The organism is Janthinobacterium sp. GW821-FHT03A03 (assembly GCF_059421435.1).
The window spans coordinates 1-55,278 of record NZ_JBWKUZ010000001.1; the positions used below are offsets into that span (position 1 = coordinate 1).

Sequence of the window (55,278 nt, forward strand, 5' to 3'; positions counted from 1 at the left end):
CCGCCGATGACCCTGATGGCCCTGAACCACTTCCCCAACAACAGCGGCCTGGCTTCGTCGATGCAGTCCTTCATCCAGATGCTGCTGTTCGCGCTGTTGTCGGGCCTGGTGGCGCCGCTGCTGTTCGACAGCGCCCTGAACCTGGCGTATGGCGTAATGGCGGGATTGCTGGTGAGTTTGATTTGCTGGGTGTTTGCGCAAGGCTAAGGACGTCTTGACGCTCGCCACTGCAGGGAGGGAGAAAACAATTGCGGATGCACTCAAGCAGCACTTTCTCTACCATCCCTTGTCGAAGGCAATAACTAACACTCAGAAATAGCGAGCTGCAGACGAGCTTCTGTAGAATCGAGAGGTAGCAAAAAAACTGAAAACCACCCCGCTATAGCGAAAACAGCGTTTGCTCTTGTCAAGACATATACATTACGAACACTATCGCCACAAAAAAAAAGCTGTGTACACATCTGTGTACACAGCTTTTTATCTCAGCAGCACAAAAACTGCCAAGTCTTTGAATCTAATGGTCGGGGCGAGAAGATTCGAACTTCCGACCCCATGCACCCCATGCTCGATGATACTTAGCCGGAACCCGCATGGATGCTACATATAGGGGGTGAGTCGTATAATATACAGTGCTTTTCGATAGGTACTCAAGACCGCATGTTTCGGCGTTTTTTCTTCGAGAATTATACATTTTTGCGGCTGTTTTTCACGTCTCACCACCTCATGCACGCCGTGCTCAATTCCGGAAAAAAGCCGCTAAAGCGGTGTAATGCGAATAACTAGGATTTATGGGACATACAGCGTCAAAATAACATCGATACCTACCAACCTACCTACAGAGGGAAATTAACATGAAAAAGACTTACGTGCCGGAACTCACGTGCAAAGACGCCAAGCGCGAACATACATGGATGATGTAACAGCGTTTTTCCCCTATGGATGGTGTGCGATAGTTTAAATAAGCTACGCCAAAAGTTGCGCCGTTCGGTCTTACGCAAAACGCCAGGGTCCGATACTGTTTCGCGGGGCCGTGAACTCCATGTGCGCAGCGCATCGTCGTTCGCGCGGGCCGGTAGCGCAACTGCCCACTCTATGCCATCGCCGGCATGAGATGCAAGAATTGCTATCGTCCATTATGATCCGCGAGCGCTCCCGCACTCCGATCAAATTTGAAAAGCAAAGCTATCAACTAAAGGCCGAGAGGCTTTCTCCCGTCACGTGCCCCAAGCAAGAAGGCGCAGAACAAACCTGATTTCTCCCTGATTCTTTCGCTTTGTACAATGCTTTGTCGGCGGCCTCGACCAGTTCAATAGGCTGGCTTTCTAAATGGATCGGAAAAAATGCCTCTACACCGATACTTACCGTCACAACCCCAAGCGGATTTCCAGTATGTGCAACTCCCATCGATTGAACAGCGCTACGAATGCTCTCGGCAACTGCCAACGTGCCGATGAGATCGGTTCCAGGTAGTAACACGACCATTTCCTCACCGCCATAGCGGGCCGCAAGATCCCCTGGCCTGCGCATACTATAAGCCACCACCTTGCCAATTTTTCTTAAACACTCATCGCCGGCCACATGACCGTAAATATCGTTGTACTGCTTGAAGAAATCAACATCGATCATGATTAACCCTAGCGAGCTTTCCCCACGCTGCGCACGATTAAACTCGCTCATTAACGATTCGTCAAAATGACGTCGATTCGCCAGTCCGGTCAGTCCATCCTGGCTGGCAAGCCGGGACAACGTTTCATTAATCAGTTCTAGCTCAATGCCAGCAAGCAATAGCTTCTGTTCAGTTTTTGATTGAAGATTTATTTGATTCACCATACGATAACCAAGGTAGGAGATGAGCAATACCAACATCCCGCCAACCAAAAACTGAATATACACATCACTGCGCCAGCTCTCCAACACTTCATCTTGGGACAATGCTGCGGAGACGGCCAAAGGATACTCCTCCACCCTTCTGTAGCTATTAATACGTGTAACGCCATCCAATTTTGACTTTATGGATGCAGTGCCTATCGGCCCTTTTGAAAGATGATCTTTAAATAATGGAAATTGAGATATATCTTTGCCAAGCATTTTTTCATCAAATGGCCTTCTTAGCAAAAGTATTCCTTTGCCATTTGCGATAAAAACCGCCCCTCGCTTCCCTATCGAAAATTTATCATAAAATAACTTAAAATATTTCATGTCAATTGTAGCAAGTGCAACACCGCCGAAACTGCCATCAGGTAGATTAATGCGCCGCGATACAGTAATAATCCAATCGCCTGTCGACTTGCTGCGTACAGGAGGACCTATGTAAGGGCCACGTTCAGTATTGTTTTGATGGTACTTGAAATACTCTCGATCAGCATTGTTCAAATTCGTGAGCAACACTTTCTGAGAATTGACCAGCCAGCTACCATCTTTGGCATAAACGAATATCCCATGCAACTGGGGGAGCTCCGCCACGCGCATAACCAACAGATCATGAACACGGGTCAGCTCAAGGTCTGAGACTCCATCCTTTTCTATACGCTCGACCAATCCAATCAATACGGTATCAGTCTCTTTGATCGTGTCATAGGCATGCTGGGCTACCGACTGCGCCAGATTAGCACTCTCCCGGGCGGCCTCGCTTAGCTGTACTTCTCTTGCACGCCACACCATCCATAGCTGAGTTGCAAGAAGTGACATGCAAACCACGACAACAAATGTGATCGCCAGCGGCAGCAAGGAAAAACGCTTGAAGCCCGAGCCCATCAGACGCGCCGGCAGACTATTTGAATCAGCCATGGAACAACTCCCAGTTTTACGTGGATAAGAGTGTGCGCCAAATAGCACTCAAAATGCTCACACATCGTCACAAATAAGATGTAAAAAAGTTAAAAACAACACTACCACGGCCAATCTTGCAGGGATGTCGAATGGTTCACGTCTTTGTAAAAATTGAGTTACAGGATAATCCGGCCACAAACGGGAGGGTACTCCGCGCACAAACTCAATGTGGCGAAAAACTGCGTCAAAATGCGTCAAATCGCACGCCCCCTCTTCGCCCCGCCGCGCCAGTCCTCATGCGCCTTCGGCCATGGCGCAAATTTGAGTCAAAAGACCCCTATATAGCGGGCAGGTGTGGAGGGGGGACAACTGCGCGCGCCGGGCCGAAACGGGCCTTTTTCTTGCATCCATAGCAACATCATTCGCGTGGACGTGAAAAAGCCGCCTCGTGGGCGGCTTGTGCGGTGGCTGGGGCGCTCTGGCGCGGCTGGGCTATCGCCGTCCTGCCATGCAAGCTATCGCGGCGTGGCGGTCATCCTGCGCGACCGGCGCGGGCCTTGGCCGCTAGCTCCTTCTCGTAGTCGTCGCGGCAATCGACGTTGCAGAACGGCAGGCCGGGCGCCAGTGGCTCGTCGCAGTAGTGGCAGCAGCCGTGCGCCACCAGGGCAGGCCGGCCGCGCACGGCCGCCAGGCCGCGCGCCACCTCGGCGAAGATGATCTTGTCGGTGTTGTCGATATGGTCGCTCATTGCACGCCCTCCCCGCCCGTGGCCAGGTCATACGGGGCGAACTTCACCACTTCCACGCCCGCCCATTCGTTGATCGCTTCGAACTGCGCCTGCAGCGGCACCAGCTCATTGCGGGCGAAGACGCGCGCGGCCGGCTCAACGGCGCCGAAGCCGCCGGCATTGTTCGGCAGGATGCCCATCAGTTGCGGCGGCACGCGGTGCGCCGCCAGCTGGTCGTCGCGCGTCACGCTCTTGATGTTGAAAAACTCGTCCTTGGCGGCCACGTCCGACACCGGCAGAATCTGGATACCGTCCTTCTTGCCGTTCGGCGCGTACATGAACAGGTTGCGGAAGTTGCCCGGCCCCTTGCTGTCGCGCATGGCCTGGCGCAGGTTGTCCACGTCCTGTGTGTTCGCCGCGGCGTCCGTCATGTAGAAGACGAAACCGGCGTGCGAGCCATTCTTGTAATACTTGCGGCGAAACAAGGTGGCCGCCTCGTTGAGCCAGGCCGATTGCAGGGCGCTCAGGTACTGCGGCACGCCGTACAGCTCCTGATTCACGTCCGGTTCCATCAGGTGGAACACGCGGCCCTTGTCAAATTCGTGCACGGCCTGGTAGCCGTTCACAAAAAAATACGTGTCCAGATCGACGCCGCGCCGCATGTACTTGGCCAGCGCGTGCTGGTACGCCAGCGCCTTGCCGCTGCGGCTGGGCCGGTCTTCCAGGTAGGCGTTGCCGAACGTCAGGAAGTCGAGCGCCATGCGTTTAAAAGCGTCGCGCGACAGGTACTTGCTGGGGGTCAGGGTGGACGCCAGCACGTTGGCCTTGAAGTGGATGGCGCTGCTGTGGTGCACGCCCGCGTTGAAGGACTTGGCCAGGCCGGCCAGGTTGACGGGCGGCTCATACCAGTGGCCGTTCTTCCAGCATTCGAAGCAATCGAGGATATCGGCGTGCTCGAGCACGGGCGTGGGGTCGCCGAAGGAAAACACCTCGATGCCAGCGGCGGCCGGCGCCGTGACGGGGGAAGCTGGGGCGGGCTGGGCCTGGCGGCCGCGCGTGCGCATGTGTCGTGCTTTACTCAAGAATAAATCTCCATGAAAGAGTGGTGGTTGTCGGTGGTACCTTCGAAGGGCTCGTGATCGAGGGCGTGCATGCAGGCCCACGCCAGATCGGCGTGGCCGGTTTCATCGCTGCGGCCGGCGACATAGGTCACGTGCCGCCCGCTGGGGGTCAGGGTCTTGTGGATGGCCATGAAGGACTGCGCGATGTCGGTCCAGCCGGCGTCGAATTCCAGCCGGCCCTTGCTGATGATGTTTTTCGCCTTCAAGACCATGCGCGTTTTGACTTCGGGCGAGTAGTTCAGCGGCGTGACGGCCGGGAAGAAGCCGCGCACGATCGGCAGTACGCCGATACCCATGCCCGTGGTATCGATGCCGATGTATTCGACGTTGTAGCGCTGCGTCATCTGGCGGATGGCGTCGGCGTGGTCTTCAAAACTCTGCCCGCGCCACTGGTGGCGCTCCAGGATGCGGAACTTGCCGCCGGCCGTCATGGGCGGCGCCAGCACCACGCAGCCGGCGCTGTCGCCGTTCAAGGCCGGGTCATAGCCGATCCACACGGGCCGGTTGCCGAACGGGCGCAGGCCCAGCAACGGCTTGTAGTCGTCCCACTCGACCCAGGAATCGACCATGCAGCGCTGCAGCTCGGCCAGCGGGAAGACCGAGGCCGAGTCGTCGATAAAGTTGCACATCAGCAGGTTATCGAACTGGTCCGGGCTGTATTCGAAGTTGCGCAGCTCGTCGATGTCGAACAGGTTGCAGCCGCCGCGCTCGGCGTCCAGAATGGTGACGATCTGGCGCCAGATTTTGTCCTCACCCGTAAAACCCGACGACAAGCGGCCATGGCTCACGTCGATATTCACCTGGTCGGCCTTGGCGCGGCGCTTGTTGAACAGCTCGCCCGTCCAGAACGGGTAGGCCTGGTGGGTGGTGGAGGATGGCGTGGAAAAGTACGTCTTGCGCCATTTCTTGTGAATGGCCATGCCCGAGGCCACCTTGTTCAACTCCTGGAAGTTTTGCGTCCAGAAAAATTCATCGAAGTAGAAATTGCCGTGATAGCCCTGCGCCGTACGCGCGTTCGTCCCGAGGAAATACAGGTGCGCGCCGTTCGGCAGCACAATGGGGTCGCCCGTCAGCTCGATGCCGGCCGCCTCGCGCGCGAATTGCACGATGTATTGCTTGAAGACGTGGGCCTGGCTCTTGGAGGCGGACAGGAAGATCTGATTGCGGCCCGTCGCCATGGCATCGGCCAGCGCCTCGCGGGCGAAATACCAGGTCGCGCCGATCTGCCGGGACTTGAGGATGGCGCGCGTGCGCTGGTCGCCGTTGCGATACCAAACCTTTTGATAGTCGAACAGCGAATCCTGGAAGGCGTCGAGCAGCTGGATTTTCTGTTCTTCGCTGAAGTCGTTGCGCGTCGGCTTCTTCTTCGGCCCCGCGTTGCGGTTCGCCAGCTTGGGGTTGAGATCGACCTCGTTGCCGCCCGGCTGCTCGTAGCGGCGCACGCGCGCCGCCTGCACGATGGCGCGCATCAGCAGATCGATTTCCTTGTAGTCGCTGCCGCTCTTGACCTCTTTTTCGATCAGTTTTACGAGGCGCAACTCGGCCGCCGCCTCGACGTGCTCGATGGCCTGCGCCTGGTCCCATTCGTCGCGCAGCTTCCAGCTATTGATGGTGCTGCGCTTGATCCCTAAGTGGCGGGCGATGGATGAAATGCGCCAGCCCTTCCAGTACAGGGCGCGCGCGGCGCGGCGTGGCTCGGATTCGGGCAGGGCCAATTCCCCGATGATTTGGTCGGCGGTTTGTTCGCTTGTTTTCTCGATTCTTAACATGCTGCCAGCGTAGGCCGCGCGCGCGCGGAGCGGGGAAAGGCAAAAGTCGCTATGCCCCATAGCAACCCGCACCGCATTGAATCGCAGCGCCAAGACGTTGACCATGGCGTTATCCGATCAACCGAGACACGCCACCATGCCTAAATCCCAATTCTTCCGCGTCGCCACCGAAGGCGCCACCACGGACGGCCGCAACATCGACCGCGCCACCATCGAGCAGATCGCCGCCACCTACAACCCGAAAACCTACGGCGCGCGCATCTGGCTCGAACATATTCGCGGTATCCTGCCCGACAGCCAGTTCAAGGCCTACGGCGACGTGATCGCCGTCAAAGCCGAGGAAGTCGACACCGACAGCGGCAAGAAACTGGCCCTGTTCGCGCAGATCGAACCCACGCCGGAACTGGTGGCCATCAACAAGGCGAAACAGAAGCTCTACACCAGCCTGGAAATTCAGCCCGACTTTGCCGACTCGTCGCAGCCCTACCTGGTCGGCCTGGGCGTCACTGACAGCCCGGCCAGCCTGGGCACGGAGGCGCTGAAATTCTCCGCCAGCCGCAAGCAGCAAAGCGCCAACCTGTTTACTTCTGCCGTCGAGGTGACGCTGGAATTTGACGAACCGCAGGGCACCAAGCTGGCCGACGCCATGAAAAACCTGCTGTCGCGCTTCTCCCATAAATCCGGCGCCGACGCCGCGCAGTTCGCCGACATCAGCGAAGCCGTGCAGGAGCTGGCCGGCCACGTCGTCACCGCCAACGACAACTACGCGGACGCCGTGACGCGCCTGGAAAAAGCCGAAACGGCATTGAAGGCCACGCAGGACGAGCTGGCCGCCTTCAAGGCGCAGATGGACGAGGCGCCCGGCAACGGCCCGCGCCGCCCAGCCGCGACCGGCAACGACGGCGCCGTGCAGACCGAGTTTTAAGCGCGCGCCATCCACCAACACCCCATTCAACAACGGAGCACCGAACCATGAAAAAGCAAACGCGCCAGGTCTTTGGCCAATATGAAACCCGCTTGGGCCAATTGAACGACACGGACAACGTGGCCAAGACCTTCAGCGTCACGCCCAGCGTGCAGCAGAAGCTGGAAAACAAGATGCAGGAATCGAGCGAGTTCCTGTCGAAAGTGAACATCATCGGCGTAGGCGAGCAGGAAGGCGAAAAGCTGGGTCTGGGCGTCTCCGGCCCGATTGCCAGCCGCACCAACACCAAGGACAAGGAACGCGAAACGCGCGACCTGTCCACCATGGACAGCACCAAGTACCGCTGCGAGCAGACCAACTTCGACACGCATTTGAGCTATGCCAAGCTGGACGCCTGGGCCAAGTTCCAGGACTTCCAGTCGCGCGTGGCCAATGCCATCCTGACGCGCCAGGCACTGGACCGCATCGTCATCGGTTTCAATGGCGTGAAAGTCATGGCCACCACCGACCTGGCCGCCAATCCGCTGCTGCAGGACGTGAACAAAGGCTGGCTGCAGCACCTGCGCGAACAGGCTCCCGAGCGCGTGCTGGGCCTGGTCGCCGCCGGCCTGCCGGGCAAGGTCATCATCGGCGACGTGGACGGCGCCGACTATGCCAACTTGGACGCGGCCGTGACCGATGCCGTCAACCTGCTGGACCCGTGGTATCAGGAAGACACGGGCCTGGTCGCCATTGTCGGACGCAAGCTGCTGAACGATAAATACTTCCCGCTGGTGAACACCAAGCAGGCGCCCACGGAAACCCTGGCGGCCGACATCATCATCAGCCAGAAACGCATTGGCGGCTTGCCGGCGGCGCGCGTGCCCTACTTCCCGGACAACGCGATCCTGATTACCCGCTTCGACAATCTGTCGATCTACTTCCAGGACGGTGCGCGCCGCCGCCGCGTGGTGGACGAGCCCAAGCGCGACCGCATCGAGAATTACGAATCGTCGAATGACGCCTACGTGATCGAAGATCTGGGCCTGGCCGCGCTGGTGGAAAACATCGAGCTGAAAGACAAGTGATGGCGAATACCTCCCCTGCCCTGCGCCACCGCGCGCGCATGCTGGCCGAGCGCACGGCCGGCGCTGCCGCGCCGCAGGGCGTCACCACCGGCACGGCCTACGAGCTAATGCTCTACAAGCTGGCCGACGATCGGCGCCGCCTGAAATCCATCCAGTCGGTGGAACGCAAGATCGAGGTCAAGGCCACCTTGCTGCCCGACTATGCGCAATGGATCGACGGCGTGCTGGCCGGCGGCAAGGGCGCCCAGGATGACGTGTTCGCCACCCTGCTGGTGTGGCACATCGACACGGGCGAGTATGACCGCGCCCTTGTCATGGCCGAATACGCGCTAGCGCACAAATTCACCCTGCCCGACACCTACAGCCGCGACATCGCCACCCTGATGCTGGACGAATTTGCCGAAGGCTACTTGCACGGCAAGCTGGCCAGCGATCCGCAGCACGCCGCCCAGGTGCTGGGCAAGGTGGAACAGTTGACGGCCGCCAGCGACGCGCCCGACCAGGCGCGCGCCAAGCTGCACAAGGCCATGGGCTTCGCCATGATCGCCGTGCTCGACCAGGCCGACGACACGGACATCGCCCCGGCGCTGGTGGCGCAGGCGGAAAACGCCATGGCCCAGCTGAAACGCGCCCGCGCCCTGTCGGAATCGTGCGGCGTCAAGAAAGATATGGAACGGCTGGAACGGCGCCTCAAGCGCGCGGACGGTTCCACGTAAAGAGCATCCCCCGCAGCACGGCGGCACGGGGGGATTCTGGCCGAACCATCGACCTGATGAACCCCGTCCACCGCCCACTTTTTGAAAGCGTCCCGTATGTCCTTCATGGCCCTGCCCCCTTCCATCCCGTCCGGCGCCTCCCCGGCGCCGCCGGCGCCGGCCCCTGGCGTCGTCGAGAACGACGGCTGGTTTCCTGATATTGCCCTCACCGATATGCGCGACGCCATGCGCCTGGATGGCACCGTCACCGACGCGCGCCTGGTGCAAGCCGTGGTCGATGCCATTTTGCACGTCAACCGCGAGCTGGCCGACTGGCAGGGCAAGCAGGCCGCCGCAGGTATCGCCGCCCTGGTGGACGTGCCGGCCACGCGCATCAACCGCGAGTCCCGCCTGCTGGCGCAGTACCGGCGCGCCGTCTACAGCACGGCGAAAGCGGATCTGATCGAGCGTTACCGCGATTACGACAGCACGGCCACGTCCGTCAGCGACAAGAAAAGCATGGAGTGGCTCGACGAAGCGCCCGGCGCGCAGCGGCGCAATGCGCAATGGGCCATCGCCGATATGGTCGGCCGCACGCACCTGACCGTGGAATTGATCTGATGCAGGTACGCACGCAGCAACACGACACGGTAGACGCCCTGGTGTGGCGCTACCTGGGCGACGGCGCGGGATACGTCGAGCAAACTCTGGAAGGCAATCCCGCGCTGGCGCGCCACGGCGCCGTGCTGCCGGCCGGCCTGGTCGTCACCCTGCCGGAACCTGCCGCCAGCGTGGCCGCCGTTGCCGATCTTGTGCAGCTATGGGACTAACTTTTTTAACAACACCTCTACTTATCCTCATCATGGAGAAACAAGCAATGTCCGCAGAATCGTTTGGTGGTTTCGCCACCCTGGTCAAACTGTACGGCTTCAAGGCGGCGCTGGGCATGGTCGGCGCGGCCATGCTGTACATCGTGCTGCCGCCGCTGAACAGCGACGGCACCTTCAACAAGGGCGAATTCGTCGCCCGCCTGGCCTGCGCCGGCGTGTTCTCGTGCCTGCTGGGCGGCACCGCGTATCAGCTGCTGTGCGCCCAGCTCCCGGCCACCGGCGCCATGGTCAACGCCTCCGCCGTCGACTTGATCGTCGGCGCGCCCGGCTGGTGGGTATCACGCGCCGTGGCCCTGTGGTTCCAACGCCGCAGCGACAAGGACATCGCCGAGCTGGTCAAAGACGCGAAGGAGCACTGATGGCCACCATGGAAAATCCCCTGATCGCGCGCACCATCGACGCCATCTTGCGCGCCGAAGGCGGCTATGTGAATGACCCACAAGACAAAGGCGGCGAAACCAATTACGGCATCACGGTCGCGGTGGCGCGCGCCAACGGCTACGCGGGGCCGATGCGCGAGCTGTCCGTGGCGGTGGCGCGCGCCATCTACACGGCGCGCTATATCACGGAACCGAAGTTCGACCAGGTGCTGGCCATCCATGCCGGCATCGGCGCCGAAGTGATCGACACGGGCGTGAACATGGGACCACACCGCGCGGCCGAGTTCCTGCAGCGCTGGCTGAACGGTTTTAACGACACGGGCGCCCGCTATCCGGCTCTGTTCGTCGACGGCCGCCTGGGCGCGCAGTCGCTGCGCGCGCTGGCCGCTTTCCTCAAGTGGCGCGGCCAGGACGGCGCCAGCGTGCTGCTGCGCGCCCTGAACGGCCTGCAGGCGGCGCGCTATCTGGACATCACCGAGGCCAACAAGACCCAACGCCGTTTTCTGTTCGGCTGGATCAAGGAGCGGGTGGCCATGTGACCGCAACCACCTGGCGCCCGCTGGCCGCTGTTCTCCTGTGCGGCGCCATCGCGGGCTGGACGGCGCAGGGCTGGCGCAAGGACGCGGCCATCGCCGCCCTGCAGCGGGCGGCGGCAACCCAGGCGGCCACCGCTGCCACCGCGCTGGCCCAGGCCACCGCCCGCGTGCTGACGCTGGAACGCGCCGCCGGCACCGCCCTGGCGCAGCGCGCCGACCACCTCACCCAGGAGCAAACCCATGCGAAGACTGAGCGTGACCGTTTTAACGATGATGTGCGCAGCGGCGCTGTGCGCCTGTCAATCCCCGTCGCCAGCGGCCAGTGTGCCGCCACTGCAGATTCCACCGCTGCCGCAGGCCATCGGATTGAAACGCGCGCCGAACTTGACCCAACGACTGCGGCAGCTCTTGACGCCATTGCCGGCGACGGCGACGACGCCACCCGCCAGCTCAACGCCTGCATCGATGCCTACAACCTAGTGCGAGACACCTACCATGTACAAACCGAATAGCCTGCGCCAGCACCTGGCCGCCGCCATCCCCGACCTGCAGCGCGACCCCGACCGCTTGCTGGTCTTCGCCGACGAGGGCAACGTGGTGGCGTCGGCCACCGCTTCCCTCTCCTTCGAATACCGCTTCAAGCTCAACCTGATCGTGACCGATTACGCGGGCGACGCCGACGCCATCATGGTGGCCCTGATCGCCTGGCTGAAAGTCCACCAGCTCGACCTGCTGGCCAATGAAGAGACGCGCAAGCACGGCATCGCCTTCGAGGTCGATTTCAACAACCATGAAACGGTCGATATTTCGATCAAGCTGGACTTGACCGAGCGCGTCGCCGTCAAGACCGGCGAAGCTGGCCGCCTCGACATCAAGCACCTTGCCGAGATACAGCACATGCCGGCCTACGCGGACGAGTTCTGGAAGCTGTATGACGGCGACACCCTGCTGGCCGAATGGCGCACGCCCGAGGCGACGCCATGAGCGGCGACCTGCACGCGCTGGAAGCCTGGGTCGGCGCCCTGCTGGCCAAGCTGCAGCCAGCCCAGCGCCGCGCCATCAATCACAAGGTGGCTATCGACCTGCGCCGCAGCCAGGCGCAGCGCATCAAGGCGCAGCAGGGGCCGGACGGCGCAGCTTACCCGGCGCGCAAGCGGCGCAAGGAGTTGAAGGGGAAGAACGGGCGCATCAAGCGGCAGAAGGCGGCCATGTTCGCCAAGATTCGCACCGCCAAACACCTGAAAGTGAAAGCGACCGGCGACCAGATCGAGGTCGGGTTCTTTGGCTGGGTGGCACGCGTGGCGCATGTGCATCAGTTTGGCCGGCAAGATCGCTTGTCGAAAAAAGGCCCACTGTACAAGTACCCGGAGCGGCCGCTGCTGGGCTTGAGTGAGCCGGATCGCACGTTAATACGCGAATCGCTGCTGCATCATATGGAGAAAAACTAAGATGCTTCAATGCAAACTTCAACTGACATTAGTTATCAAATGAGTTAGAGTTGCATGATACCGTCCGCAACCGGCCGGGAGCAGCGAGTATATTTGAGGAACAGTTAAATGAGTTCAAATGTCGGCACGCTTATCTTGGGCACTAGATGTTTCAATGTAAAGCGAGCCATAATTTCTCGCAGAGCGGACCTCTGGGAAATTGAAGTCGAGACTGAAGACGAAGAATATGATGGCGAGCGCTGGGCGCCTAACCTTTATCATCAGGGACTATTAGCTAGCGTTTTTGAGGATGCAGGTCCAGGAGTAAAACGGACGTCCTGGATTGCCACGAACGATGAGGGATATCCCCATCCCGAAGGTGGTTACATGTTTGTGTTTGGGCATCATGATGTCAGGTCGTGCATCGTGACGTTTAGCACTCAATCTGGAGGCCACCTCAAACTTAAGTGGTCTGGAAAGTGTGACGTATTCTGGGATGATGAGTTTTGCAAAGATGTCCCATTCGATTGTACCTGCATAGCCATAGTCAATGACTGAATTCGGCCAGAAGCGGAACTTCTCGATGCCGCCCCTTAAAATGAAAAATTTTAAAACCTTAAGGTGCATATGAACGCACTTCACTTCATCTTGGCACTCGCAATCGTAACAGGCGTCATGCAATCTACCTTGGATAAAGCGGGTGTTGGTCGCGTGGAGGATGCCGTGATATCCAGCGCATCCAACGTGTTCGTTGCGCTTTCAATTCCAATCACATTCGTTAGCAATCTCGGACTCATCGTGATTACGATTTGGTCTTTCTTTGTTTTACCCTGGCTTCCAACTCTGGGAGTAATCGCCATCGCTTTCTTTGGCTTCTCGTTTGTATGGGGCATGCTCCTCGGCACTTGGCGGCGGGGCGAGAGCTGGCTATCGTTAGTCGCCGCCGGCCCACCGCTGGTCTTCGTACTGCGCCTAGTTTGCACTGTTGCGGTTCTCTTCCTTGGCTTCAGCTATTTCCATGATGCACCATGAACCCTCCGTCAAGGTGACATTTTTTGCTGATGCGCAAGCCGATCCGTACGGCAAATGATCGTTCGGTATCCCTCCCGGTCCGATTAGGGGCGGAACCTGCCAACAGTGGCAACCGGTCAGAGGCAGCCGTGCAAACCATCAAAACAATTTGAGCTGAAAGTTTGAGATATTTATGAAACTAACACTCCTGTGCCTCCCTACCTTTCTATTTACTGCCTGCGCCAGTATCGACAACGCGGCCGAGGCAGCTAAGGTGGAAGCTGCGGGATGGACCTACAGGCAATGCCTCGTCGGTCGGATTCTCAGTAAGCACGCAGATGTCGACTTGTATTGTCGGCCTGCAAGAATCGGCCTATTCCAGGCAGTGATGGCAGATCCGCGCCAGTACGAAAAATCCCCTTTTTTTGATGCCTTTGCAAAAAATATAATTGAGATGGCCCGGGACGATGTCGAGCTTGCCAAAGACGTGGTGAGTGATAAACCTACTCGCTGATGTAACGGTTCGGGGAACTCGACGACTCCCGGTCAAAGCTGATAGCCCACTGGGGTTACTATATTTAATAATCGCTTCTGGGCGAAAGCGGCCCCCCTCAAAATCGCCCTTGCTTGGAAAATATGAGTTTATGCCAAATGAGCCGTCATAGTCGATAAGCCCCATATCAACCCGCCCCCGCGTGCATCCGCACGCGGACTTCGGCAACATGCACTGCATGAACGCCGACTTGTCCGACCTCCTCCGCTTGCTGCAAAACCTGATCCGCCTGGGCACCATTGCCGAGGTCAAAGGGGCCAAGGCGCGCGTCAAGCTCGGGCCGACACTCACCACGGAATGGCTGAAATGGGCCACGCCACACGCCGGCAGCACACGCACCTGGTCGATGCCCACCAGCGGCGAACAGGTCATCGTCTTCTCCCCCGGCGGCGACCTGACGCGCGGCATCGTCCTGCCGGCGCTGTACTCGGAGGCATTTGACGCGCCCGAAACCAGCGACAGCATTCACACCACGCATTACCCGGACGGCGCCGTGGTGCAATACGACCACGCAACCCACGCCCTGACGGCTACCCTGCCCGGAGGCACCGCCACCATCACTGCCGACAAGGTGACGTCGAACGCGCCCAGCACCATCTGCACGGGCGACCTGACCGTCATGGGCAATCTGCTTGTCGAGCAATCGGCCACCGTCAACGGCGCCACCACCCTGAACGGCGGCGTGAACGCCAAGGCCGGCGCCGCTGGCGGCGTGGCCATGGCCGTGCAAGGCAAAGTCACAGCCAGCGAGGACGTGCTGGCCGGCGACATCAGCCTGGCCAAGCATGCGCACAGCGGCGTCAAGGCCGGCGGCGACCAGTCGGGCTGGCCGCAAGCATGATGGGCATGCACGCCGCCACCGGGCGCAGCCTGACGGGCCTGGGCCACCTGCGCCAGTCCGTGGCCGACATTCTCACCACGCCGATGGGTTCGCGCATCCGGCGCCGCCGCTATGGTTCGGAAGTGCCCGAGCTGATCGACCAACCCTTGAACAGCGCCACACAGTTGCGCATCTACGCGGCCACCGCCTTTGCCCTGCGCCGCTGGGAGCCGCGTTTGCAACTGGCCAGCGTACAGTTGACGCGCGACACGGACGGCGCCATCGCGCTGCTGCTCGACGGCACCGCGAATGGCCAGGGCATCACGCTGGCCGTGCCCGTCAAACAAGGGGGCGCCGTATGAGCACGCCTATCGACCTGACCCAATTGCCGGCGCCCAGCGTGGTCGAGGTGCTGGACTTTGAGGCCATCCTGGCCACGCGTAAAGCCCACCTGGTCAGCCTGCTGCCGGAAGCCGAGCGCGCCGCCGTCACGGCCTTGCTTGAACTGGAATCGGAGCCGGCCACCAAGCTGCTGGAAGAAAACGCGTATCAGGAAACCATCCTGCGCAACCGCGTCAACGAGGCGGGCAAGGCCGTCATGCTGGCGTTTGCGTTAGACGGCGACCTGGACCAGCTGGGCGCCAACGTCAACGTGGCGCGCCTGACCATCACGCCGGCCAATCCCAGCGCCCTGCCGCCCGTGGCCGCCGTCATGGAAGACAACGACGCCTACCGCCTGCGCATCCAGGAAGCGCCGGATGGCCTGTCCGTGGCCGGCCCGAAAGCGTCGTATGAATTCCATGCGAGGAGTAGTGACGGCCAGGTCAGGGATGCGAGCGCCACCAGCCCGGCGCCGGCGCACGTCATCGTCACGGTGCTGGCCAACAACGACGCGGGCATTGCCGACGCCGCGCTCTTGGGCACCGTGGCGCGCGCGCTCAACGCCGAGGACGTGCGCCCCCTGGGCGACCGCCTCACCGTGCAGGCCGCCCAGGTCATCGACTACCAGATCGAGGCGACCTTGTTTATCGGCGTCGGCCCGGAAGTGCCGATTCTGCTGGCCGCCGCGCGCGCCAACGCCGTGCGCGTGTCGCAGCCGCGCCGCCCGCTGGGCCACAGCATTTATCGTTCCGCCTGCAGCGCCGCCGTGCACGTCGAAGGCGTGCGCAAGGTCGTCTTGACCAGCCCGGCCCTTGATATCGAACTGGACGCCAGCCAGGCCGCGCGTTGTACCGCCATCCATCTGAATGTGGTGGTGCTCGATGAATAAGCTGGTGCCAACCCTGCCGCCGAATACCACGGCGCTGGAACGCGCCATTGCCGTGGCCTGCGCCGAACTGGTCAACGTGCCCGTGCCGCTGCGCGAGCTGTGGAACGCCGACCGCTGCCCGGTCGCCCTGCTGCCATTCCTGGCCTGGGCGTGTTCCGTGGACCGCTGGGACGACGCCTGGCCCGAATCGATCAAGCGCGGCGCCATCAAGGCGGCCTATTTCATCCACAAGCACAAGGGCACGATTGCCGCCGTGCGCCGCGTGGTGGAGTCCCTGGGCTACCTGATCCGCATTACCGAATGGTGGCAGACCACGCCACCGGGCACGCCCGGCACGTTCCGCCTCGATGTCGGCGTGCTCGACACCGGCATCACGGACGCCATGTTTCAGGAAATGGAACGCCTGATCGCCGACGCCAAGCCCGTCAGCCGGCATTTGACGGGCCTGGCCCTGTATCTGGAAACCCGTGGCCAGGTGCAGATCGGGCTGGCCACCTATCACGGCGATGCGATGACGGTCTATCCGTGGATCGCCGAAGAAATCGAAGTGCGCGGCACGCTGTTACAAAGCGGCGCACCCCATACCATTGACACCATGACCATCTATCCATGAGCACATACTTTGCCATTCTGACGCAGGTGGGCGAGGCCAAGCTGGCCAACGCCATCGCCCTGGGTCACACCCTGAAACTGAAAAAAATGGGCGTGGGCGACGGCAACGGCGCCCTGCCGATTCCCGACCGCACGCAAAAGGCGCTCGTGCATGAGGTGCGCCGCGCCGACCTGAACCAGTTGGCCATCGATCCGACCAACGCCAGCCAGATCATCGTCGAGCAAGTCTTGCCCGAAAACGTGGGCGGCTGGTGGCTGCGCGAAATCGGCATCTACGACGAGGCGGGCGACCTGTGCGCCGTGGCCAACTGCCCGCCCAGCTACAAGCCCGTCATGGCCGAGGGCAGCGCGCGCACGCAAGTGGTGCGCGTGGTGCTGATCGTCGCCAGCGCGGCCGCCATCGAGCTGAAAATCGACCCGTCCGTCGTGCTGGCCACGCGCCAGTATGCCGACGAGCAGGACAGCGAAGTGCGCGCCTATGCAGACAAGCAACTGGCCCTGCACCTGGCTGCGCTGGACCCGCACCCCCAGTACAGCAGGAAGGAAGTGGCGACATTGGAAAAATTCGATGCATCGAAAAAACTGGTCAATGCTGCTTTTGTACAGCAGGAACAGGGCAATATCGTGGCATCCGGCGCAGTATCGGCGTCGCGCAGCTTGACCGGCGAGGACATCGGCAAATGCCTGTATTTTTCTGCCGACAATGTGCTGTTCACGCTTCCCAAGCCGAGCGACCTGGGTATCACGACCAATTCCGGCCGCTGTATTCACTTCTTCGGCCTGGCCGGAAAAGTGGGACGACTTGCCCCCGGCCCCGGCGCCTCGCTCAATGCCGATGTGTCCGGCGTGAATGGCATGGACGTCAAATCCGGCCAGTACATCACCCTTGCCGCCATTGCCGATAGCGTATGGCAGGTCATCGACACGACGGCGGAAATGTGGCGTAACGCCGATTTCCTCACGTCCATTGCCAGCGCGGGCGTGAGTTCCTGCCAGGCATCGCCCGGCGGCATCATGTGCCAGACAGGAACCTTTGTCGCCAGTAAAACCGGCTACAGCATGCTGACATTCCCAACGGCATTCCCTAACGGGCTGCTGTCCATTCAAGCCAACGTCATCCATGGTTCCCTGGGGGCCGGTTCCGTCAACTTCAACATGGATGCGAAAACGCGCAGCGGCGTGCCGGTGGCGGTAGTCAATTCCAGCGCCAGTGATTACCTCGCCTACCCCATCACCTATACCGCACGCGGCTATTAACAAGAGGAAGCCCCATGGATATGCTTGCCCCCGACAACCTTGACGCCGTTTTTTATTCCGTGCAAACGGCAGGCTTCTACCCCGAACGCCTGCGCGCGGCCTATGACGCCGCCGGCTCATGGCCCGCTGACGCCGTGCTGATTCCTGCCGAACTGCTCGCCGGCATGCAGGCGGCGGTAGCCGAAGGCGCCACCGTCTCGCTCGATCCCCGTGGCCAGTGGATCGTGACGGCCCGCGCGCCCACGCCGTATGTGCAATTAGCCGCCGTCTACCTCAACGCAGTGCGCGCCGCGCGTGAGGCCGTCTTGAACCGCCTGGCCGGTATCGGCTTCGCGGCGATGATGAACGGCGAAACGGACATCGTGGAAGGCGCCATTGACGCGCGCCAGGCGCTGCTCGACATCACCATCTGCCCATCGGTCGTCGCCGCGCAGGATATGCCAGCGCTGCAGGCGGCCATCAAAGGCGAATACGACCGCATCGCCGCCAGCTTGCCGGGCGAGGCCCGCCGCGCCTTCGACGACGCCGGCATTGCCCTCGTTCCCCCCATTGCCCAGTAACGCCCCATTCACCACTCATCAGGAGAACTAATTTTGGCCACCGACTACCACCATGGCGTGCGCGTCATTGAAATTAACGAGGGTTCGCGCCCGATCCGCACCGTCTCCACGGCCGTGCTGGGCCTGATCGCCACGGCCGACGACGCCGACCCAGCCGCTTTTCCGCTCGACACGCCCGTGCTCGTCACCAACGTGCTGGCCGCCATGGGCAAGGCCGGCAAGACGGGCACCCTGTACCGCGCGCTGGAAGCGATTGCCGCGCAGACCAAGCCCCTGTGCGTCGTCGTGCGCGTGGACGAAGGCGAGACGGAAGCCGATACCACCAGCAACGTGGTGGGCGGCGTGTCGCCCGACGGCAAGTACCTGGGCGTCAAAGCCTTGCTGGCCGCGCAAAGCAAGTTGGGCGTGAAACCGCGCATCCTGGGCGCGCCGGGCCTGGACACCAAGGCCGTCACCAACGCCCTGGCCAGCGTGGCGCAGCAACTGCGCAGCTTCGTGTACGCCTCCGCGTATGGCTGCAGCAACGTGGTGGCTGCCACCACCTATCGCGGCCAGTTCGGCCAGCGCGAGGTCATGATCATCTGGCCCGATTTTGTGAACTGGGATACCGCCATCGATGAAGAGGCCAGCATTTCCGCCGTGGCGTACGCCATGGGCTTGCGCGCCAAGATCGACGAGGAAACGGGCTGGCACAAGACCCTGTCCAACGTCGTCGTCAACGGCCCCACCGGCTTGACCCGCGATGTGTTTTTCGACCTGCAAGACCCGGCCACCGACGCCGGCGTGCTCAACGCCAAGGAAGTGACCACCCTGATTAACATGGGCGGCTACCGCTTCTGGGGTTCGCGCACCTGCGAGGCGCCGGGCGGCTTCTTCTATTTCGAGAGCTACACGCGCACGGCCCAGGTGCTGGCCGACACCATCGCCGAGGCGCATTTCGCCTTTGTCGACCTGCCCTTGCATCCGTCCCTGGTGCGCGACCTGCTGGAAAGCATCAACGCCAAGTTCCGCGACCTGAAATTGCAGGGCTACATCATCGACGGCCACGCCTGGTATGACGAGCAGTACAACGACAAGGACACCTTGAAAGCGGGCAAGCTGGCCATCGACTACGACTACACGCCCGTGCCGCCGCTGGAAAACCTGCGCTTCCAGCAGCGCATTACCGACCGCTACCTGGCCGACTTCGCCTCGCGCATCGCGGCCTAATTACTTCCCTGCCCGCGCCCGCGCGGGCGCCCCTGACCACTGGAGAAAATTATGGGCATGCCCCACAAACTCAAGCAATTCAACGTGTTTCAAAACGGCGTGCTGTTCATGGGCATGGTGCCCGAAGTCACCTTGCCGAAACTCAGCCGCAAGATGGAAGAGTACCGCGCCGGTGGCATGAGCGGCCCCGTGTCCGTGGACTTCGGCAACGAGGCGCTGTCGCTGGAATGGAGTGCTGGCGGCCTGATCGCCGAAGCCTTGAAGCAATACGGCGCGCATGCGCACGGCGCCGTGATGCTGCGCTTCGCCGGCGCTTACCAGAACGACGAAGACGGCAACGTGGCCGCCGTCGAGGTCGTCGTGCGTGGCCGCTACAAGGAAATCGACATGGGCGGCGCCAAGATGGGTGACGACACCACGCACAAATACACCATGGCTTGCAGCTATTACAAGCTGATGATCGACGGCGCCACCGTCATCGAACTGGACTTCATGAGCGGCATCGAGAACATCGGCGGCGTCGATACCAATGCGGCCATCCGCAAGGCCAGCGGCCTGTAATCCCCTTTTTTAATCACACCACAACAAGGAACACAGCATGAACAACGATACCCAAAACAGCGCCATCATCGAACTGGACGAGCCGATCAAACGCGGTGACACCTTCATCACCTCGCTCACCGTGCGCAAGCCCAAGGCGGGCGCCTTGCGCGGCATTTCCCTGATCGAGCTGGCGAACCTGAACGTATCGGCCCTGCAGATCGTGCTGCCGCGCATCACCGAGCCGACCTTGACCGCGCACGACGTTGCCAACATGGACCCGGCCGATCTGCTGGCCGTGGGCGCCGAGGTTGCCGGTTTTTTGGCGAGCAAAGCCGATCGCCTTTCGGTATCCCCGGCGAAGTAGAAGACGCCATGGCCGACATTGCCGGCGTCTTTCACTGGACGCCGGCCGCGATGGACGGCTTTACGATTGATGAACTGATGGCCTGGCGCGAACGCGCCCGGCAACGAAGCGGAGCGGAATAGATGGCTGGTCGGGATCTGAAATTACAGGTAGTTTTTGCGGCACTGGACAAGATTACCGGCCCGCTGAAAAAAATCATGGGCGGCTCCAGCGACACGGCCAAGGCCTTGAAGGCCACCAGCGACCGCTTGCGCGACTTGAACGCCCAGCAAAAGAACATCAGCAAATTCCGCGAGCTGCACGGCGGCCTGGACGCCACCCGCACCAAGCTGGAAGCGGCCCAGCAGAAGGTGGCCAGCCTGACCGCCAAGATGAAACAGGCGGAGGCGCCCACGCGCGCCATGACACGCGAGTTTAACGCCGCCGTCAAAGCGGCCGGCGACTTGAAGACGGCAGGCCAGCAGCAGGCCCAGCAACTGCAGGTCATGCGCGAGCGTCTGGCGGGCGCCGGCATCGGCACCAAAGACCTGGCCAACCACGAGCGCACCTTGCGCCGCGAGATCGAGGCCACCAACAAAACCATGACGCTGCAGCAGCAGAAGCTGGCCAATGCAAACGCCAGGCAGCAGCGCGTCACCAACGCCACCCAGCATGCCGACAAGCTGCGCAGCAAGGCGGGTAGCATTGCCATGGCCGGCGCGGGCGCGACCGCCACCGGCGCCGTGGTTGCCGCGCCCGTCGTCAAGGGGCTACACGAAGCGAAGCACTACGAAATCGAAACGGCGCGCATCCGTGCGCTGGGCACGCGCACGGCCAAGGAAAAAGAGCACGCGATTGCGTTTGCCAAGGAACTGAAGACCTATGGCGTCAGCCAGCTGGAAAAGACGGAAATGATCCGCGATTCCATCTCGATCTTTGCCGATGGCCACCACGCTGAAATGGCCCTGCCAAGCATGGCAAAGATGAAATTCATCAACGACACGCTCTATCCCGATTCGGCCGGCGAGCGCAATGCGCAACTGTTCGCCATGCAAAAGGTCATCGAGCTGCGCGGCAATGCCGGATCGGTCGAAGCCTTCAAGAGCGATGCGGACCGCATACAAAAGGTAATCGCGGCGACGGGCGGCCGGGTCGGCGGCGAAGATTGGCGGCAATTTACGATCCGCAGCGGCGTGGCCGGCAAAGGCCTGAACGACAATGCCTTCTTCAACCAGATGGAACCCATGCTGCAGGAACTGGGCGGCTCGACTGCGGGCGTGGGCTGGCGTTCCCTGTACAACAATATTTACCAGGGCAAGGGTACACAGCGCGCGGCCAGGGAAATGCAAAGCCTGGGCCTGCTGAGCGGCAAGCACATCAAGTATGACAAGGTGGGGCAAATCAAATACATCCAGGCCGGCGCGCTGCTGGAAGGGGAAATGTTCCAGAAAAGCCCGCTCGACTGGATCGAGAAAGTATTCCTGCCCAAGCTGGCGGCCAAAGGTATCACCGACAAGGACGAGATTAATAGCAAGATCGGCGCACTGGTGTCCAACAGCAACGGCGCCGCCTTCCTGATGCGCATGGTCGACCAGCGCGCACAGATTCGCAAGAGCGAACGCTTGAACCAGAATTCGGAAGGCATGGACAGCCTGCACGACCGTGCGCGTGGCCTCGGGGCCGGTGCGGAACGGGAAGCACTTGCCAAGGTGTCCGACCTGAAGCTGGTCATGGGTCAAAAAATCCTGCCTATGTACACGCAGGCGCTGGAAATGGCGATTGCCGCCATGACGCACCTGAATGGCTTCATGGAGCGCAACCCGACCGTGGCCAAGGTCATGATCGCGGGCTTTGCCATCCTTGCAGGCATCCTGTTGGTGCTTGGCCCGCTGATGCTGGGCATTGCGGCCCTGGTCGGCCCGTATGCCATGCTGCACGTCATGTTCGCCAAGATGGGCGTGACGGGCGGCGTGCTCACGCCGATCTTGCGCGCCCTGGGCGGCGCCTTCATGTGGGCGGGCCGGGCCGTGCTGTGGCTGGGCCGCGCTCTTCTGATGAACCCGATTGGCATCGCCATCACGGTCATCGCCGGCGCCGCCTTCCTGATCTACAAATATTGGGAGCCGATCAAGGGTTTCTTTACCGGCATCTGGTCGCACGTCAAGACCGCCTTTGCCGGCGGCGTTAATAGCGTCAGCGCCCTGATCGTCAACTGGTCGCCGCTGGGCCTGTTCTATCGCGCCTTCGCGGGCGTGCTGGGCTGGTTCGGCATTGCACTGCCGGCCAGATTCAGCGACTTCGGCAGCGGCCTGCTGCGCGGCATGGCCAGCGGCATCACCAGCAGCTTGAACGTCATCTATCAATGCTGGGAGCCAGTCAAGACGTTCTTTGCCGGCGTGTGGTCGCAGCTCAAGGCGACGTGTGCCGGCGGCCTGGCGGGTATCAGTGCCCTGATTATCAACTGGTCGCCGGTCGGCGTGTTCTACCAGGCGTTCGCGGGCGTCATGAGCTGGTTCGGCATCAAGCTGCCGGCCCAGTTCACCGAGTTCGGCGCCAACATCCTGCGCGGCCTGGTCAACGGCATCACCGGTTCCATGGGCGCCGTCAAGGACGCCATCAGCAATGCCGGTTCCAGCACCATTGCCTGGTTCAAGGAAAAGCTGGGCATCCACAGCCCGAGCCGCGTGTTTGCCCAGCTCGGCGACTACACCATGCAAGGCCTGGCCGTGGGCCTGGACCGCAGCGAGGGCGCGCCGATTGCCAAGGTATCGGGTCTGGCGCAGCGCCTCACGCAACTGGGCGCCGGTATCGCCATCGGCACGGCCACCGCCCTGCCCGCCAGCGCCTTCGACATGCGCGCGCCGCTGTCACAAGGCGGCTTCGGCGCCGGCATGACGATTCAGGGCGACAAGATCGAAATCACGATCCAGGCGCAAGCCGGTTCCGATCCCCAGGCCATCGCCCGCGCCGTGTATACGGCCATGGAACAGCGCGACCGCGAAAAGGCGGCACGCATCCGCTCGTCCCTGCGCGACCACGATTAAAGAAAGAAGCACACCATGATGATGATTTTAGGAATGTTCGTGTTCAGCCTGCCGACGCTGGCCTATCACGAGCTGCAGCGGCAAACGGAATGGAAACACGCCAGCACGGCGCGCGTGGGCCTGCGCGACTCGCACCAGTACGTGGGGCCAGGCGACGACACGATTACCCTGTCCGGCTGGGTGGCGCCGGAACTGACCGGCTCCCTCTATTCCCTCGATGCGCTGCGCATGATGGCCGACACGGGAAAATCGTGGATTCTGATCCAGGGCACGGGCCGCATTCTCGGCTCCTACCGCATCACCAGCATGACCGAGGGGCGCACTATCCTCGACGGCAGCGGCGGCGCGCGCCGCGTCGAGTTCTCGATTGCGCTCAAGCGCGACGACGACGGCGTGCTGGCCATGGTCGGCCTGGGCGACATTGGCGACCTGAAAAACATGCTCAGTATCGACGGCATGACCAGCAGCATCGCGGGCGCGGCCAGGAATGCCGTGGGCAGCGTGGTCGGCAATGTGGTCGGCGGCATCACATCGAAATACGGCGGCGGGGTCAGCGAGATGAAAGACAAGATCGGCGGCAGCATCAGCGGCGCCATCGGCAGCGCGGCGGACAAGTTCGAATGAGCGAGCATATCCCTGCTTTTAAGGTCAGCATCGAGGACAAGGATTTGACGGCCATCGTCTCGCCGCGGCTAATCAATTTGACCTTGACCCTGTGTCGTGGCGACGAGAGCGACCAGCTCGACATTTCCCTGGATGACAGCGACGGCAAGCTGGCCCTGCCGCCGCGCGGCGCGCAAATCGCCCTGGCGCTGGGCTGGCAGTCGTCCGGCCTGGTGGACATGGGCAAGTTCACCGTGGACGAGGTGGAGCACAGCGGCGCGCCCGACACCATTACCCTGCGCGCCAGGTCGGCCAACCTGATCGACACCTTCAAACAGCAGCAGGAGCACAGTTTTCACAAGACCACCCTGGGCGCCATCATCGAGGCCATCGCCTTTCGGAACGAGCTGGCGTCGGGCGTGTCGGCGCGCCTGCGCGATACCGCCGTCGAGCACATCGACCAGACCCACGAAAGCGATGCGGCCTTCCTGCGCCGGCTGGGCCGAAAGTACGACGCGGTGGCCACCGTCAAGAATGACACCTTGCTCTTCATCCCCATCAACCAGAGCCGCACCGCCAGCGGCAAGGCGCTGCCCGTTATTCCCATCACGCGCGCCCTGGGCGATGGCCACCGCTACCACAGTGCCGAGAGCGACGCCTACACGGGCGTGCGCGCCTTCTGGCATGACGAGCGCTACGCGCGCCGCCGCAGCGTCGTGGCCGGCGTGCCCGGCAACAGCAAACGCCTGCGCACCACCTTCGCCAACGAAACCGACGCGCGCGCGGCGGCCGTGGCCGAATGGCAGCGCATCCTGCGCGGCCTGGCCACCTTCGAAATGAGCCTGGCCCTGGGCAACCCGGCCGTGTTCCCGCAATCGCCCGTGACCGTGACAGGCTTCAAGCCCGAGATCGACGCCACCGAATGGCTATCAGTCAAGGTCACGCACAGCCTGGGCAGCAGCGGCTTTACCACGCGGGTGGAGTTTGAAACGAAGACTGAAGCCGTCGAGGCGGAGCGCGAACTGGAGACAGATCCCGACGCTGGCATCACAGGTGTGGTGGCCAAGTGGAAGGATGTGGCGGCGAAGAAGAAAAAGATGGGACAAGAGCAAGCAGGCTCAAAAGGCAAGTTCAAGACCCTGGAGCATCTCTACAGGAGCAAGAGCGGCGCCAGGCGGGCGGCAAAAACTGCATGGAACCACATCAAGGAAGTACGCGACATCATCAGGGAGAACAGCGAGGAGCCTTGGAAGCCTACGCAAACTGTGGCCAGCGGAGAAACTGCGTGAATGTCTCGCATTTACCCACGCTCACCGGCTGCTATCGCCCGATTGCTGCCGTTCAGGGTTCTAGAAAGTGATCACTGAACGCCTTAACGCTTTTGGTTTTGTGGACTTTTCGACTTTACTGGCCTTGACCGCCTTGGCCACAGCCACCTTAGTCTTGAAATTTGCGAGACGGCCCCCACTGACAACCTCATATATTTTGTCCCCAATGAGAACCTGACGTGTCCTTGGCTTCTGGACAGGCTTAGATGCTGGTTTCGCACCGACAACCTCATATATTTTGTCCCCAATGAGAACTCGACGTGTCCTTGGCTTCTCGACAGGTTTAGATGCTGGTTTCGCACCGACCATACCCGGCGGAGTGGTTAGCGTACCTCGGTATTGAGCAATAAACTCGTCCATGGACTGCCGTTCGGCTTCACGAAGTGGGCGCCCATTACCATTAAACGCTTCTTGTATTTTTGACATTTCTACTCCCTATACCGTCCAGTCTATTCGCCCATCCCTTGAATATCAAGGAATATGTGTTGGACGTGTTCCGCCCTTGAGGGCATGCTGTGCCACAAATTTCAATTGCCGTGATCGATTATTATCTGAACGGTTGTCCAGAGTGGTCTGGTGTTTTGGATCGCTGCGCAGGCATAAGAGGACTCCGTTCGTACCATCCGGCATGATAATGTCATGCGACGTGTTCTCTGTTTGGGTCCAACGAGCAATGACACGTTGTGGAGGCGTTTGCGGCCCTACGCTTTTGAAATAGTAGCTGTTCGAAGAATCAACGGTGGCGGCGCAGGTCAAGGTGAGGACCGAGCAGCCTGGCTCATCGGCCAGCACTCCAGAATATCGCCCTGACCAGCGCGGACCCAGCTGTGGACCATCCATCAATAGTGCAATGACCAAGTTGGGGCCGACTGCCCGGATTGCGCTCATAGCGGGGTCCATGCGGGCCAGATCCTCACAGATCAAGGTGACCATCGAGGTATCCTTGCGAATCGCATAGAATGGAAGGCCGCGCCTGTTGACGTCAATATCCTCCCACCATTGTTGGTTGTCCATATCAAGGTCAAATGAGGGGCCGAGCGCGTAGGAATTCGCTTGGTTCTGGTCTACGCGCCAGCGGTGATGCTTGTTTTGAGCGCGGGCGACATTACTCTCCAAGAAAAAGGTATAGGCCTGGTTCAGGCTGCGACCTGTGGCCTCGTCACGCTCAAGGATGCCGGTAATAAGAAATTGGATACCGCTGCCTTCAAGAGCCTTGACCAGATCAATTGCAGTGACATCATCCAGCGCACACTCGGGGAGAACTACTCCGTGTGGTGCGCTTCCTTCGGCTGCGGCCTTTGCCTCTTCAATCAAGGGGATGACCAGCGTATCGGCGAGTTGTGCTCCCGTTAACTTATTATTAGTACCGGCAGAAAGCCATTTCTGCTCCAATCCGAAGAATGCAGCGTGGTAGCTATTGTTTTTCAGTTTTGTACGCTTGCTGGTCAACGTAAAACTGCCGGTCGGAATCTCGTATGGGAATGGGATCAGCAACAGACGTAATGCAGAGTCGGGGTCGGGGCGACCTTTGGGCGAGACCAAGCGCCATTCCGCGTCGAGCACAGTGCGGCATGGCAGTAACGCCAGATTGTGGCTCAAGGAGCGGATCGTGCATCCCTTGTCGGTGGTGATAGATTTTGGCAACACCACGACATGTTCAGCTGACACCATATATCCGAGCGAAGCCGGCCAATCCGACAGAAAGACTTGCTCTCCCTCTAGGGCATTCGTCGCGATGGAAAGCACCGCCCGGGCAAACTCGGAAAATGGTTCGTCGTTGACTTCATCCCACCCCATGCCGCGGCAGGCTTCATCGGCAACGGCGAACAGCAGCAGCAAAGTGGTTAGGGCACTAGGATTGTCCTTGATCGCCTCCAAGGGTACCTCAGCGTGATCCGTCACCAACTTCAGCCACAACGCCTGCACGTCGTCCGACACTTCCGACAGCTTTACCCAAGATTTGGTGATCGCATCGATCCGGTCAAGACGGGCTTCATGTCCTGGTAGGTCGGTGCGATCAGGGCTGGCCATCGTGTAACAGCCGCTGCGATCAAGGATGCTGCCCACGACAGCAAACACGTCGGGCGGCCAGGTTGGGCATGACTGGTAGCTCGGCGATATGCGGCCCGATGCCCCTGGCACAGTACCAACTGGTAAAAGATGTCGAACAATGTCAAAAATGCGCATTTCAGATTTACCAGAAAAACAATAATCATGCCGGATCTATCCCCGGTCAACAAGTGGCCGCTGCTGGCCGAGGCTGTGTAAAAACGTGAAGAAAATTCTTGCACTGAAAAATCGGCCACTCAAAACGGCAGCTACGCGATTTTTTGGTAACCCTACCGTTGGAAATTTCTAGTTTTTGCGTTTGAACACAGCCTTGCCCGTTAGCCGCCCAAGAGCATAACAAATTGCCAATCGGAAAAACTCACGCATTGTCACATGCTTGTGCGAAGGTCTGCTTTGGAGCATTAGCTGCACTTCGTAGACCGTCCGCTCCTGGTCGATGGCGGCCACTGTCATCGGCCGCAATGCCATGAGCCGGGCTAATACTGCTAACTCCAGTTACCACTCACCCAAGCTGGCAAACCCTCCGAGGAAGTGGGGGCGCACTCACATTTGACTCCGTGTGCCGTCTCGATGACGATACCAAGTGAATACGGCTTCCCGTCGTAGTAACATGAATTTTTGACAAACCTTGTGGCCGTGGAAGCCTTCATTTCACATTTATATTGCGGCCAGCAGCAAGCAAAGAGCAGTGGGGCTAGAGCGGCAACTTTCCACGTTCCTGCGCTCCTTAGCAACGAGAACCTGCCCTTTCGACACGATTTACGTTGGCGATTTTTTTTTGCGACCAACGTTGATCGTTTGGGGAGCCGTAATATCTCCATGAATCTGTTGCCCAACTTTGCCATGAACAACCATGTGGCTTGTACGCTCTCCCGATTTAGTTAGCGGTGTAGTCGTCGGTTCGGAAATTCCTTCAACCACACCTAATACTCGTGCCTTGCCACGCAAGTCCAACTTGCGATAGCCGATCAAAAGTTCATTTTCATCGGTGGTCAAATCATCGCTTGTCGGAACACCAAGCATGACGTATCCGATGTCAACGCCAATACCCGACAGCGCCACCAGATACCCGGCATCAGGCAAAGTCTTGCCTTGTTCGTAAGAAATCTGAGCTAGTTTCTTGACGCCACCTACAGCAGCGAATGCCTCTTGCGTCAAGCCGAGACGTGTTCGCTCCTGCTTGAGCCTATCACCAAAAATATTTTTATCCATACATTCCAATTGACAAGTATGTTTAGACATACTATATTTACGTCATTACCATGTGACGTATACAAATCATACCTTATGACAACTATCGCTCCAGTGACGCGGCAGCCAAAGAATCCACTTTCGCAGCCCATCCCTATTCGTTTGCTCCCTCCTGAGCTTGAGCGCGTCGAAAAGTTTGCGCAACAGGATTCCCGTTCACGGGCGTCTTTCATGCGCCTGATGCTGCTGCGTGGTCTGAACTCTTACGAGGCCGAACTCGTCCAATTGTCCGTTGTCCATCACGCTTAACTGCACAGGAGCAGGCCCATGTACCCCGATGCAAAACGTATCCGCAAACATAAAGTCATGCTGCGCCTGGACGACTATGAGCACCAACTCGTTTCCTCGATCGCCAATTATCAGGGCGAAGAATTAGCCGTTCTGGTACGTCAGATCGTCATGCGTGAAGCTCTTGCCGCCATCGCTGCAGACGACATCGACAGCGTACAGCGTCGCAGCGCTTAAACCGAGTCCCTGAATAGTGACTTTTGAGTAACTGAAAAGCTGCCGACTATGCCCGATCACGAAATTCATATCAATGACGAAGAACTTGCAGCGCTGGAACTCGTGCGTCAACGGCAAGGACTGGCAAATATTGAGCAAGCGGCTGAATGGCTCGTCAAGTCGCGCTTACGCAAGCAGTCAAAAAACATGACGGGTCGCGGTCGCGCCCTGTACCAAGTGGAAAGAAAGCTGAAATGAGAGTCATCGGCCTGCCCTGCCCGCATTGCGAAAATACCGTCCGCGCCGTCAAAAGCCGCACGATGTCCGCCATGTTCAAGGAAATCACCTACATGTGCCAGAACCCGGACTGCGGGCACTCTTTCGTGGCAGGCCTGGAAGTGCTGCGCACCCTCTCGCTGTCCGCCATGCCCAAGCCGGATATCCGCATCCCGATGTCCCAGCATGCGCGCGCGGCGGCCACCAGCCAGCTTGCCCTGGACCTGACTGCGGGCTGCTGATGACTATCCCGATCCTCGCGCCGCCGTAACCCGGCTGCCGTAACTCCCCTCTTTTGCTGTGCCCTGCAGCGCTCCCTTTTGAGCGTGCGGGATTCGTTCAACCTGAAATAAGGAAAACCGATGGAAAACACGCTGCACGCCACCAGTCATACCGACAAATCCATGCCATCAAGCACGATCCGCCCGACCTTGCAAAATTGTATTGTCCCCGTGGCGCCAACATGTTTTCTGCTGCAAGCCAGCGCGGGCATCGGCATCGCGGCGCTGTCCGCCCACATCCATGAGATCGCCAAGACCTATTACGCCTACGGCGCTGCCAATCTGACCTTCATCGTCAGCGATGCGCTGGCATTGGAGCGTGACGGCTTTTTCGCGCCAGCCAAGCAGCGCGCCCTGGTCGGCAAGCTGCCCATCGAGGTGAACTACATTTTCGCCACTGAAGCGGGTTCCCGGCACTGCTGCGGCGCATCGCACACGCTCCCGTACTGGGCAGAGCAATTTCTCAAGCCAGGGTCACGCTGATGCTGCGCCTGGCCAAGACCTGCGGCATCTGGCTGCTGTCGTTCCTGATCGTCATCGCCCCCGGCGTGCTGCGGGCCATTGGCTTCATCAAGGACTGAACCATGCCGGCGTCCCTTATCGACAATCACCTGTCCTTCCAGCCTGCGGCGGAGATTTTGGCAGCACGCGACAAGGACATGCCGACGCCACCGGGCGCCGGGCATGCGCTGGCCGCCATCGCCGAAGCGAAGGCCCAGCTACGCAGCATCAAGCCGCGCAATCTGGCGCCCTTCATGGCCCAGGCCTGGGGATTGTCGCCGCGTGGCGCGCGCCGTTCCGTGTTGATCGCCGCCGGCATGGACGCCGACCGCTGGGAATCGCCCATCCACTCATTTACCGAGGAAGAGCGCATCGAGCTGCGCGCCGCCACCTCTGCCGCTATCCGTGTGTACGAAAGACTGTTGAATGCAATCTAAACAAATCCTGCTGCCAGCCCCGCAGCGTCACGAAGCTTTCTTGCGATCCGCCCAGTTCGCGCCCGAGCTGGCCAGCATTCCCTACAAATGGCGCAACCGCGTCATCACGGCCGCCCTGGCCAAAATGGCCTGGTCGTCGTGGTACAAAATTTACGAGTCCATCGCCACCGGCTTTGTACGCGAGTTCGCCGAGCAGTACGTGCCCGCCGGCGTCGACCTGTCGCAAAGCGATGCCGACATCGTGGCCACCGCCGAGCGCGCGGCTGCAGGTGTGGTCAAGGCGCTCTGGTCGGCAACGTCGGAAGCGCACGCCCTGCAGATCATGGCGGACGAATGCACCTCGTACGGCATAAAACTACCCGAGTTCGACGAGCAGGCCGACACCATCGCCCGCCTGGTCGATGCCCGCTGGTGGCGCCGCCAGTTGCGCAAGCGCGTCAAGCGCGCCTTTGAAGCGGGCAATATCCGCCTGGGCTACGTGAACTATCGCGGCGAACCCTACGCCAGCAACGATGCTGTGCTGTCGCGCCTGGCGCAAAACCGCCGCAACGCGGCAGCGCTGGCCGCCACGCTGGTGCAAAACGAGAACGGCCAGCAATTCAGCATCGCCGAGCTGGCCGAGAAAACGACCGCGAATAAAGCCATCCGGCGTGGCGAACTGATGTTGCGCATCAACGGCTTTGAACAGATCGCCCGCGAGTGCGGCGACCAGGGCATTTTCATCACTTGGACGTGCCCATCGCGCTTCCACGCCATGCAGCACAGCGGCAAGCCGAACGACAAGTTCGACGGCTCCACGCCGCGCGAGGCCAATGCGTACTTGGGCAAGATGACGTCGCTGTGCCGCTCCGCGCTGGCGCGCCGGGGCATCGGCCTGTACGGCTTTCGCATTGCCGAGCCGCATCACGACGGCTGCCCGCATTGGCATTTGCTGCTGTTCGTGCGCCCGACCGCGAAATACAAGACGGCTCACCTGCAGGACGTGGCCGGCCGCGCCATCCGCATCATGAAGCGCTACGCCTGGCGGGTGGACCGAGGAGAACCGGGCGCCTTCGCGCGCCGCCTGGACGTCAAGCGCATCGACTGGGCCAAGGGCAGCGCCGCCGGCTACATCGCCAAGTACGTGGCCAAGAACATCGACGGCGTGGCCGAGCACAAGACCAAGGAAGGTTATGTCGTCACGGCTGACACCGAAGGCGATGTCGAGCTGACGCCATCGGCGCGCGTCGAGTCCTGGGCCGCATGCTGGGGCATCCGCCAATTCCAGCAATGGGGCGGTGCGCCCGTCACCGTGTGGCGCGAACTGCGCCGCATCGAGGAAAGCATGCTCAACGAAGCCCCGGCCGCCATGCGCCGCGCCTGGGACGCCGTCCAAAAGATCGACGGCGAAAAGCGCGCCTGCTGGGCCGAATACCTGCGCGCCCAGGGTGGCGCCCTAGTGCCGCGCAAGGAACTGGTCGTCACGCTGGCCAAGGACGAAAAAACCGTCATCGGCCGCTACGGCGAAACGCTGCGCACCACGCCCTACGGCGTGCGCTGCAGCGACCTCATTGGCGTGGTCTTCAAGTCCGTGCGCCATACGTGGACGCCCGTACAGGCCACAGGCGGGCGCGGGGTGGCTGTTGGGGTTGCAGTTCCTCGGACTCGTGTAAATAACTGTACGCACCCCGACCGCCCTGCCCCGGTCACGCCGCCGGCGGCGCCAATCCCTAATTTGTCTGACGAGGCAAAAACAGCGCTGATTGCCGCCTGGGCGGCCGTCAACGCCTGCCCGTATCCCCGGCTGATCTTCCCCGACAACCCACCCCATGAAGGAAATGGCACATGAGCACCTATGCCGTGATCGTTCGCACGCAAACCGAACGCTTTGAATACGCCGCGATTGCCGCTTCCAGCGGCGACGCGATCCAGGCCGCCATCGACCACTTCGGCGTATGCGGCGTTACCGCCAAACTGAAAGGAGCACCGCAATGCTGAACACCCTGACCGATTCACCGCGGCAAATCGCCCTGGGCGACCGCGTGACATTCGATACCGACGAAGGCTACCAGGCCGGCACCGTCAACGACTTGCGCCGCGACGTGGGCAATGGCGAGCTGCATGCGTGGGTCGAGCTGGACCACCAGTGGCCGGGCATGTTCCGCGCGGTGCCGCTGGGCGCTGTTCAGCTACTCGCAGCGACAGCAGCATGACGAAGTGCATCACAAGCGATAAATGGCGCGGTGAGCGCGCCGTGCCCGTCGATCCGACGGCGGTGCGCTTCAAGGCGTACAAGGCAGAGGCGGTGGGCTGCGATGGTTGTCTGTTTGAACGATCGTTCGGTGTGTGCTCCACTGCCGCAGCACTTGCCAAGGCCAACGGCCAACCTGACTGCGAAGAGCGCGCGCCAGCTGGTATGACCTATATCTACGTACTGGATCATAGCGACCCGCGACAGCTTGACTTGATAAAAACTATTTCATAGACCAATGAGGATAAATACCGACATGAGCGACTTGGCATTGAGCGATCAAGAGGTCATCGACCTGACGCATTACCGGCGCGCGGCAGAGCAGCTTCGCGTATTGAAGGAAATGGGCGTTCCCGCCACCAGATTGCACGACAACACAGTTCGTGTGCTGCGCATGCATCTTATCCATCCCGCCACCATGCCGGCGGCCCCCGCCCCTGTAAGGAAATCTGCGAGAAAATGAATCGTCACCGCAAAATCAAGCGCGGTCTGCCGCGTCGCGTATATCTGAAAAATGGTGCGTATCGCTACTTGGCGGCCACACCGATGCGCAACCCCGCCAACGGCAAGATGCAAAGCTGGATTCATCTGGCCTATGAGGCCGAGGGAGAAAGCAAGATGCTGGCGGCCTTGGCCGCGCTGCTGGGCAGTCCGCAACTTGTGGAAGGCTCAATGCCACATGCGTGCGTGGAGTTCAAAGAAAATAAGCTAAGTAACTACGGCAAGGACACGCAAGATGCCTACCGTCGTTACCTGGACGTGATCGCGGACGAGTTCGAAGAATTCCATGCTTCCCAGGTGACAACCAAGGACTGCGCCGGCTTCCTGCGCGACAACTTCAAAAGCACGCCGAACACAGCGAAGAAATACGCTGCACTGATGAGCCGGCTGTTCAAGTTCATCATCGGTGAACTGGGCCTGCGCCAGGACAACCCTATCGATCAACTCGACATGTCCAGCTACAAGACCGGACGGCGCGAGGTGCTGGCCACACATGCGCAAGTGCAAGCGATACGCGAAGCCGGCATGATGAGCAAGGAACGCAAGGGCACGGGCTTGAGCATCCCCACAGCCAGCGGTCCGATGTTCGCGTGCATCATCGATATGTCTTACCTACTGTGGGCGCGCGGCATCGATATCCGCATGCTCAAAGAATCACAGATCGAAGATGGACGGATCAGGATCAAGCCAAGTAAAACGCAAAAAACCAGCGGCAAGGCAGTCGATATTGTTGTCACGCCTGAGATTGCCGAAGTGATAGCCCGCGCCCGTGGACTGAAAATCAAGTATGGGCTAATCAGCCAGTTCGTATTCCCGACGCAAAAAGGCGGCGCTTACACCCGCTCGGGCCTCAGTTCGATGTGGGACCGCGCAAAGGAGCGCATTGGCATGAAGGATGACGTTGTATTCCGCGATATCCGGGCTTTGGCGGCCACGGATGCGGCACGGCGCGGCGAGAACCGCAGCGACATTCAAAAGCGCTTGGTGCACACGTCTGGCAAGACCACTGATATCTACATCAAGGAAGTGATTGCGGATGTTTCTGAGATTCCAATGGCCTTACCCTGGCTAGAGTGAAGCCCGACTTTTGCAAACTGCCGCCGTCCTATATCAACGCTGGATGGCGGTTCCACCTCTCGACGGAATCACCCGTCGCGATGAACGTTCAAGCTCGCCCGCATGTGACACCAAATCCGCTGAATGTTCAATAGGCACTCCCAGCAGAGACTTGCGCCAGTTATTACGTAGGATATCCTTCCTTCAACTGTTTGTGTACTAATCGATGACAGTTCGCGCACAGGCACTGAAGGGAGTCCAAGTGAGTCTTATGCCCCTGTTTCATCTCACTCACTTGAGTTTCGCTGTGATGGACTTCAATACAGGCCTCGCCATCGATCGATCCGTAAAACTCAACGGGGTCAAGCTTGCAGCGCTCACAAAACAACTTCCCATGATCTCGCTTAAAACGCAAACGTTTTGCTTGCGCAAGTCCCTTAGCACGCTCACGCACAAGATGCCTTATGAGCTTCGGCCTACCCTCGACCCATTCCCGGTCATCCTCAGATAATTCAAGTGCCGGCTCATCCTGCGAATCCTCAGCAAATCCGTTTATAGACTCGTCCTGCATTTCCTTGGGAACGATCTGATAGCCCGCCCGTCGAAGGATGCGAAAGCAAGGGGATGTCTCGCCTGCCGTGAAGTGCCCAGGCAAAACATCAAATCCTAAAGCAAGCCGCGCCGCAAGGCCGAATACTGCTTTAGGTGGCAACCTAACACCGTCCGAGTCGATCAAATCATAGTCTGTCGAAGGACCAAACTGATGCTCAGCACTGCCATCGCGGATTAATTGAACTGCTTGATGAACGTGGTCTTGGCCAATCTTTTTTAACTCTATAGCTGGTAGCCGTTTCGAACTACGCAACAGTTTGACCAATCCTTGATCAGCGCTGAACCGCCAACGGACTCTGACTGGCGTTTCGTCCCAGACCGCAGCTGCTTTCCCCAGCCCTGCATAGGTAAAGGGATCGCGGTCACCTACGCGCCAAAAAACATGGACTTCCGCATCTGCCCCTGTCATTCTCTCGATAGTAGGCTGATGAATATGGCTGTTAGTCTTCCCGCGCCAGATCAAATCTTTGCCTTCAAAGTAATTATTGTAGTTATGACCAGTGCGGCTGGTGCCACCTACAGTGCAGAACACAAAATCTGCCCCGTTTAGCTGCACATACCCCGTGTCAATGGAACCACCTTTCGATTTTGGGTCGAGTCCGACGGCAGCTCTAATTTCGCTTCGGTTGTACTGCTGATTGAGTTGGAACGAGTAAATGCTCATGGGTGGTATCTAACCGGTGGATCGATCCGTAGTGGGTCTGCAAAAGCGATGCCATTTTCAGTAAAACTGCTTGAGATTTGTCCTGCATGGGACTTTAAATATTTGTTGAGCAGCTGCTTTTGGTCAAATGGCGTCTTCACCGATCCCAAAAGTAAGTCAATGTATTCATGTAAATATCTGATTTTTCGCGGCCTCTATCAGAAATAAAGGAGCATCATGTCCGATACATAGAACTGTCGCCTGATCGCCGATTAGGCACGAAATGGAACGCCAGCCAAGTGCAGTCAGCTCTGGCAATTGAACTTCGTCCGCCGATATCTTCGACGCGCGTGTACGCGTAACGTAGCATAGCAAGTCCAATTGAGCCTTGTGGCCATTATATTTAGCTCCCGAAGCTTTCTCTCTCACCAACTGATAGGCACTCGATATCGCGGGAACATCATACACAAAACCAGGGCCAAGAGTGTCTTCCAGAGTCTTAGCATCCCTGACTTTTTTGTAGGCAGCCCTGACCTCATCGCCACGCTTGATATTTGGGTCCGTTATTTCTTTAATTTGGAAATTAGCCGAGCGGAACTGCAAATCAATCTTACTATCTTGCCTTTGCGACACCAATTCTGAGTCTTCAAATGGAAGGTTGATGCGGCGCAGGAATTCACGTACCACCCATATTTCCCTAGCCTCCTTTCCATTATTCGAAAAAAAATCAGCATCGTCTTTCAACGAGCGCTTCATCTCATCAAGAAGCGCTGTCTCATTGATAATATTTGGCTTTTTCATAATATTCAAATATTAGTTGAGGTTCGGTGCTGGCCGAAAGCAGCCATCGGTACGCGGCGATGATCAAATCATACGTCACGTAAACGGAAAAACCCAGCACCGATATTATACAAACGTATAATATACAGTACTGGGTTTCTATACAGCTTGCGCTGTAACTCCTTGAATCTAATGGTCGGGGCGAGAAGATTCGAACTTCCGACCCCATGCACCCCATGCATGTACGCTACCAGGCTGCGCTACGCCCCGACGAGGTAAGAATTATAGCAGACGCTTTTAGGTTTTTGCCATGCTTTGCGCTTGATTCATATCGAACTGCACAAAGATTTTTATCCATCGCTGGCAAGCGGCCTATTCTTGCAGCAAGAGCGCCGTCAGGATGATGCGAAAACCGGCGATCAGCGGCTCGACCTTCACGTCCGGATTGTGAATGAAGCGCACGGGCAAACCCTGGTACAGGGCGACCAGGGCATCGAGGCGTCCTTGCAGCATTTCCTCTTCAGCCGGCAAGCCGCGCTTGATGCGCGCGTCGCGTATGATGGAGAGAAATAACTGGCGCGAGCGCTGGTCCGAGGTTTGCAGCATGGCGGCGATCACCGGGTTGCGCGACGCTTCGGCAAAAATTTCCAGCGGCATCATCCACGTCTTCGCGTCCAGCGCTTCGAGCACGTGCTCGCCCGCATTGTCGATCACGGCCTGCAGCGGATCGTCGCGCTGCGCCAGGTCCTGCATCAAATTGGAGACGCGCTCCGTATTCTGCATGACGAAGGCGGCGATGATCGCATCCTTGCTGTCGAAATAATTATAGATATGGCCCGCGCTCATGCCGGCCGCCTTCGAGATCTCGGCCATGCTGGCGCCGTGGAAGCCGCGGCGGCTGAAACAGCTTTCGGCCGCATCGAGCACCTGCTTGCGCCGCGTGTTGGCGCGCTCGGGATCCGGATGCTTCTTTTCAACTTGGTTCATGACTTTTCCAGTAGCGCGCCGGCCCTGCCCTTGCGGGCAAGGCCGGCGTCGGCGTCCCCGTGATTATTGGACGCCGCCAGCCGCCGCGACGGCTGTCTGCTCAGGTTGCCAACCGCCGCCCAGCACCTTGTACAAGGTCACCAGGTTGGTCGATTTGGCCAGGCGCGCCGTGATCAGGCTTTGCTGCGCCGTGTACAGCGCGCGCTGGGCCACCAGGGCGTTCAGGTAGGACTCGGCGCCCTGCTTGTAGCGCGCGTCGTGGATGGTGTAGCTCTTCGTCGACGCCTCGACCAGCGCGACCTGCGACTGCAGGCGCTCGTCGATGGTGCCGCGCTGGGCCAGCGCATCGGACACTTCACGGAAGGCGACCTGGATCGCCTTTTCGTATTGCGCCACGGAAATTTCACGCTGCACCTTGGCGATATCGAGGTTGGCGCGGTTCACGCCGCCATCGAAGATCGGCAAGCTGATCTGCGGCAGGAAGCTCCACGTGCCGCTGCCCGCCTTGAACAGGCCCGACAGGTTGTCGCTGACCGAACCGGCCGTCGCCGTCAGCGAAATGCGCGGGAAGAAGGCCGCGCGCGCCGCGCCGATATTGGCGTTGGCGGCGCGCAGGGTGCGCTCGGCAGCCAGCACGTCGGGGCGGCGTTGCAGCACGTCCGATGGCAGGCCGGACGGAATGTCCGCCAGCGCCGTGACGCTACCGAACTCGCCTTGCGGCAGCAGGTCGGCCGGCACGGGGCCGCCCACCAGCAGGACCAGCGCGTTCTGATCCAGCGCAACCTGGCTCGTGAATACAGCCACGTCGGAACGGGCCGATTCGACGCTGGTCTGGGCATCGTACTTGTCCAGGCCCGACGTGGCGCCGGCACTGAAGCGGCGCACGGCCAGGTCGTACGAGGCCTGCTGGCTCTTCAGGGTGTCCTGCGCCACGCGCAGGCGCTGCTGGTCGGCCACCAGGTTCAGATAGGTGCTGGCCACTTCGGCCACCAGGCTGATCTGCTGCGCACGGCGTGCTTCTTCCGTGCCCAGGTATTGTTCCAGCGCGCTGTCGGACAGGCTGCGCACGCGGCCGAAGAAGTCCAGCTCGTAGGCCGATACGCCCAGGTTCGCCGTGTACTGGCGGTTGATGGACGCTTCGCCCGTCGGGCTGGCGTTTTTCGAGATGCGCGTGGCCGACTGGCCGCCCGAGGCCGACAGGGTCGGGATCAGGGCGGCGCGTTCGATGCCATACGTGGCGCGCGCCTTCTCGATGTTCAGGATCGAGACGCGCAGGTCGCGGTTGTTGGCCAGCGCCAGTTCCAGTACCTGGCGCAGGCGCGCATCGGCAAAGAACTCGCGCCAGGCGACGTCCGCCACCGGCTTGGCGTCGGCAGCGGCCGTGTCGGCCTTGTAGGACGGGCCGGTCGGCCACGCCGTGGGCGCCGGCGCTGCCGGACGCTCATACGTGGGGGCCAGGCTGCAACCGGCCAGCAAGGCCAGTGCCGCCATGGAGAGTAGCGTTTTTTTCATATTAATGCGCATCCTTAGAAAGCATGACGGCTGGCGCGCCAGGCGTCGCCGGCGCGTCCGACTTCGAGAAGAAGCCGCGCACCAGCACGAAGAACACCGGCACGAAGAAGATACCGAGGAAGGTGGCCGTCAACATGCCGCCCAGCACGCCGATACCGATGGCGTTCTGGCTGCCGGAACCGGCGCCGCTGGAGATCGCCAGTGGCAATACGCCCAGGCCGAAAGCGATCGAGGTCATCAGGATCGGACGCAGACGCAGACGCACCGCATGCAAGGTCGCGTCCAGCAGCGACATGCCCGATTCCTGCATTTCCTTGGCAAACTCGACAATCAGAATGGCGTTCTTCGCCGACAGGCCGACCACCGTGAGCAAGCCCACCTGGAAGTACACGTCGTTCGACAGGCCGAACAGCCAGGTGCCGAGCACGGCGCCGATCACGCCCAGCGGCACCACCAGCAGCACGGAGAACGGAATCGACCAGCTTTCATACAGCGCGGCCAGGCACAGGAAGACGATCAGCAGCGACAGCGCATACAGCTGCGGCGTCTGCGAACCGGATTCGCGCTCTTCCAGCGAGACGCCGGTCCAGCTGAAACCTATGCCAGGAGGCAACTTGGCCACCATCTCTTCCATCGCGTTCATGGCGGCGCCCGTACTCTGGCCCGGCGCCGGCGTGCCCAGGATCTCTACCGACGGCAAGCCGTTGTAGCGTTCCAGGCGTGGCGAAGCGTAAATCCATTTGCCGGTGGCAAATGCGGAGAACGGCACCATCTCGCCCGTGCTGTTGCGCACGAACCACTTGTTCAAGTCTTCCGGCTGCATGCGCGCTTCGGCGCTACCTTGCATGAACACTTTCTTCACGCGGCCGCGGTCGAGGAAGTCGTTGACATACGAACTACCCCAGCCCACGCTCAGCACGCGGTTGATTTCCGAGATTTGCAGGCCCAGCGCGGTGGCTTTCTGCTGGTCGATCTCGATCTTGTACTGCGGCGTATCTTCCTGGCCGTTCGGGCGCACGCCCACCATGGCCGGATTCTGCGACGCCATGCCCAGCAGCTGGTTACGCGCTGCCATCAGGGCGTCATGGCCGACGCCGCCGATATCCTGCAGCTGCATGTCAAAACCGGTGGCGTTACCCAGTTCCAGCACGGCAGGCGGGGCAAACGTAAACACCATCGCATCCTTGATCTGCAACAACTTGCCCATGGCGCGACCGGCCACGGCCGGCGCTTTCTGCGCCACGGCCTTGCGTTCGGCCCAGTCTTTCAGGCGCACGAAGGCGATACCCGTGTTCTGGCCGTTACCGCCGAAGCTGAAACCGGCGACGGCAAACACGGACGCGACGTTGTCCTTTTCGCTGTTCAGGAAGTGGTCTTCGACCTGTTCGATCACTTTCAGGGTGCGCTCTTGCGTGGCGCCCGTCGGCAACTGAATCTGCGTAAACAGGATGCCCTGGTCTTCTTCCGGCAGGAACGAGGTCGGCAAGCGCATGAAGACGAATACCAGGCCGGCCAGCAGGATGACGTACAGCAGCATCGAGCGGAAACGGTGGGTGATCATGGCGCCGACCCAGCCCTGGTACTTGCTGCTGCTGCTGTCGAAACTGCGGTTGAACCAGCCGAAGAAACCCTTGTTGGTGGCGTGATGGCCCTTTTCGACCGGCTTGAGCAAGGTGGCGCACAGGGCCGGCGTAAACACCAGCGCGACGACGACGGACAGCACCATCGACGAGACGATGGTAATCGAGAACTGGCGGTAAATCACGCCCGTCGAACCGCCGAAGAAGGCCATCGGCACGAACACGGCCGACAGCACCATGGCGATACCAACCAGCGCGCCGGTGATCTGCGTCATGGACTTGCGCGTCGCTTCCAGCGGCGACAAGCCCTCTTCGCTCATCACGCGCTCGACGTTTTCTACCACCACGATCGCGTCATCGACCAGCAAACCGATGGCCAGCACCATGGCGAACATGGTGAGCGTATTGATGGAGTAGCCAAACGCGTTCAGGATGCCGAAAGTGCCCAGCAGCACGACCGGCACGGCCATGGTCGGGATCAGCGTGGCGCGGAAGTTTTGCAGGAACAAATACATCACCAGGAACACCAGGATGACCGCTTCGACCAGGGTCTTGACCACTTCCTCGATGGACAGTTTCACGAACGGGGTCGTGTCGAACGCCACCTGGTAGCTCATGCCTTCAGGGAACTGCTTGCTCAGGTTGCCCAGCATGGCTTTCGCCGCGTTGGCCGTATCGAGCGCGTTGGCGCCCGTCGCCAGCTTGATGGCCACGCCGGTGGCCGCATGGCCGTTGTAGCGGGCCACGGTGTTGTAGTTCTCGCGTCCCAGCTCCATGCGGGCCACGTCCTTCAGGTGCACCATGGCGCCGTCGGTCGTGGTTTTCAGCAGGATGGCGCCGAACTGTTCCACTGTCTGCAAGCGGCTTTGCGCCGACACGGTGGCGTTCAGCTGCTGGCCCTTGACGGACGGCGTGCCGCCCAGTTCACCGGCCGACACTTCCGCATTCTGCGCCTGCACGGCCGTGATCACGTCCGCCGGCGTCAGGTTGAAGCTTTGCAGCTTGGCCGGGTCGAGCCAGATACGCATGGCGTACTGCGAACCGAACAGGGTCACGTCGCCCACGCCCGCCACGCGGCTGAGCGGATCGACGACGTTGGCGGCCACATAGTCGCTCAAGTCGGTCTGGTCCATCTTGCCGTTTTCGGAAATGAAACCGAACACCATCAGGAAGTTCTTGGTGGCTTTCGACACGACGAGGCCCTGCTGCGTGACAGCCGTCGGCAGCAGTGGGGTGGCCAGCTGCAGCTTGTTCTGTACTTGCACTTGAGCAATATCAGGATTGGTGCCGCTGGTAAACGTCAGCGTAATGCTGATGCCGCCAGTGGCATCGCTCGACGAAGCCATGTAGCGCAAGCCGTCGATACCCTTCATCTTTTGTTCGATGACCTGGGTGACTGCATCTTCCACGGTCTTGGCGGAGGCGCCTGGGTAGGAGCCGCTGATCGAAATCGACGGCGGGGCGATGCTCGGGTACTGCGCGATCGGCAGGCTGAGGATCGAAATCACGCCGGCAAGCATGATGACGATCGCGACCACCCAGGCAAAAATCGGGCGGTCAATGAAAAAACGGGCCATTAATATTCTCCTGAATTAGTGGGCGCTGGCAGCCGATGCTGCGGCAGAGGCTGCAGCGGCAGGCGCAGCTTCGGCCTTGGCCGGCACGGCAACGGCGGGCGCGCCTGGCTTGATTTTTTGCAAGCCTTCCACGATCACGCGGTCGCCTGCGGCCAGGCCGGACGTCACCAGCCAGTCATTGCCGATGGTGCCGCTGGTGGTCAGGATGCGTTGCTCAACCTTGTTTTCCTTGTTCAGGATCATGGCGGTGGCTTGACCTTTCTGGTTGCGCGTCACGCCCACTTGCGGCACGGTGATGGCTTTCTCGTCGACGCCCGTGGCCAGCTGCGCGCGCACGTACATGCCTGGCAGCAATTCACCTTTCGGGTTCGGGAACAGCGCGCGCAAGACCACGTTGCCGGTGGTCGGATCGACCGTCACGCCGGCAAACTGCAGCTTGCCCGGTTCGCTGTACTTGCTGCCGTCCGGCAGGATCAGGTCGACCTTGGCCTGGCCTTCGCCGACTTTTTTCAGCGAGCCGTCGGCCATCTGGCGCTTCAGGCGCAGCAGGTCGGTACTCGACTGGGTCACGTCGACATAGATCGGATCGAGTTGCTGCACGGTGGTCAGGGCTTGCGCCTGGCCTGCCGTGACCAGCGCGCCGGCCGTCACGGCCGAACGGCTGGTGCGGCCGCTGATCGGCGCCGTCACGGTGCTGTACTTCAGGTTGATGTTCGCCGTTTCCAGCGCCGCAGTGGCGGACTCGACATCGGCCTTGGCTTGCTCAAAGGCGGCCACGGCGTCGTCGTATTCCTGGCGGCTGACGCCTTCGATCGCGACGAGTTCTTTATAGCGCGATGCTTTCGGGCCGGCCGTCAGCAGGTTGGCCTTGGCTTTCGACAGGGCGGCCTTGGCCGAATTGTAGGCGGCCTGGTAGGTGGCCGGGTCGATCTGATACAGGGCCGTGCCCGCTTTCACGTCGCTGCCCTCGACGAACAGGCGCTTCTGGATCAAGCCACCGACTTGCGGGCGCACATCGGCGACCTGGTAGGCATTCGTGCGGCCGGGCAATTCGGCGCTCATCGGCAACGCGGCCGGATTAACAGTAAACACGACCACCTGTGGCGCTTGCTGCGCGTGAGGTGCTTCCTGTTTTTTACTGCAGCCGGCCATGATTACAGTGGCGCACAGAACGGCAATAGCGCCGCTCGTACGCGGCGACGTCAAGGAAAAGGTTGGTTGCATCTTGGACTTTCTGAAAAAGAAGCTGGCTAGTGTCGTTAGAAATGACTAAATTTATTAACGCAGATCAAAGAATGAACGATCATTCTAAAATCGTCAAGCATCGTTACAATTGAAACAAAGTGACCTTTAAGCGTTTTTTATTGCTAATGATGCAATTAAGTGGTGACAACAACAGCAGGGCGCACCAGCAGGGTTCATCAGAAAACAGGCTGGCGGCGGCAAAACGGCAAAGCGGGAAAGTTGGATTGAGTGAATACTTTAGCAGGGTCAAGATTTCTTTGCTGAACTGACCGACAAGGATACAACATTGCCGGCCACGCCTGCCCCGCCCGCGTAATTATTTACCAATGGTATCGAAAAGACATGGCGCCGCAGGTGCGCTAAGATGGATGCCCACAGCAAGCCATGACAGGGGGCACTGCGATGACGGCATCGGCGCAGCACACCATGCAGGCAGGGGCCGGTCCGGCCATCCCGCCCCTGCTGTCCACGGGCGTGCCCGGCCTTGACGCCGTACTGGCCGGCGGCTTGCTGGCCGAGCGGCTGTACCTGCTCGAAGGCGAACCGGGCACGGGCAAGACCACCCTGGCGCTGCAATTCCTGGCCGAAGGCGCGCGCGCGGGCGAAAGCGTGCTGTACATCGCGCTGGCCGAATCGGAAATCGAGCTGCGCGGCGCTGCCGACTCGCACGGCTGGGACCTGGCCGGCATCGCCATCGAGGAGGTGGCGCCCAGCGACGACATGCTCGACCCCGACCGCCAGTACACCATCTTCCACCCGTCGGAAATCGAGCTGGCGGCGACCAACCAGCGCATCCTGGCGGCCATCGACAAGCACCGTCCCGCCCGCCTGGTACTTGACTCATTATCCGAACTGCAACTTCTGGCGGAAAATCCCCTGCGCTACCGGCGCCAGGTGATAGCTCTGAAACAGTACATGGCCAACCGCCACTGCACCACCATGCTGATCGATGACCGCTCCGCCCTCGATGACGGCCTGCAGGTACGCAGCGTGGCCCATTGCGTCATTTCGCTGGAGCTGCAAAACCAGGCCTATGGCAACGACCGGCGCCGCGTGCGCGTGGTGAAATACCGGGGCGTGCCGTTTCGCAGCGGCACGCACGATTACAAGATCGCCCGTGACGGCCTGGTCGTCTATCCGCGCCTGGTGGCGGCCGACACGCGCCGCGACGGCAACCACCACCGCCTGTCGAGCGGCGTTGCGGAACTCGACGCCATGACGGGTGGCGGCCTGGAAGTAGGCATGAGCACCCTCATTTCCGGCCCCGCCGGCAGCGGCAAGTCGACCCTGGCGGCACAATTCGTGCATGCGGCCACGACGCGCGGCGAGCCATGCGCCATGTTCCTGTTCGAGGAAGCGCGCAGCAAGCTGCTGCACCGGACGGACGAGCTGGGCATGCGCTTGAAGGAGGCGCTCGACACGGGCTTGCTGAGCGTGCAGCAAGTCGACCCGGCCGAGCTGACGCCGGGCGAATTCGCCCAGGCCGTCGTCGACGCGGCCGAACGGGGTGCCAGGATGATCGTCATCGACAGCCTGAACGGCTATATGCACGCCGTGCCCGACGAGCGTTTCCAGAGCACCTATTTGCATGAGCTGCTCAACTACCTGAGCCAGCGCGGCGTGTCTGCCCTGCTCGTCGGCGTGCAGCAGAACATGCTGGGCATGTCGATGACTACCTCGGCCGACGCCAGCTACCTGGCCGACAGCGTCATCATGCTGCGCTACTACGAAACGGAAGGCGAAGTGCGGCAAGCCATTTCCGTCTTCAAGAAGCGCGGCAGCGCGCATGAACGCAGCATCCGCCGCTTCGAGATCGGCCCGCAGGGCTTGCGCATCGGTCCGACACTGGCCGGCTTCCACGGCATCCTGTCGGGCATGCCCACCGTCGGCGGCACGCCATTCCCCTAGGACCGGCCATGGAACAGCGCATCCTGATCTACGCGCCGGGCGGCCAGGACGCCGCCCTGGCCAGCCAGGTGCTGGCCAGCGGCGCCATTGCCAGCCACGCCTGCCGCTCCGCCTGCGACCTGGCCGAACAGCTGGCGCTGGGCGCCGGCGGCGTGCTGACGGTAGACGAGGCGCTGCATGCGGGCGCCTACCAGGTGCTCGACGAGTACGGCCGCCAGCAGCCGGACTGGTCCGACCTGCCCATCATCCTGCTCACGCATGCGGGACTCGATTCCCTGCCCCTGCGGCAAGCCATCGCCACCCTGGGCAACCTGACGCTGCTGGAACGCCCCGTGCACATGTTGACCCTGATCACCTCGGCGCACGCCATGCTGCGCGCGCGCGCGCGCCAGTACCAGGTGCGCGAAACGCAGCGGCGCAAGGATGAATTCCTCGCCAGCCTGGGCCATGAATTGCGCAATCCACTGGCGCCCATCAAGACATCGATCGCCCTGCTCAGCCATCTGTATCCGGAATCGGAACAGGTGAACAAGGTGAAAGGCGTGATCGAACGCCAGGTCACGCACCTGACGCGGCTGGTCGATGATTTGCTCGACGTGGCCCGCATCACCAGCGGCAAGGTAGTGCTCCAATGCAAGGACATTGCGCTACAACAAGTTCTCAGCCACGTGATCGAGCTGTGCCAGCCGGCCGCCAGCAACCGCAACATCAGCATCGCGCTGGACTTGCCGCCGCACACGGTGATGCTGCACGCCGATTATGCGCGCCTGGTACAGATCTTTGCCAACATCGTCTCGAACGCCGTCAAATTCACGCCGAACGGCGGACACATCCATATTACGGCCCAGCTGGCCGACGGCCAGCTGCAGGTGGCCGTGGAAGACAATGGCATCGGCATCGACCCGGACGCCATCCCGCGCATCTTTTCCATGTTCGAACAGGGCCGCACGGTGGCCGGCCAGATGGCCAGCGGCCTGGGCATCGGCCTGAGCCTGGCGCGCCAGTTCGCTGAGATGCATGGCGGCAAGATCGAAGCGCACAGCGCCGGGCCCGGGCTAGGCAGCCGCTTCGTCGTCAGCCTGGCCGCCAGCATGGCCGCATCGGCCGCCACGCCGGCCGGCGACGCACCGGCCCGGCCGGGCCAGGCCGTGCAGGTGCTGGTGGTCGATGACAACCGCGACGCGGCCGATTCGCTGCAGGCGCTGTTCCTGCTGGAAGGCCATGCCGTGCGGGTTGCCTACGACGGCGCGCAGGCGCTGGCGGCCGTCGATGCCCTGTGGCCGCAGCTGATCGTGATGGACCTGGGCATGCCGGACATGGATGGCTATGAAACGGCGCGCCAGATCCGCCTGAAAGCGCGGGGGCGCGACGTGCTGATGATCGCATTGACGGGCTGGGGCGATGCGGGCCAGCGCACGGCGCAAGCCGGCTTCGACCATCACCTGACGAAACCCGTGGACTTCGCCGCCCTCGCCGCCCGGCTGCAGCAGCACCTGGCGCAGCGGGCGGCGTCTACGCCGACGCGATGAGGCCTACTTCCATTTCCCGCGCAATTCCTGCACCTTTTGCTGCAGCAACTCCGGCGTTGCCGCCTCGGGCGCCACGGGCATGCCCACGGCCAGCGACAAACGCGAGCGCAAGCCCGCCTTGAAGGCGCGCTCGAACAAATGACCATTGCGGTGGCTCAACAAATGCCCCCACAGGCCGCGCAGCGCCAGCGGAATCACGGGCACCTTGCTGCGCGCGACTATTTTTGCGATACCACCCTTGAATTCGCTGATCTGGCCCGTGCGCGTCAGCTTGCCTTCAGGGAAGATACACACCAGCTCGCCTTCGTGCAGCGCTTGCGCAATATCAATGAAGGCCTTTTCCATCAGGAAAGGATCTTCCTTGGCCGGCGCGATCGGGATCGCCTTGGCCGTGCGGAAAATCCAGCCCATCAGCGGCATCTTGAAGATACGGTGGTCCATGACGAAGCGGATGGGACGGGGGCTGGCCGCCATGATGACGATGGCGTCGACATAGCTGACATGGTTGCATACCAGCACGGCCGCGCCTTCCGTGGGAATGCGCTCGCCATCGACCACTTTGACGCGGTGCACGGTCTGGATGAGTATCCACGCGAGGAAGCGCATGAGAAATTCCGGCACCAGCGAGAAGATGTAGGCGGCCACCAGCGCATTCAAAATCGCCGTGACGAGGAACAGCTGGGGTATGGTGAAGCCCTTGCCCAGCAGCACGATGGCCACGCCGGCGGCCGCCACCATGAACAGGGCATTCAAAATATTCATGCCGGCAATCGTGCGCGAAATGTGCTTCGGGTCGCAGCGCGTCTGGATCAGCGCGAACAGGGGCACGATGAAGAAACCGCCGAACACGCCGATCATGACGATGTCGAGCAAGATGCGCGGCACGCCCGCCTGGCCCACGAAGGCCAGCGCGTCGACGATGTGCGTATTCGCATAGGCATTGCTGGCGAAATACAGGTCGATGCCGAACAGCGACAGGCCGATGGAGCCGAACGGCACCAGGCCGATCTCGATCTTGTGGCCGGACAGCCGTTCGCACAGCAGGGAACCCGTGCCGATGCCGACGGAAAACACGGTCAGCAGCAGCACGAACACGCTGTGGTCGCCGTGCAGGAAATCCTTCGAATACACGGGGAACTGGGCCAGGATCAGGGCGCCGTAGAACCAGAACCAGGAATTGCCCAGCATGGCCAGGAAGACGGGACGGTTCTTGCGCGAGAAATTCAGGTTGCGGAACGATTCGGCAACAAAGTTCAAACTCACTTTCAAGTCCGGCTCGGGCGCGGGCGTGCGCGGCACGCGGTAGCTGGCGATCAGGCCGAAGACGGCCACGGCAATTGTCGCGCCAGCCACCAGTTCCACGCCCAGCGGCTTATGCACGATCAGGACGGCGCCGAGGATTTCACCCAATAAAATGCCGACAAAGGTGCCCATCTCGATCAGGCCATTGCCACCGACCAATTCCTCGGGTTTGAGCTGTTGCGGCAGATACGCATATTTCACGGGGCCGAACAGGGTCGAATGCACGCCCATGCCGACCACGGCGGCCACCAGCAGCCACAGCGTGTGCGTCATCCAGCCGGCGGCGGCCACGGCCATGATGGCCAGCTCCATCCATTTGACGAAGCGCGCCAGGCCCGCCTTTTCAAACTTGTCAGCCAGCTGGCCCGCCGTGGCCGAAAACACGACATAGGGCAGGATGAACAGGCCGGGAATCAGGTTGGTGATGGTCGACGGATCGAGCGTGGTCCAGCTCAGCGCATCGTAGGCGAGGATCACCATCAGGGCCGTCTTGAACAGATTGTCGTTGAAGGCGCCAAAGAACTGGGTCCAGAAAAACGGCCCGAAACGGCGCTGCGACAATAAGGAAAACTGGCTGCTTTGACTCATGGCATGGGGGACTGGCAATTAAGGAATTGCTAAAATACAGCACTATCCTGCGCACGACAATCTTAATGTCTCCTCCTTGCTTAGCATCAATACGGAAAACGGCGTGCCGCACCATGCTGGCTCCATCTTGCGCACGCCGTCCCTGGCACTTGCATAGACAGCAATAAATCGCCAGTTTCTTGATAATAAGGTAATGTGCGCATACATCGGGCGCTTTCGCCCGGCTCTTCCATGAAAGCTGCCCCATGTTTGGATTGTTAACGCTGGTCATACTAGGTTTGCTGATCGCCGCCTTCGTGCAGGTGCTGCAGCAGCGCAGGAAAGTGGCCGATCTGGAGTTGCTGACAGCGCGCTTGCGCAAGGAAGTTGACGGCATCGGGCAGCGCCTGCAAGCGCTGGAAGGCCAGGCCGACGCGAACGTCCCGCCGCTTGCCCCCGTCGCAGTCGATAGCGTGGCGCCAGTGACGACGCGGCCGCCCGCACCTGTGCCCCAAGCGGCCGAGATCAAGGTGGCCGAAGTGGCGAAGGTCGTGCCGGCAGCCGCCCCTGTGCCGCCGAAGCCGGCGCAGCCAACCCTGCCCCATCCCGCCAGGCCCGCCCCTAATACCCCCACCTGGATCGCGCGTCCGGACGGCCTGCTTGCCAAGGCGAAAAACTGGTTATTTACCGGCAACCTGGTCGCCAAGCTGGGCTTGCTGATCCTCTTCCTCGGCGTCAGCTTCCTGCTCAAATATGTGTCGGCGCAGGTCACGCTGCCCATCGAACTGCGCCTGGCCGGCATCGCGCTGGCCGACATCGCCCTGCTGGCCTGGGCCTGGCGCATCCGCCTCAGCCGCCCCGGCATCAGCCTGCCGCTGCAGGGCACGGCGCTGGCGATATTGATGCTGGTCACGTTCGGCGCCTTCCGCCTGTATGCACTGATACCGGCCGGCCTGGCGTTTGCCGTGCTGTTCGTGCTGACGGCGTTCACGTGCTTGCTGGCCGTGCTGCAAAACGCCGTCTGGCTGGCCGTCTTCGGCATCGTCGGCGGCTTTGCCGTGCCCCTGCTCGTGTCGACGGGCAGCGGCAACCATATCGGCCTGTTCAGCTATTACGCGCTGCTCAATGCGGGCGTCTTCGCCATCGCCCTGCAACGCGCCTGGCGCGTGCTGAATGTGCTGAGCTTTGGCTTCACTTTCGTCGTCGCCACCACCTGGGGCCTGCTGCGCTACACGCCAGAGCACTACCTGTCGACGCAGCTGTTTTTGATCCTGTTCGTGCTGTTCTATATCGGCATCGCGATTGCCTATTGCGCGCGCCAGGCGCCGCGCCTCAAGCACTACGTCGATGGCACCCTCGTCTTCGGCACGCCGCTGGCGGCCATGGGCCTGCAATACAGCCTGGTCTGGAATTTTAAATTTGGCCTGGCGTTTTCCGCGCTGGCCGCCGGTTTGACCTACACGGGGCTGGCCGTGGCCCTGTGGCGCCGCGAGGGCTTCCGCCTGCTGGCCGAAGCCTTCCTGGCCTTGGGCATCGTCTTTGGCACCCTGGCCATCCCGTTCGCCCTCGATGGCCGCTGGACGTCGGCCGCCTGGGCGCTGGAAGGCGCGGGCATCGTCTGGGTCGGCTTGCGCCAGCGCCAGACCCTGGCCTGGGCCTTCGGCCTGCTGGTGCAGGGGGCCGCGTGGATTGCCTTCCTCGGCGCCTTACAGGACCTCAATACGGCAGCGGCCCTGCAGGCCAACATCTGGCTCGGCTGCGCGCTGCTGGCCGCGGCCGCGCTGGTGATGGCCTACAATTTCCGCCGCCATGGCAGCCACTTGCATCCGGAGTTCATGCGCAGCCTGTCCGTGCTGTTCCTGACGGCCGCCACGGTCTGGCTGCTGGGCGGCATCTGGAGCGAGATCCTGCTGCGCACGGACGCCGCCACGCAACTGAACCTGCTGACGATCAGCGCGCTGGCAGTGGCGGCCCTGCTGGCGGCGCTGGCACGGCGCGAGCAATGGCATGCGCCGCGCGCCCTGCTGCTGGCCGTGCAGGTACTGGCCGGCATGGTCATGCTCAGCCGCGCCAGCTGGGCCTGGGACCGGCATCCGGCCAGCCTGTTCGAAGGCTCCTTCCTCAGCGCCCTGCTGCTGGGCGCCGCCGCCTTTGCCAGCGCCCGCTTCCTTGCGCTGCGCGCGCGCGGCGGCGACGCGCTGCTGGCGCTGGCAGCGCGCCCCCTGCTGGTCTGGAGCGGCTTGCTGTGGTTTGCCGCCATCCTCGTGCCCTTCACCAGCTGGCTGCTGCGCCTGATCGACGGCGACCTGAGCATGCACCCGCACGCGGGCGAACACTGGCTGGCGCTATACCTGATTGCCGTGTCCGTCACGACGCCCGTGTTCGCCATCCTGGCGCGGCGCCTCGATTGGCCACAACTGCGCTGGTTGACCGTGGCCGCCTGGCTCGGCCTGGGCCTGTGGAGCGCCAAGCTGCTGCTGGCGCTGTACCTGCGCGACTACCTGCCGACGGGCTTGAGCTGGCTGGCCCTGGCCTGCGCGCTGGCGGCCGGCGAATACCTGCTGCGGGCCTGGCCGCAAGCGGGCTGGTCACTCGACGTGCGCGCGCAGCGTCTGCTGCACACGCTGCGCACGGCCGCGCCATGGCTGATGCTGTGGCCCGTCGGCGCCATGCACGTCGGCGCCTGGCTGGCACACCATGAAGATAGCGTCAGCCCCGCCTGGGCCCGCTACTTGCCGGCCTGGGCCATGATGCTGGTACTGGCCTGGCTGATCCGCCGCTGCCGCGCTGGCGCCTGGCCGGTGGCGCCGATTGCCGCGTGGTACCGGCGCATCCTGATACCGCTGGGCGCGCTGTGGTCGCTGCTGCTGATCGCCGCATGGAACGTCTTTGACGACGGCGGCATGGCACCGCTGCCCTACTTGCCGCTGCTCAATCCGCTGGACCTGAGCACGGGCTTTGCCGTGCTGCTGGCCATTGCCAGCTACCGTTTATTCCCGGCCGGCCAGATCCCGCTGCCGTCCCTGTGGCAGGCACGCTTGCCCGTCGTGGCCGCGTGCGTGCTGTATGGCTGGTTCAACCTGATGCTGCTGCGCACGGTCTCGCACTACCTCGGCGTGCCCTACACCTTTGACGCCATGCTGGCCTCGCAGTTCGTGCAAGCGATGCTGTCCCTGGTGTGGAGCGTCACGGCCCTGCTGCTGATGCGCCATGCGGCCCGCCAACAGCGGCGCCAGCAATGGAGCATGGGCGCCGTGCTGCTGGGACTGGTTGTCTTGAAACTGTTCCTGATCGACCTGTCGAACGTGGGCGGCATCGAACGCATCATCTCTTTCGTGGGTGTCGGCTTGCTGATGGTCTTGATCGGCTACCTGGCGCCTTTCCCCAAGGCTGCCGCGCCAGCGCCGGCCGAACCGCACCCGGGAGCCGCATGAAAACCATATTGATCTGTTGCAGCCTGCTGCTGGCAGGCGCCGCGCTGGCCGCGCCTGGCCAGGACCGGTCACAGGACTATGCCTGGAGCATGCCCGTGCAGGTGCCGGCGGGCGCGGGCATCGTCCAGCTAGTGTTACCCCGGGAAGTCTACCTGCACGCCAGCTCGGCCAGCCTGGCCGACCTGCGCTTGTTCGACGCTGACGGCAAGCGCCTGGCCTATGCCATCGGTGCGCCGCCCGCGCAGTCGGCCACGCAGCGGACCAGCATTCCAGCCCGTATCTTCCCCGTGACGGGCACGCCGGCAACTGGCGATGGCTTGCAAGCCATCGACATCCGCACGGCCGACGATGGCCGGCTGCTGTCGGTCAGCACGCGCGCCGGCACGGCAGCGGCCACGGCCGCGCTGCAGGCGCTGATCCTCGACCTGGGCAAGCAAGCGCAAGACAAGCGCATCGCCGCCTTGCGCTTCACGCCGCCGGCCCGCACGGACAATTACAGCGCGCAAGTGCTGCTGGAAGTGAGTGATGACCTGAAGCAATGGGACGCCATCGGCACCACCACCCTGAATTGGCTCAGCAACAGCGACACGCAAACCCTGGCCAACGACAGCATCGCCTTTGCGCCGCGCGCCTTCCGCTATGCGCGCCTGAGCTGGCAAGCGGGCGAACCGCTGGCCTTTGCGGCGATTACGGCGCAAGCCGTCAGCGAAACGGACATCGCTGCACCGCGCGCCTCCATCGTGCTGCAAGGCTTGCCCGGCAAGCAGGCGAATGAATGGCGCTACGCCACTCCCCTCGCCATTCCCGCCGACAGCATCGCCCTGCAATTGACGCACAACAATGTGGTGCTGCCCGTGACTCTGGGCGTGTATCGCCAGAACAGCTATGTTCCCCGGCACAGGCTGCACCTGCGCCAGCAGGCGCGTCCCGCGCAAGGCGCGTATTTCGAACCCCTGCTGAGCACGACGTTTTACCGCATCGGCCTCGATGGCAAGGAGCGCATTTCGGGCGACCTGGCCATGCCCGTGACGCAAACAGGCGAATGGGTGCTGCTGACGGCCACGGATCTCTCGCTCTCCGCCAGCGATGCGCCCGCCATGCGCCTGGGCTGGACACCGGCCACCGTGGTCTTCCTGGCCAGCGGCAAGCCGCCCTATCAGTTGGCGTTCGGCAACAGCAACGCCGCCGCCGTGGCGCAACCGCTGTCGCAAGTGGCGCCCGGCTTCAGGGCGGACGAATTGCTGGCGCTCAAGACTGCCAGCGCCGGCGCGCTCACACCCAACGGGGGCGAGGCGGCGCCAGCAGGCGTCACCAAGGACGGGGCAACGTGGCGCCTGGCCGCGCTGTGGGGCGCACTGCTGCTGGGCGTGGCCGTGCTGGGCTTTTTTGCCTGGCGCTTGCTGTCGCAGATGAAACAGGAGCAAGGCAGTACCGACAAACAGGAACATTAGCCGCTTGCCCGCGATATGCCTGTCTCACTGCCGCAGCAAGGCCTTGAACGTCTGCGGCATCCAGGGACGTGCCGCCAGCATGAAGCTGATGGCAAGGCGTTCATCGCCGGGCAGGCGCGCATCTTCCTGGTGCTGCTGCGAAAACTCCACTGCCACCTGCTTCAGGCGTTCCAGCAGGGCCGCCGTGGATTTTTTCGACAGCATCACGTTCACCAAACGCAGCAGTTCCGTCTCACCATCGAACTGCGAATTCAGGTAGTCGCCATACGCCTCCTTTTTGAAGTAGGTATGAATCGGGCCGTTCGGTATCCACGCAAACGTGCGCGCCACCAGCAGTTTGACCCGGTTATTCGGCAGCAGTTCCAGAAAACCGATCTTGTCGAGGCGCAACAGATACTTGACGGCTTGCGCCTCGCTGATGTCATAGATGGCGACGATCTGCTCCAGCGGCAGCAAATTCAGGGCGGATACGGCCACGACGAACAAGCGGGTATCTTCGATGATTTCCTTTTCCTGCGCGTACGTCAGGCCCGTGATCAGCGTGGGCGCCGCGTGTGCTGCCTGCACGGCCAGCGCCAGTTGCTGGAAGTCGCTGCCCACGGCCACCAGGATCTGGTCCAGGCGCTGCAGGGTAAATTGCTTCTGCGAAAACATCCGCTTGACGCTGGCTTCGGACACGCCGATGCGCTGGGCCAATTCGGCATACGTAACGGCGCGCGCCTTCAACAGGCGTTTCAGGGCCTCGATCAGGGCGTGGGTTTGCGGCATGCACTTCCTTTATAAAAATAGCATCGGTTCCAGCGGCAAAAAAGTAGCGAAATACGCTACCCGCAGTACGCTTGCCCGCTACGAGTAGCGTTTTCATTGACCAATTGCCCACAGTCTACAATGATGGCGTTGCCACTTGGCACACTTGAAGGAGAAACACATGAAACGCCTGCTGCCCCTCTGCCTGTCCCTGTCGCTGTTGACGCTCTCCGTGGCCGCCCCCGGCCTGGCCCACGCCGCCGCCTCGGAGAACCTGTCGAAAGGCTCGCAAAACCTCAGCCAGGGTTCCGCCATCGTCGTCGCCGGCTCCATGTCGATGCTGGTCGCCTCCGGCCAGGTGGTCGTCGCCAGCGTGGAAACAGCGGGCGAGGGCATCGTCATCGTGCTCAAGGGCGCCTCCGAAGCGGGCGGCGCGTCCATCCAGATGAGCACCCAAGCGGCCAAGGGCCTGTCGCTGGCGGCCGGCACCGTGGTCAACGTGGTGGCGCTCTCCACCGGCCATATGCTGGTTCTTTCCGGCAAGGCCATCGCCTTCATCCCGAACGAATTGGGCAAGGCCCTGCTGCACCACTCAAAAGTATAAGCACCAATGAAAAACGGAAAACCCATGAAACAGTTACTCGCCACCGCCCTGCTGTGCGCCGCCACCCTGACAGGCCAGGCCGCCAATTCGGACACCACCAACGCCTCCGACAATGCCAGCATGGCCTCGGCCATCGTGCTCGTCGGCTCCATGTCGGCGCTGGCCGCCGCCGGTGAAATCGTCATCGACAAAGTCGACGACGTGGCCGACGGCAGCGTCCTCGTGCTGAAAAGCGCGGCCAGGGGCGCGTCCTCGGCCGCCATGGCTTCCGTCAAGCTGAGCCAGAAGGCCATG

The 55,278-nt window shown here is 61.2% G+C and carries 58 protein-coding genes, 1 tRNA gene and 1 pseudogene (1 of these 60 only partly in view); 43 read left to right on the top strand and 17 right to left on the bottom strand.

Annotation, left to right across the window (positions count from 1 at the left end; genetic code table 11):
- Positions 1-207 (top strand): annotated as a pseudogene (locus tag AC07VI_RS00005) (Bcr/CflA family drug resistance efflux transporter); the annotation flags it as partial.
- 978 nt (positions 208-1,185) lie between these two features.
- On the opposite strand, the gene AC07VI_RS00010 reads toward AC07VI_RS00005, so the two are convergent.
- The 4 genes from AC07VI_RS00010 to AC07VI_RS00025 all read right to left on the bottom strand — a co-directional run bounded on the left by AC07VI_RS00010 (position 1,186) and on the right by AC07VI_RS00025 (position 6,386).
- Positions 1,186-2,787: a sensor domain-containing diguanylate cyclase gene (locus AC07VI_RS00010; protein ID WP_226935342.1), complete on the bottom strand. Its 1,602-nt coding sequence runs from the start codon at positions 2,785-2,787 to the stop codon at positions 1,186-1,188.
- Positions 2,788-3,301: 514 nt separating this feature from the next.
- Positions 3,302-3,517, bottom strand: coding sequence for a hypothetical protein (locus AC07VI_RS00015; RefSeq protein ID WP_492995196.1), 216 nt, complete (start codon positions 3,515-3,517; stop codon positions 3,302-3,304).
- Entirely contained in the window at positions 3,514-4,578 is a 1,065-nt protein-coding gene (locus tag AC07VI_RS00020; protein ID WP_492995198.1) for a phage portal protein, read from the bottom strand. Before AC07VI_RS00020 ends, AC07VI_RS00015 begins: the two co-directional genes overlap by 4 nt.
- Positions 4,575-6,386 carry a terminase ATPase subunit family protein gene (locus AC07VI_RS00025; RefSeq protein WP_492995200.1) on the bottom strand — a complete coding sequence of 604 codons (1,812 nt, stop codon included), beginning with the start codon at positions 6,384-6,386 and terminating at the stop codon, positions 4,575-4,577. Before AC07VI_RS00025 ends, AC07VI_RS00020 begins: the two co-directional genes overlap by 4 nt.
- Positions 6,387-6,522: 136 nt before the next feature.
- On the opposite strand from AC07VI_RS00025, the gene AC07VI_RS00030 reads away from it, so the two are divergent.
- From AC07VI_RS00030 to AC07VI_RS00075, 10 genes are all read left to right on the top strand, one after another.
- Complete coding sequence (locus tag AC07VI_RS00030; RefSeq protein ID WP_492995202.1) at positions 6,523-7,311, top strand: GPO family capsid scaffolding protein; 789 nt, start codon at positions 6,523-6,525, stop codon at positions 7,309-7,311.
- 47 nt (positions 7,312-7,358) lie between these two features.
- On the top strand, positions 7,359-8,378 hold the full coding sequence (locus AC07VI_RS00035; protein WP_492995204.1) for a phage major capsid protein, P2 family: 1,020 nt from the start codon (positions 7,359-7,361) through the stop codon (positions 8,376-8,378).
- Positions 8,378-9,094 carry a phage terminase small subunit gene (gene gpM, locus AC07VI_RS00040; RefSeq protein ID WP_492995206.1) on the top strand — a complete coding sequence of 239 codons (717 nt, stop codon included), beginning with the start codon at positions 8,378-8,380 and terminating at the stop codon, positions 9,092-9,094. The genes AC07VI_RS00035 and gpM overlap by 1 nt, the downstream gene beginning before the upstream one ends.
- A 96-nt stretch (positions 9,095-9,190) precedes the next feature.
- Positions 9,191-9,694, top strand: a complete 504-nt coding sequence (locus tag AC07VI_RS00045; RefSeq protein ID WP_492995208.1) for a head completion/stabilization protein — start codon at positions 9,191-9,193, stop codon at positions 9,692-9,694.
- Positions 9,694-9,903 carry a tail protein X gene (locus AC07VI_RS00050; RefSeq protein WP_492995210.1) on the top strand — a complete coding sequence of 70 codons (210 nt, stop codon included), beginning with the start codon at positions 9,694-9,696 and terminating at the stop codon, positions 9,901-9,903. Before AC07VI_RS00045 ends, AC07VI_RS00050 begins: the two co-directional genes overlap by 1 nt.
- A 47-nt stretch (positions 9,904-9,950) precedes the next feature.
- On the top strand, positions 9,951-10,322 hold the full coding sequence (locus AC07VI_RS00055) for a hypothetical protein (RefSeq protein ID WP_492995212.1): 372 nt from the start codon (positions 9,951-9,953) through the stop codon (positions 10,320-10,322).
- A complete protein-coding gene (locus tag AC07VI_RS00060; RefSeq protein WP_492995214.1) occupies positions 10,322-10,882 on the top strand; it encodes a glycoside hydrolase family 108 protein in 561 nt (186 codons plus the stop codon). Before AC07VI_RS00055 ends, AC07VI_RS00060 begins: the two co-directional genes overlap by 1 nt.
- Positions 10,879-11,391: a lysis system i-spanin subunit Rz gene (locus AC07VI_RS00065; RefSeq protein ID WP_492995216.1), complete on the top strand. Its 513-nt coding sequence runs from the start codon at positions 10,879-10,881 to the stop codon at positions 11,389-11,391. Before AC07VI_RS00060 ends, AC07VI_RS00065 begins: the two co-directional genes overlap by 4 nt.
- On the top strand, positions 11,375-11,863 hold the full coding sequence (locus tag AC07VI_RS00070; protein ID WP_492995218.1) for a phage tail protein: 489 nt from the start codon (positions 11,375-11,377) through the stop codon (positions 11,861-11,863). Before AC07VI_RS00065 ends, AC07VI_RS00070 begins: the two co-directional genes overlap by 17 nt.
- Positions 11,860-12,327, top strand: a complete 468-nt coding sequence (locus AC07VI_RS00075; RefSeq protein WP_494808765.1) for a phage virion morphogenesis protein — start codon at positions 11,860-11,862, stop codon at positions 12,325-12,327. The genes AC07VI_RS00070 and AC07VI_RS00075 overlap by 4 nt, the downstream gene beginning before the upstream one ends.
- Before the next feature lie 270 nt (positions 12,328-12,597).
- Here AC07VI_RS00075 and AC07VI_RS00080 read toward each other — a convergent pair whose 3' ends face one another.
- A complete protein-coding gene (locus tag AC07VI_RS00080) occupies positions 12,598-12,933 on the bottom strand; it encodes a hypothetical protein (RefSeq protein ID WP_492995222.1) in 336 nt (111 codons plus the stop codon).
- On the opposite strand from AC07VI_RS00080, the gene AC07VI_RS00085 reads away from it, so the two are divergent.
- The 15 genes from AC07VI_RS00085 to AC07VI_RS00155 all read left to right on the top strand — a co-directional run bounded on the left by AC07VI_RS00085 (position 12,934) and on the right by AC07VI_RS00155 (position 25,420).
- Positions 12,934-13,338, top strand: coding sequence for a hypothetical protein (locus AC07VI_RS00085; RefSeq protein ID WP_492995224.1), 405 nt, complete (start codon positions 12,934-12,936; stop codon positions 13,336-13,338).
- Between the two features lie 172 nt (positions 13,339-13,510).
- Positions 13,511-13,831 carry a hypothetical protein gene (locus AC07VI_RS00090; RefSeq protein WP_492995226.1) on the top strand — a complete coding sequence of 107 codons (321 nt, stop codon included), beginning with the start codon at positions 13,511-13,513 and terminating at the stop codon, positions 13,829-13,831.
- A 229-nt stretch (positions 13,832-14,060) separates the two neighbouring features.
- The gene (locus AC07VI_RS00095) at positions 14,061-14,711 is read left to right on the top strand and encodes a phage baseplate assembly protein V (RefSeq protein WP_492995228.1); all 651 of its coding nucleotides are present in this window, start codon (positions 14,061-14,063) and stop codon (positions 14,709-14,711) included.
- The gene (locus AC07VI_RS00100) at positions 14,708-15,052 is read left to right on the top strand and encodes a GPW/gp25 family protein (protein WP_492995230.1); all 345 of its coding nucleotides are present in this window, start codon (positions 14,708-14,710) and stop codon (positions 15,050-15,052) included. The genes AC07VI_RS00095 and AC07VI_RS00100 overlap by 4 nt, the downstream gene beginning before the upstream one ends.
- The gene (locus tag AC07VI_RS00105) at positions 15,049-15,960 is read left to right on the top strand and encodes a baseplate assembly protein (protein ID WP_492995232.1); all 912 of its coding nucleotides are present in this window, start codon (positions 15,049-15,051) and stop codon (positions 15,958-15,960) included. The genes AC07VI_RS00100 and AC07VI_RS00105 overlap by 4 nt, the downstream gene beginning before the upstream one ends.
- Positions 15,953-16,573: a phage tail protein I gene (locus AC07VI_RS00110; protein WP_492995234.1), complete on the top strand. Its 621-nt coding sequence runs from the start codon at positions 15,953-15,955 to the stop codon at positions 16,571-16,573. Before AC07VI_RS00105 ends, AC07VI_RS00110 begins: the two co-directional genes overlap by 8 nt.
- Positions 16,570-17,829, top strand: coding sequence for a phage tail protein (locus AC07VI_RS00115; RefSeq protein WP_492995236.1), 1,260 nt, complete (start codon positions 16,570-16,572; stop codon positions 17,827-17,829). Before AC07VI_RS00110 ends, AC07VI_RS00115 begins: the two co-directional genes overlap by 4 nt.
- Before the next feature lie 14 nt (positions 17,830-17,843).
- Positions 17,844-18,389 (top strand): hypothetical protein, encoded by a 546-nt coding sequence (locus tag AC07VI_RS00120; RefSeq protein WP_492993117.1) that lies wholly within the window; start codon positions 17,844-17,846, stop codon positions 18,387-18,389.
- 33 nt (positions 18,390-18,422) lie between these two features.
- A complete protein-coding gene (locus AC07VI_RS00125) occupies positions 18,423-19,598 on the top strand; it encodes a phage tail sheath protein (protein WP_492995238.1) in 1,176 nt (391 codons plus the stop codon).
- A 51-nt stretch (positions 19,599-19,649) separates the two neighbouring features.
- Positions 19,650-20,159 carry a phage major tail tube protein gene (locus AC07VI_RS00130; protein WP_034745845.1) on the top strand — a complete coding sequence of 170 codons (510 nt, stop codon included), beginning with the start codon at positions 19,650-19,652 and terminating at the stop codon, positions 20,157-20,159.
- Between the two features lie 37 nt (positions 20,160-20,196).
- Positions 20,197-20,505, top strand: a complete 309-nt coding sequence (locus tag AC07VI_RS00135; RefSeq protein WP_492995240.1) for a phage tail assembly protein — start codon at positions 20,197-20,199, stop codon at positions 20,503-20,505.
- 8 nt (positions 20,506-20,513) lie between these two features.
- Positions 20,514-20,627 carry a GpE family phage tail protein gene (locus tag AC07VI_RS00140; protein WP_071650284.1) on the top strand — a complete coding sequence of 38 codons (114 nt, stop codon included), beginning with the start codon at positions 20,514-20,516 and terminating at the stop codon, positions 20,625-20,627.
- Positions 20,628-23,528: a phage tail tape measure protein gene (locus AC07VI_RS00145; RefSeq protein ID WP_492995242.1), complete on the top strand. Its 2,901-nt coding sequence runs from the start codon at positions 20,628-20,630 to the stop codon at positions 23,526-23,528. It abuts the gene before it with no gap.
- A gap of 15 nt (positions 23,529-23,543) precedes the next feature.
- Positions 23,544-24,152, top strand: coding sequence for a phage tail protein (locus AC07VI_RS00150; protein ID WP_492995244.1), 609 nt, complete (start codon positions 23,544-23,546; stop codon positions 24,150-24,152).
- Positions 24,149-25,420, top strand: a complete 1,272-nt coding sequence (locus AC07VI_RS00155) for a phage late control D family protein (protein ID WP_492995246.1) — start codon at positions 24,149-24,151, stop codon at positions 25,418-25,420. Before AC07VI_RS00150 ends, AC07VI_RS00155 begins: the two co-directional genes overlap by 4 nt.
- 510 nt (positions 25,421-25,930) lie before the next feature.
- On the opposite strand, the gene AC07VI_RS00160 is transcribed toward AC07VI_RS00155, so the two are convergent.
- From AC07VI_RS00160 to AC07VI_RS00170, 3 genes are all read right to left on the bottom strand, one after another.
- Positions 25,931-27,646 (bottom strand): hypothetical protein, encoded by a 1,716-nt coding sequence (locus AC07VI_RS00160; RefSeq protein ID WP_492995248.1) that lies wholly within the window; start codon positions 27,644-27,646, stop codon positions 25,931-25,933.
- 368 nt (positions 27,647-28,014) lie between these two features.
- Positions 28,015-28,374: a DUF1496 domain-containing protein gene (locus AC07VI_RS00165; protein ID WP_492995250.1), complete on the bottom strand. Its 360-nt coding sequence runs from the start codon at positions 28,372-28,374 to the stop codon at positions 28,015-28,017.
- On the bottom strand, positions 28,289-28,741 hold the full coding sequence (locus AC07VI_RS00170) for a helix-turn-helix domain-containing protein (protein WP_058050296.1): 453 nt from the start codon (positions 28,739-28,741) through the stop codon (positions 28,289-28,291). Before AC07VI_RS00170 ends, AC07VI_RS00165 begins: the two co-directional genes overlap by 86 nt.
- A gap of 306 nt (positions 28,742-29,047) precedes the next feature.
- Between AC07VI_RS00170 and AC07VI_RS00175 the strand changes: the two genes are divergently transcribed.
- The 11 genes from AC07VI_RS00175 (at position 29,048) to AC07VI_RS00225 (ending at position 34,527) form a co-directional block, all read left to right on the top strand.
- Positions 29,048-29,245, top strand: a complete 198-nt coding sequence (locus tag AC07VI_RS00175) for a hypothetical protein (RefSeq protein WP_289903214.1) — start codon at positions 29,048-29,050, stop codon at positions 29,243-29,245.
- A 48-nt stretch (positions 29,246-29,293) separates the two neighbouring features.
- Positions 29,294-29,482, top strand: a complete 189-nt coding sequence (locus AC07VI_RS00180) for a hypothetical protein (RefSeq protein ID WP_492995253.1) — start codon at positions 29,294-29,296, stop codon at positions 29,480-29,482.
- A complete protein-coding gene (locus AC07VI_RS00185; RefSeq protein ID WP_070281743.1) occupies positions 29,479-29,742 on the top strand; it encodes an Ogr/Delta-like zinc finger protein in 264 nt (87 codons plus the stop codon). The genes AC07VI_RS00180 and AC07VI_RS00185 overlap by 4 nt, the downstream gene beginning before the upstream one ends.
- Before the next feature lie 120 nt (positions 29,743-29,862).
- Entirely contained in the window at positions 29,863-30,264 is a 402-nt protein-coding gene (locus tag AC07VI_RS00190) for a hypothetical protein (RefSeq protein WP_492995255.1), read from the top strand.
- Between the two features lie 101 nt (positions 30,265-30,365).
- Positions 30,366-30,719 carry a hypothetical protein gene (locus tag AC07VI_RS00195; protein WP_034745810.1) on the top strand — a complete coding sequence of 118 codons (354 nt, stop codon included), beginning with the start codon at positions 30,366-30,368 and terminating at the stop codon, positions 30,717-30,719.
- Positions 30,709-32,547, top strand: a complete 1,839-nt coding sequence (locus AC07VI_RS00200; RefSeq protein WP_492995257.1) for a replication endonuclease — start codon at positions 30,709-30,711, stop codon at positions 32,545-32,547. The genes AC07VI_RS00195 and AC07VI_RS00200 overlap by 11 nt, the downstream gene beginning before the upstream one ends.
- Positions 32,544-32,696, top strand: a complete 153-nt coding sequence (locus AC07VI_RS00205; RefSeq protein ID WP_172404661.1) for a hypothetical protein — start codon at positions 32,544-32,546, stop codon at positions 32,694-32,696. The genes AC07VI_RS00200 and AC07VI_RS00205 overlap by 4 nt, the downstream gene beginning before the upstream one ends.
- Complete coding sequence (locus AC07VI_RS00210; RefSeq protein ID WP_086144174.1) at positions 32,690-32,911, top strand: hypothetical protein; 222 nt, start codon at positions 32,690-32,692, stop codon at positions 32,909-32,911. Before AC07VI_RS00205 ends, AC07VI_RS00210 begins: the two co-directional genes overlap by 7 nt.
- Complete coding sequence (locus tag AC07VI_RS00215; RefSeq protein ID WP_086144173.1) at positions 32,908-33,183, top strand: hypothetical protein; 276 nt, start codon at positions 32,908-32,910, stop codon at positions 33,181-33,183. Before AC07VI_RS00210 ends, AC07VI_RS00215 begins: the two co-directional genes overlap by 4 nt.
- Before the next feature lie 22 nt (positions 33,184-33,205).
- Positions 33,206-33,412 carry a DUF4224 domain-containing protein gene (locus AC07VI_RS00220; protein WP_035820921.1) on the top strand — a complete coding sequence of 69 codons (207 nt, stop codon included), beginning with the start codon at positions 33,206-33,208 and terminating at the stop codon, positions 33,410-33,412.
- Positions 33,409-34,527 (top strand): tyrosine-type recombinase/integrase, encoded by a 1,119-nt coding sequence (locus AC07VI_RS00225; protein ID WP_086144171.1) that lies wholly within the window; start codon positions 33,409-33,411, stop codon positions 34,525-34,527. Before AC07VI_RS00220 ends, AC07VI_RS00225 begins: the two co-directional genes overlap by 4 nt.
- Positions 34,528-34,690: 163 nt before the next feature.
- Here AC07VI_RS00225 and AC07VI_RS00230 read toward each other — a convergent pair whose 3' ends face one another.
- The 7 genes from AC07VI_RS00230 to AC07VI_RS00260 form a co-directional block, all read right to left on the bottom strand.
- Positions 34,691-35,782 carry an HNH endonuclease gene (locus AC07VI_RS00230; RefSeq protein WP_139842383.1) on the bottom strand — a complete coding sequence of 364 codons (1,092 nt, stop codon included), beginning with the start codon at positions 35,780-35,782 and terminating at the stop codon, positions 34,691-34,693.
- A gap of 165 nt (positions 35,783-35,947) precedes the next feature.
- The gene (locus tag AC07VI_RS00235) at positions 35,948-36,562 is read right to left on the bottom strand and encodes a DUF1780 domain-containing protein (protein ID WP_086144169.1); all 615 of its coding nucleotides are present in this window, start codon (positions 36,560-36,562) and stop codon (positions 35,948-35,950) included.
- Positions 36,563-36,734: 172 nt separating this feature from the next.
- Positions 36,735-36,811: transfer RNA gene (locus AC07VI_RS00240), tRNA-Pro, on the bottom strand.
- A gap of 102 nt (positions 36,812-36,913) precedes the next feature.
- The gene (locus AC07VI_RS00245) at positions 36,914-37,528 is read right to left on the bottom strand and encodes a TetR/AcrR family transcriptional regulator (RefSeq protein WP_492995262.1); all 615 of its coding nucleotides are present in this window, start codon (positions 37,526-37,528) and stop codon (positions 36,914-36,916) included.
- Positions 37,529-37,591: 63 nt separating this feature from the next.
- A complete protein-coding gene (adeC, locus tag AC07VI_RS00250) occupies positions 37,592-39,040 on the bottom strand; it encodes an AdeC/AdeK/OprM family multidrug efflux complex outer membrane factor (RefSeq protein WP_086144168.1) in 1,449 nt (482 codons plus the stop codon).
- A 1-nt stretch (position 39,041) separates the two neighbouring features.
- Positions 39,042-42,197: an efflux RND transporter permease subunit gene (locus AC07VI_RS00255; RefSeq protein ID WP_492995265.1), complete on the bottom strand. Its 3,156-nt coding sequence runs from the start codon at positions 42,195-42,197 to the stop codon at positions 39,042-39,044.
- 15 nt (positions 42,198-42,212) lie between these two features.
- Positions 42,213-43,421 (bottom strand): efflux RND transporter periplasmic adaptor subunit, encoded by a 1,209-nt coding sequence (locus AC07VI_RS00260; RefSeq protein WP_086144166.1) that lies wholly within the window; start codon positions 43,419-43,421, stop codon positions 42,213-42,215.
- A 447-nt stretch (positions 43,422-43,868) separates the two neighbouring features.
- Here AC07VI_RS00260 and AC07VI_RS00265 point away from each other — a divergent pair, with 447 nt between their 5' ends.
- Complete coding sequence (locus AC07VI_RS00265) at positions 43,869-45,350, top strand: ATPase domain-containing protein (RefSeq protein ID WP_086144240.1); 1,482 nt, start codon at positions 43,869-43,871, stop codon at positions 45,348-45,350.
- 8 nt (positions 45,351-45,358) lie between these two features.
- A complete protein-coding gene (locus AC07VI_RS00270) occupies positions 45,359-46,879 on the top strand; it encodes a hybrid sensor histidine kinase/response regulator (protein WP_492995267.1) in 1,521 nt (506 codons plus the stop codon).
- 3 nt (positions 46,880-46,882) lie between these two features.
- On the opposite strand, the gene AC07VI_RS00275 is transcribed toward AC07VI_RS00270, so the two are convergent.
- Positions 46,883-48,769 carry an MFS transporter gene (locus tag AC07VI_RS00275; RefSeq protein WP_086144164.1) on the bottom strand — a complete coding sequence of 629 codons (1,887 nt, stop codon included), beginning with the start codon at positions 48,767-48,769 and terminating at the stop codon, positions 46,883-46,885.
- 245 nt (positions 48,770-49,014) lie between these two features.
- Between AC07VI_RS00275 and AC07VI_RS00280 the strand changes: the two genes are divergently transcribed.
- The gene (locus tag AC07VI_RS00280; RefSeq protein WP_492995270.1) at positions 49,015-52,182 is read left to right on the top strand and encodes a DUF2339 domain-containing protein; all 3,168 of its coding nucleotides are present in this window, start codon (positions 49,015-49,017) and stop codon (positions 52,180-52,182) included.
- A complete protein-coding gene (locus AC07VI_RS00285; protein WP_492995272.1) occupies positions 52,179-53,633 on the top strand; it encodes a DUF3999 family protein in 1,455 nt (484 codons plus the stop codon). The genes AC07VI_RS00280 and AC07VI_RS00285 overlap by 4 nt, the downstream gene beginning before the upstream one ends.
- Positions 53,634-53,657: 24 nt before the next feature.
- Here AC07VI_RS00285 and AC07VI_RS00290 read toward each other — a convergent pair whose 3' ends face one another.
- Positions 53,658-54,401 (bottom strand): helix-turn-helix domain-containing protein, encoded by a 744-nt coding sequence (locus tag AC07VI_RS00290; protein ID WP_226935346.1) that lies wholly within the window; start codon positions 54,399-54,401, stop codon positions 53,658-53,660.
- A 160-nt stretch (positions 54,402-54,561) separates the two neighbouring features.
- On the opposite strand from AC07VI_RS00290, the gene AC07VI_RS00295 reads away from it, so the two are divergent.
- Together AC07VI_RS00295 and AC07VI_RS00300 are read left to right on the top strand one after the other, a co-directional pair.
- A complete protein-coding gene (locus AC07VI_RS00295; RefSeq protein ID WP_086144161.1) occupies positions 54,562-54,984 on the top strand; it encodes a hypothetical protein in 423 nt (140 codons plus the stop codon).
- A 24-nt stretch (positions 54,985-55,008) separates the two neighbouring features.
- On the top strand, positions 55,009-55,278 hold the 5' portion of the coding sequence (locus tag AC07VI_RS00300; RefSeq protein ID WP_492995274.1) for a hypothetical protein. It continues 141 nt past the right edge of the window; the window shows 270 of its 411 coding nt (coding positions 1-270); it begins with the start codon at positions 55,009-55,011; the stop codon falls past the right edge of the window.

What these genes read in the sequence shown, in the direction of transcription:
- AC07VI_RS00190 (WP_492995255.1), top strand. Translation starts at nt 29,863, where the DNA reads ATGGAAAACACGCTGCACGCCACCAGTCATACCGACAAATCCATGCCA.
- AC07VI_RS00260 (WP_086144166.1), bottom strand. Translation starts at nt 43,421, where the DNA reads ATGCAACCAACCTTTTCCTTGACGTCGCCGCGTACGAGCGGCGCTATT.
- AC07VI_RS00055 (WP_492995212.1), top strand. Translation starts at nt 9,951, where the DNA reads ATGTCCGCAGAATCGTTTGGTGGTTTCGCCACCCTGGTCAAACTGTAC.
- AC07VI_RS00230 (WP_139842383.1), bottom strand. Translation starts at nt 35,782, where the DNA reads ATGAGCATTTACTCGTTCCAACTCAATCAGCAGTACAACCGAAGCGAA.
- AC07VI_RS00235 (WP_086144169.1), bottom strand. Translation starts at nt 36,562, where the DNA reads ATGAAAAAGCCAAATATTATCAATGAGACAGCGCTTCTTGATGAGATG.
- AC07VI_RS00255 (WP_492995265.1), bottom strand. Translation starts at nt 42,197, where the DNA reads ATGGCCCGTTTTTTCATTGACCGCCCGATTTTTGCCTGGGTGGTCGCG.
- AC07VI_RS00160 (WP_492995248.1), bottom strand. Translation starts at nt 27,646, where the DNA reads ATGCGCATTTTTGACATTGTTCGACATCTTTTACCAGTTGGTACTGTG.
- adeC (WP_086144168.1), bottom strand. Translation starts at nt 39,040, where the DNA reads ATGAAAAAAACGCTACTCTCCATGGCGGCACTGGCCTTGCTGGCCGGT.
- AC07VI_RS00135 (WP_492995240.1), top strand. Translation starts at nt 20,197, where the DNA reads ATGAACAACGATACCCAAAACAGCGCCATCATCGAACTGGACGAGCCG.
- AC07VI_RS00050 (WP_492995210.1), top strand. Translation starts at nt 9,694, where the DNA reads ATGCAGGTACGCACGCAGCAACACGACACGGTAGACGCCCTGGTGTGG.
- AC07VI_RS00090 (WP_492995226.1), top strand. Translation starts at nt 13,511, where the DNA reads ATGAAACTAACACTCCTGTGCCTCCCTACCTTTCTATTTACTGCCTGC.
- AC07VI_RS00100 (WP_492995230.1), top strand. Translation starts at nt 14,708, where the DNA reads ATGATGGGCATGCACGCCGCCACCGGGCGCAGCCTGACGGGCCTGGGC.
- AC07VI_RS00030 (WP_492995202.1), top strand. Translation starts at nt 6,523, where the DNA reads ATGCCTAAATCCCAATTCTTCCGCGTCGCCACCGAAGGCGCCACCACG.
- AC07VI_RS00060 (WP_492995214.1), top strand. Translation starts at nt 10,322, where the DNA reads ATGGCCACCATGGAAAATCCCCTGATCGCGCGCACCATCGACGCCATC.
- AC07VI_RS00045 (WP_492995208.1), top strand. Translation starts at nt 9,191, where the DNA reads ATGTCCTTCATGGCCCTGCCCCCTTCCATCCCGTCCGGCGCCTCCCCG.
- AC07VI_RS00120 (WP_492993117.1), top strand. Translation starts at nt 17,844, where the DNA reads ATGGATATGCTTGCCCCCGACAACCTTGACGCCGTTTTTTATTCCGTG.
- AC07VI_RS00080 (WP_492995222.1), bottom strand. Translation starts at nt 12,933, where the DNA reads ATGCACCTTAAGGTTTTAAAATTTTTCATTTTAAGGGGCGGCATCGAG.
- AC07VI_RS00220 (WP_035820921.1), top strand. Translation starts at nt 33,206, where the DNA reads ATGAGCGACTTGGCATTGAGCGATCAAGAGGTCATCGACCTGACGCAT.
- AC07VI_RS00140 (WP_071650284.1), top strand. Translation starts at nt 20,514, where the DNA reads ATGGCCGACATTGCCGGCGTCTTTCACTGGACGCCGGCCGCGATGGAC.
- AC07VI_RS00170 (WP_058050296.1), bottom strand. Translation starts at nt 28,741, where the DNA reads ATGGATAAAAATATTTTTGGTGATAGGCTCAAGCAGGAGCGAACACGT.
- AC07VI_RS00155 (WP_492995246.1), top strand. Translation starts at nt 24,149, where the DNA reads ATGAGCGAGCATATCCCTGCTTTTAAGGTCAGCATCGAGGACAAGGAT.
- AC07VI_RS00105 (WP_492995232.1), top strand. Translation starts at nt 15,049, where the DNA reads ATGAGCACGCCTATCGACCTGACCCAATTGCCGGCGCCCAGCGTGGTC.
- AC07VI_RS00270 (WP_492995267.1), top strand. Translation starts at nt 45,359, where the DNA reads ATGGAACAGCGCATCCTGATCTACGCGCCGGGCGGCCAGGACGCCGCC.
- AC07VI_RS00180 (WP_492995253.1), top strand. Translation starts at nt 29,294, where the DNA reads ATGCCCGATCACGAAATTCATATCAATGACGAAGAACTTGCAGCGCTG.
- AC07VI_RS00285 (WP_492995272.1), top strand. Translation starts at nt 52,179, where the DNA reads ATGAAAACCATATTGATCTGTTGCAGCCTGCTGCTGGCAGGCGCCGCG.
- AC07VI_RS00115 (WP_492995236.1), top strand. Translation starts at nt 16,570, where the DNA reads ATGAGCACATACTTTGCCATTCTGACGCAGGTGGGCGAGGCCAAGCTG.
- AC07VI_RS00195 (WP_034745810.1), top strand. Translation starts at nt 30,366, where the DNA reads ATGCCGGCGTCCCTTATCGACAATCACCTGTCCTTCCAGCCTGCGGCG.
- AC07VI_RS00245 (WP_492995262.1), bottom strand. Translation starts at nt 37,528, where the DNA reads ATGAACCAAGTTGAAAAGAAGCATCCGGATCCCGAGCGCGCCAACACG.
- AC07VI_RS00215 (WP_086144173.1), top strand. Translation starts at nt 32,908, where the DNA reads ATGACGAAGTGCATCACAAGCGATAAATGGCGCGGTGAGCGCGCCGTG.
- AC07VI_RS00075 (WP_494808765.1), top strand. Translation starts at nt 11,860, where the DNA reads ATGAGCGGCGACCTGCACGCGCTGGAAGCCTGGGTCGGCGCCCTGCTG.
- AC07VI_RS00275 (WP_086144164.1), bottom strand. Translation starts at nt 48,769, where the DNA reads ATGAGTCAAAGCAGCCAGTTTTCCTTATTGTCGCAGCGCCGTTTCGGG.
- AC07VI_RS00110 (WP_492995234.1), top strand. Translation starts at nt 15,953, where the DNA reads ATGAATAAGCTGGTGCCAACCCTGCCGCCGAATACCACGGCGCTGGAA.
- AC07VI_RS00295 (WP_086144161.1), top strand. Translation starts at nt 54,562, where the DNA reads ATGAAACGCCTGCTGCCCCTCTGCCTGTCCCTGTCGCTGTTGACGCTC.
- gpM (WP_492995206.1), top strand. Translation starts at nt 8,378, where the DNA reads ATGGCGAATACCTCCCCTGCCCTGCGCCACCGCGCGCGCATGCTGGCC.
- AC07VI_RS00210 (WP_086144174.1), top strand. Translation starts at nt 32,690, where the DNA reads ATGCTGAACACCCTGACCGATTCACCGCGGCAAATCGCCCTGGGCGAC.
- AC07VI_RS00225 (WP_086144171.1), top strand. Translation starts at nt 33,409, where the DNA reads ATGAATCGTCACCGCAAAATCAAGCGCGGTCTGCCGCGTCGCGTATAT.
- AC07VI_RS00035 (WP_492995204.1), top strand. Translation starts at nt 7,359, where the DNA reads ATGAAAAAGCAAACGCGCCAGGTCTTTGGCCAATATGAAACCCGCTTG.
- AC07VI_RS00165 (WP_492995250.1), bottom strand. Translation starts at nt 28,374, where the DNA reads ATGGCAAAGTTGGGCAACAGATTCATGGAGATATTACGGCTCCCCAAA.
- AC07VI_RS00175 (WP_289903214.1), top strand. Translation starts at nt 29,048, where the DNA reads ATGTACCCCGATGCAAAACGTATCCGCAAACATAAAGTCATGCTGCGC.
- AC07VI_RS00265 (WP_086144240.1), top strand. Translation starts at nt 43,869, where the DNA reads ATGCAGGCAGGGGCCGGTCCGGCCATCCCGCCCCTGCTGTCCACGGGC.
- AC07VI_RS00280 (WP_492995270.1), top strand. Translation starts at nt 49,015, where the DNA reads ATGTTTGGATTGTTAACGCTGGTCATACTAGGTTTGCTGATCGCCGCC.
- AC07VI_RS00145 (WP_492995242.1), top strand. Translation starts at nt 20,628, where the DNA reads ATGGCTGGTCGGGATCTGAAATTACAGGTAGTTTTTGCGGCACTGGAC.
- AC07VI_RS00015 (WP_492995196.1), bottom strand. Translation starts at nt 3,517, where the DNA reads ATGAGCGACCATATCGACAACACCGACAAGATCATCTTCGCCGAGGTG.
- AC07VI_RS00010 (WP_226935342.1), bottom strand. Translation starts at nt 2,787, where the DNA reads ATGGCTGATTCAAATAGTCTGCCGGCGCGTCTGATGGGCTCGGGCTTC.
- AC07VI_RS00205 (WP_172404661.1), top strand. Translation starts at nt 32,544, where the DNA reads ATGAGCACCTATGCCGTGATCGTTCGCACGCAAACCGAACGCTTTGAA.
- AC07VI_RS00290 (WP_226935346.1), bottom strand. Translation starts at nt 54,401, where the DNA reads ATGCCGCAAACCCACGCCCTGATCGAGGCCCTGAAACGCCTGTTGAAG.
- AC07VI_RS00070 (WP_492995218.1), top strand. Translation starts at nt 11,375, where the DNA reads ATGTACAAACCGAATAGCCTGCGCCAGCACCTGGCCGCCGCCATCCCC.
- AC07VI_RS00150 (WP_492995244.1), top strand. Translation starts at nt 23,544, where the DNA reads ATGATGATGATTTTAGGAATGTTCGTGTTCAGCCTGCCGACGCTGGCC.
- AC07VI_RS00130 (WP_034745845.1), top strand. Translation starts at nt 19,650, where the DNA reads ATGGGCATGCCCCACAAACTCAAGCAATTCAACGTGTTTCAAAACGGC.
- AC07VI_RS00085 (WP_492995224.1), top strand. Translation starts at nt 12,934, where the DNA reads ATGAACGCACTTCACTTCATCTTGGCACTCGCAATCGTAACAGGCGTC.
- AC07VI_RS00200 (WP_492995257.1), top strand. Translation starts at nt 30,709, where the DNA reads ATGCAATCTAAACAAATCCTGCTGCCAGCCCCGCAGCGTCACGAAGCT.
- AC07VI_RS00185 (WP_070281743.1), top strand. Translation starts at nt 29,479, where the DNA reads ATGAGAGTCATCGGCCTGCCCTGCCCGCATTGCGAAAATACCGTCCGC.
- AC07VI_RS00025 (WP_492995200.1), bottom strand. Translation starts at nt 6,386, where the DNA reads ATGTTAAGAATCGAGAAAACAAGCGAACAAACCGCCGACCAAATCATC.